The sequence below is a fragment of the Enterococcus sp. SMC-9 genome, assembly GCF_021011285.1.
Lineage (GTDB): Bacteria > Bacillota > Bacilli > Lactobacillales > Enterococcaceae > Enterococcus_C > Enterococcus_C montenegrensis.
This window is the reverse complement of sequence record NZ_JAILYE010000003.1, coordinates 288,357-346,027: the sequence shown is the minus strand read 5'-3', so window position 1 is coordinate 346,027 and position 57,671 is coordinate 288,357. Positions and strand designations below refer to the sequence as shown.

The window sequence follows — 57,671 nt, the reverse complement described above, 5'->3', positions numbered from 1 at the left end:
CAGGTGCGACTGTGAATTTAGGCATCATGGAAATTGCCACACAGCTGATTACATTGTGGGCTATGGTTGTCTTTTTCCAAATGATTTTACCCAAAAAAATTTTGTTACCACAATTAGGCACAACAACCAAAAAGCACCGTTTTTCTACGCGCGTTTTGGCTGGAGGCGTCATATTTTTCATCACCGTTGCCGTCATGATTTATAACGCCCTCTTTCTAACCGGCGCTGTGACTACTTTACCGCTAACGATTTCTCACCGCGGTGTCAATGGCGCAAATGGCGTGCAAAATACCATTCCCGCGATGGCAGACACGTTAAAAGAAAAACCCGACTATATCGAAATGGATATTCACGAAACCGCAGATCAACAGTTTGTCGTGATGCACGATGAGAATTTATCTGCATTGGCCGGAGTAAATAAAACGCCCCACGAATTGACCTTGGCACAGCTCACAGCGCTAACAGTCCGGGAGAATGGCCACAAAGCCAAAATTGCTAGCTTTGATGATTACCTGTCTTATGCCAATCAACACAAGCAAAAATTATTAATTGAAATTAAAACAACACCCCACGACTCACCAGTAATGCTAAAAAACTTTATAAAAAAATACCAAGCAACGATTTTAAAAAATCAGCATCGCATTCATTCACTGGATTATCGCGTCATTACCGGTTTAAAAGCCCAAGCGCCCAACCTATTTGTTAGCTTTATTTTGCCTTATAACTTTGTCTATCCCAATACCAAAGCCAATGCGTATACCATGGAGCAGACAACGTTAGATAACAACTTCATCATGCACGCCCAAGCTTTGAAAAAACAAGTTTACATTTGGACTGTCAATAACAGTACTGAAATGGATAGCCTCTTTTTCATGGATGTCGACGGGATTATTACAGATGATCTTTCCACTCTAAACGCAGAAATCCGTTCCTTTAAAGACAGCCCATCTTATGCCGATCGCTTGCTTTTATATGTCACGCAGCTTGCAAGTTGGAACAATCAAGAAAACTAAAAACAAGCCAAATTCTACTGCCAAAAAATTGCCGCGATTCTGACAAAAACTAGCGATAGTCTGGTATTTTCTATTAATTTTATCCTTTTTGATAGTGCAAAAGACCTGCCAAATATTAGTAATGACACTAATATTTAGCAGGTCTTTATTTTATTGCCTGTAAATGAAATAAGGTTTTGGGGTATTACCTTAAGTGTTCGTTTTTCATAAATCACTTCCCGCGAAAGCGCTGAATGGCATGATGCAAATCGTACAATTTATCAACAGCAACTTCGCCTAATTCCTCATACAACCCCATATACAAAACATCCACAACAGCCAACTGTGAAATTCGGGTGGCCATATTTGCTACTCGAAAATATTCTTCTAAAACTGGTGTGGATAATTTAATATCTGCCAGCTTTGCTAATTTTGAATTTTGTAAAGTTGTAATTGCGATCACTGTGGCACCTTTTTCTTTGGTTAGCGTTACTAATTGCACCACTTCAGCTGTCTTTCCCGTAGTTGAAATAACTAAGAAAATATCTTCGGCTGTTAAATTCAATACTAAGGCCAACATCTGGTGGAAATCGCGATTAAAACTGGCTGTAACACCTAGTTTACTAACCTTGTGGGCGAAATCTTCGGCTACCACCGCAGACGCCCCCACGCCATAAACTGTCACTTTTTGTTTATCCTTTAATAAAGTAATTGCTTTTGCTACTTCTTTTAAATCGAGTGTATTCACTAATTGCTGAACTGCCAATTGATCTAATGCCATGGTGTTAAAAAAGACGTCATTTATCGATAACTTTTCATGTTTTTCTTTTTTTACAATATTAAATTCATTTTTACTATTACTAAATAATTCTTGGCTTAGCGCTACTTTAAAATCGCGAAACCCTTTCACTCCAATCGCCTTGCAAAAACGAACGACACTAGCCTCGCTAACCGCCGCCCCGGTTGCAAATTCTTTAATTGTCATCCTGGTTACCCGTTCAGCATCCTGCAAGACAAAATCAGCAATTTGACTTTCAATTTCCGAAAAATTTTCTTGTTTTTTTAGCGCTGGGAGTAAAAACATTTCTTCACCTCAAATTAGTTTTCTAAGCTTGTTACAAATTTTTTTGTAATTACTTCTGGTCGTGTAATTGCTGTTCCAATTACAACAGAATAAGCACCAGCTTTATATGCTGCTTTTAAGTCATTCACAGAAGTAATATGTCCTTCTGCAATAATTGGCACTGTAATTTTTTCTACCAATTCACAAATCAGATCAGGGTTAAACGTGGTATTATTTTTTGTTTCCTCTGTATAACCTGCTAAAGTAGTTGATACGAGATCTGCACCACAATTTTCAGCATATACTCCACTTTCGACACTATCACAGTCAGCCATTACAATGATCTCTGGATATTGTTCATGAACCTTCGCAATAATATCAGCCAATTTTTCACCATTGGGTCGTGGCCGCTTCGTACCATCTAGTGCGACGATATCTGCACCAGCTTGAATAATAGCTTCACAACTCGCAAAAGTCGGAGTGATATAAACATCGTAGCCTTCAAACCACTGTTTGTAAATACCTATCATTGGTAGTTTTACTTCTGTCTTAATTGCTGCAATATTTTCCGGTTCGGTCGCTCGTATTCCCACAGCACCACCTACTGCAGCGGCATTGGCAAAAGCAGCCATAATATCTTTGCCATACATTGGCCAGCCTTTACGTGCCTGACATGAAACAATCACACCATTTTTAATTTGTGCCATAACTTCTTTTTTCATCTGCATTCTCCCATTTGTCTATAAAATTCCCGTTAATTTTCCAAGTAAGCCAATTACAAAGCAGGCTAACATCAACCAATAAATTGCTTTTTTATTCTTCATTAAGGCCCAATAAAAAATAAGCGTGATGATTAATGGTAAAAGACCTGGAAAAATTTGATTAATTAAATCCTGCAAGACAATTTCTTTACCGGCATTGTCCCATTGAGCAGTCAGTTCGATTTTGACAAAATTAACGACCATCGAGCCTGTAACCATCATCCCCACGATGGTCGCTCCTTGAACAAAGTTTTTAATTAAATCTGAATTTTTCATCTTGGCAATTAATTTAACCCCAAATTTATATCCCCAAAATACACCTAGATAACGCGTGGCAACATTTAGAAAAATATTAGGAACGATAAAAATTATTGGTCCCAAAATGTTCCCGTTTAGAGCTAAGCCAGCCCCCACAGCAGCAAAAATTGTCATAAATGTTGCTTTAAAAACAGAGTCGCCAATTCCAGATAAAGGACCCATTAAGGCAGTTTTTGTTGATGAAATCGTTTCGTCTGTAATTGGTTTTCCTAACGCTTTTTGTTCTTCTAAGGCAATTGAAACCCCCATAACGATATTGGTGGTATACGGGTGGCAATTAAAGAATTCATTATGTCGTTGTAGTGCTTTTTGGTACTCGGTTTCGTCTTTATATAATTTTTGCAAAACTGGAATCATGGCATAATCAAAGCCTAAACTGATGTAACGCTCGTAATTGATCGTTGCCATACTGAAAAAAGAACGGGCAAAAACGCGCCATAAATCTTTTTTAGCCAAGAGATTGTGATCTGTTGGCCCTTCTTCTGTTGGTAAATTTTGCGCCGTTTGATTCTCTCCTTTTCTCAATGCCCCAGTCCCCGCTGCAACACCGGCTCCCAATAAGGAAACAGCCAACACATCTAATTTCAAATAGACAGATAAAACAAAACCAATTAAAAAGAACGGCCAAAACTTTTTGAAATCCATCATTTTTAATAGCATGGCCATCCCAATTGCCGGTAAAAGACCAGATGCAATCGTTAAGCCACCTGAAACCCAAACTGGTAAAGCATCATTAATTTGTTTTACAAACTCGCTACCAAATTGAATGGCCATAAAAGAGGCCACGAAAAACACACTAAAGAAAACGAGCACGCCAGCCAAATGTAATTTTTCTAGCGTTTTTGTTTTGCCTTCTTTAATTGCAGAATCAGCCTTATGAACCAAGAAAATATTAATGTTCCAAGCTAACATGATTAAAAATTGCGCTAAAATCCCAATTGGTAGTGCCAAAGAAATACCAAGAGCTGGTGAGCCAGCTTGGATGGCGTAAATCGTACCAATAATACCGGCAATTTGTGCATTAGGTGGCACAGATCCCCCAATTGGTAAAACTCCCATAAACATCAATTCAACACTTGCTCCCACTTGCAGACCAGTTTGTAAGTCACCCATGACTAACCCAATCAATGGACCGGCAAAAATAGGTCGTGAAATCATCCAATAGCCATAACCATAATTTTCTGTAATTAAAATTGCGACAAAAATACTCAACAAGATCCCGCTGAATAAAGTCATTATTCTCCCCCTATGCTAATTAAACTTCCCCGTCAAAATTTTGTATTTCTTAAACTCAAATCACACTACTAAGCTCAATTGATTTGTCTCCAGGCGCTGTTCTTACGTCTAATTTCACACCTGCGTGGGCTAATTCTTTAAAAACGGCAATATCTCTTTCATCAACATATACTGTTTTAGTAATCTCTTTTTTGCCTTCTTTAAAGTACATGCCCCCAACATTGATACTGTCAAAATAAATTCCTGCTTTTACTAACTCATAAATAATTGCCGGATCTTTAATAACCAGAAATGATTTCAAGCCACTATCGTTTGAAAAATATGCAATTCCTTCAGCTACAGTAAGTAATTTAAAGCCTTTTCCTTCTGGTACAGCCATTTCCAGTAACATTTTTTGCATCTCATCATTTGCTGCTTGATCATCAATTACCACAATCTCGTCACAAGGATAAGCAACAGACCATGAATAAGCCACTTGTCCATGAATTAGCCGTTCATCGATTCTTGTTAAATTAATACTCATTCTTTTTTCCTCTTTTCTTTTATAAGTTAAACTCTTGAATCATTGGCGTCGTTTCGAAAATTAAATCGCTTGCATTTTTTTGTACATCTAAACAGCTGGATAAAATCAAAGCCAAATGATACCCCATAATCAATTGACTGCCATTTAATTGTTGCTGTTTACTAACTAATGCTGCTGCTTTTGCTGGTGTCCCTCCTTTTATGTCTGCCAAAAATAAAATTTGAGTGTAATCCTCATTCAATTGCTGACAAAAAGCAGTCAATTTTTCAATATAGTCTGTACTATTTTCTTCTGGTTGTAACGGTACTGCAAAAAGGTTCTCCTGTTTTCCCAAAATCATTTCCGCCGACTGTTGCATACCGGTGCATCCAGCCCCATGGCCTACCAATACAATTGCACGCATTTTATCTTCCTTTCTCATATTTAAATCGATTACATTTTTTAGCGATTTATTTCTTGCTATGCTTGCATCATACAATATCAGAAATTTAGTTTCAATATATTTTTAAAAAATAAATAAATTTAATTTCAAAATATGTTTTATTTACACCGCAAAAAAAAAAGAGCAGAAAATATTCCACTCTTTTTCTAGCACTATTCTAAAGCTTTTCTCGTCGCGCTTTTTCCATTTTACGTAATTTGTGATGCGCTTTTTTGGAACCCCGTGTTAAATCTCGTTTGAATTTTTCTTCGTGAAAATCGTGAAACAAACTTTCAACGTCATAATCAAGGGGATATAGTTTTTCCGCTGCCATTTCCAGATGCAAGCGCCGCAGCGGGACTGAAAAGAATTCGTTATTCGAATACAAAATTCCCTCTTCACCATCTGCTTCATAAAACAATGCGGTCACATTTTCTGGTGCAACGACCCGATCACCTTTTTGAAATTGTGGCAATTTCGCCCGTGATGCATTGTCTTGGCTAATATTTTTGAATTCTCGCTTTTTCCCTCCATATTCTTTTTGCTGCAATAATTGACGACTGCGATCAATCACGTCTTTTTGCAGCTGCATTTTTTCTGCAATCCAAAAGGCGTTACTGCTGCCCACAGCATTCATCAAAAGTTGATATTTAGGCGTTAAGGTTTTCGCATCAAAAGCCATCGCCGCTGTTTTAAAATCTTCATGGGCTAAGGCAAAATCTTTAATTTCGCCATAATGGGTGGTCGCCACTACCAGTGCGCCATTTTGATACATCTGCTCCATAATCGCAATGCCTAGCGCTGCACCTTCATTGGGCTCTGTCCCGCTACCAATTTCATCGAGTAAAACCAAAGTCTGACGTTTGGTGTGGCGTAAAATTTCGGCGATATTTTGCATATGACCCGAAAATGTACTCAAAGCGTTCTCCATATCTTGTTGATCGCCAATATCAATTAAAATCTCTTTGAAAATCGCGATGTTGCTATTGCCATCATGATGAACCAACACGCCAAAAGCTGTTAGTAGACACGTTAATGCCAGCGTTTTTAACACCACCGTTTTTCCCCCTGCATTGGGACCGGTAATAATCAGCCCTCTGGCATCTTTGCCTAATGAAACCGATAATGGTACGGCGTTTTTGCCTAATAAAGGATGGGTGACATTTGATACATGTAAAATTTCTTCATCGTTGACGGCGATTTTCACGCCATCAATACTGCGGGAATATTTGGCCCGGGCAAAAATAATATCTAGTTCCACCACAATTTCTAAACTATAAGAAATTTTATCTTGGGACGCTGCCAATAAGCCGGTCAAATACGCCAAAAGCTGATAAACTTCTGCGACTTCTTCTGCTTGTGCCAAAATTAATTTTTCATTCAGACGGGCAATATTACTAGGTTCCACAAAAACCGTCGTCCCTTTATTGGAGCGTTCAATAATCGTACCGGCAATTTTATTTTGAAACTCTGCTTTGACTGGTAATGTGTACCGCTCGCCTTTTTTCAAAATTAAGCGTTCTTGTAAATATTTTTGCGTGGTACCATTGCGCAAATATTTTTGTAAGGCCGTCTCGATTTCTCCTTCAATTTTTTGCACTTGATTGCGGGCTTTGCGTAATTGGCGGCTACTGTCGCTATTTAAGCGCGTACCGTTGACCATTCCCGTAATTTCTCTGGTAATTTCGGTAAAATCCCCCAGCTGCTGACTGTAAGCAAACAGATTCGGCACTTGATAGGAATTTTTTTGTAATAATTTTTGAATCAGTTGAAAGGAGCGTAAAAAGTCGCTGTATTCTGTTAACTCACTCGGCTCTAAAATTTGCCCCTTTGAAACTTTTTGCGTTAAATGACCGATTTGCGTCAAACCCATCAAAGGAATATGCTGACCAGAAGCTAGAATTGTCATAGCCTCTTGTGTTTCCTCTAACCAATTGCGTACAGTGTGGATTTGTGTGGCAGGATCTCTTTTTAAAATGGTTTCTTTCCCTTTATCACTAATCGCCGTCTGGCTGATTAAAGTTCGAATTTTGGTAAATTCCGTTTCAGTTAATACGTTTTTCATTTGAATTCCTTTCTTGCTTAGACCCTATTCTAAACGCAAAAAAGCCTCGTTAGAATGATGATAGAAAAGCTTTACAAACTTGCTCAGGCTGCAAAAAATAAGAACGGGATTTTTGAAAATTGCTCTTCAAATTTCTCAAGATTTTGACTTATTGTCACTGCGAGTTCGTTGGTAAAGCTAGACACAAAAAAAGACGATAGTTTCCCTATCGTCTTTAAAATCTTGCGCTTACGAATAGGCATCTAGAGCACCACAAATAAACCTTTTGTTTACTTGTTTTTAAATTGCTGATTAGATACCTGTTACACTCACAAATAGCCCTCTTTTTCTTCTAACGAGTTATTGATTACTATTTCAGTATAAAAGAGACCGCCAAAAGTTGCAAGTTGGGAGATAAAAGTTGTCCTTGCTACAATTCAAATAAAAACGCAGGCAAAAAGTGAAAGCAACTTCAGAATTGCCTTTGTTCATAATCGATTATGTTAGTGCCTGTAAAAAGAAAAAACCACCAAAACAAATAACTGCTAATAGGAAAAAACCCAGTAGACCTTTTGTCTTTTTTGAAATGAGCATCTGAATAATTTTAATCACAACACTGATTCCCATAACTAAACAGGAAATAGTAGGTACAATTAACCAATCCGCCACATGAATCCTTCTTTCTTGCGTAATACATATTACGAATTGCGTATATATGACAGCTGTAATAAAAACCATTATAACTCATAAATTAAGGAATTATCTTCCCACATTTACTTTTATAGGCAACAAAAAAACGTCTGTTAATGGCGTAACAGACGTTTTTCAGACCAAAGTAATGACTACGGCATCGTATCTTACTTCGATAAGAATGATTTCTAGTAAAATATACTTGGTTTTTTTCGGGATGTCAATGAAATGCGGGTGAGTTTATGCTGAGAAAAGCCCATAAGATCGGGATTTCTTACTCCTTTTCGATTATTTTTTCTAGGATAAAAAACAACGTTAAAAAAGTTTATTAAACTAAAAAGAAGCCTATTTAGCTTGCCTAGTCCTCTTTAACTGCTAAAAAATTCCGACTAATTTTCTTTAAAAGAACTGAAAATAAAAGACTGGCAAAAATAAAAAAAGAAATAGGCAGACATAAAAGAGTTCCATTACAAAAAATTATCTTTTTAGGAGAAAAAGAGATGGAAAACACAGTTTTGTTATTATAGAAAAACTTTTGTTCCATTAATTCCCTGCTGATAAAAAATAGAGAGGAGAATCAGTTTTCACTGGCTCTCCCCTCTATTTTTAAATCTTTTTTAATCCCGCTTTTGGGGGCTTAATAATACTTTTTATTTGGTTCCACTACTAAATAGCGGTAAGGTTCGTCCCCTTCAGAGTGAGTCTTTACGCTGTCGTCATGACTTAAAGCAGAGTGAATTTGTTTACGTTCAAAAGCTGGCATTGGCTCTAAGAAAACCGGCCGTCCTGTTCGTTTCACTTTTTCTGCTGTCCGTTGTGCTAGCCGTTCTAAAATAGCCTGACGTTTTTGGCGATAATCGCCGACATTGACTACAACCGAAAGTTTATTTTTCGCAACGCGGTGAATGAAAACTTGAGCCAAATACTGTAAAGCATTTAACATTTTACCGTGTTTGCCAATCAGAATCCCTTGTTTTTTCGTGTCCAAATGGAAGATAACCAACCCATTTTCCCGCTCTGTTTTGACTAAGGCAGGTGCATTTAATTCGTTGGTAATATTGGTTAGATAAAGCGCAAGTTGTGTTAAAGCTGCTTCGTCGTCTAAGTCAGATAAAATTTCTGCAGTTGTTGGCGTGATCTCTACAATTGTTTCTTCTGCAGCTGGTACTTCAGCTGTAACGACTGGTGTTTTGTCAGCGGCAACGAGTACGTCTTCAACGGTTTGGCTAACAGCTTCACTAATATCTTCTGCCACCGAAGGCTCAATTGAAACGCGGGCATTTTTTTTCCCCATTCCCAAAAAGCCTTTTTTGCCTTCATCTAAAATCTCAATTACAGCTTCGTCTTTTGAAATTCCTAATGCAGTTAAACCGGCTACTACTGCTTCACCACTGGTTGCTCCTTCATAAATCGGCATCAAGGTAACCCCCTTTTATTTTTTACGTTTTTTCTTATTCGGATTCATCGCACGTTCCAAAGCACGCTCCCGCGCTTTTTCTTGACGAAGTGCTTCTTCACGTTCTTTTCTAATCTTAAATGGATTGTTGATTAATAATGTTTGCACCACTTGGAATGCATTGGAAATTACCCAGTATAATGACAAACCACTGGCAAGTCCTAGCCCCATCATTAAAATCATCAATGGCATTGCAAAGTTCATAATTTTTAAGCTGGCATTTGCTTCTACTTGGCTCATACTTGAAAGATATGTGCTGGCAAAAGTAAATACCGCCGCTAAAATCGGTAAAATCAGATAGGGATCTTTTTCCCCTAAGTTCAACCATAAGAAATGACCTTGAGATAATTCTGGTACCCGTTGAATCGCTTGCCATAACGCCATCAAAATCGGCATTTGCACTAACAGCGGTAAACACCCCGCATAAGGATTGACGTTATTTTCAGCGTAAAGCTTTTGCGTTTCTTCTTTTAATTTTTGCTGCGTTTCCATATCTTTAGCAGCGTATTGAGCTTGCAGCGCTTTGATTTTTGGTTGTAATTCTTGGGTTTTCCGCATACTTTTTGTTTGGAAATGCATCAATGGCATTAAAATAATCCGCACGACTAAAGTAAATAAAATAATCCCAATTCCGGCATTACCAAACGATAACGCTTTAATAGCGCGGGCAAAGTTCCAAACGATGTAACGATCCCAAATTCCAGTACTGTTGGCACTTACTTCTCCGGTGGCACCACAGGCTGACAAGAATACTACCAGTGCCAGCATGCCGCTTAAAAGCAGTGCTTTTTTGACATGTTTCTTTTTCACGAGGCATGATCCCTTCTAACGATTATTTAAATAATTTTTGCGAGTTTTAGTACATGTTTCAAATTTTGCAGCAATTCTTCACTATCTAATTCACTCACAGTTGGTCGAGCGATGATAATAAAATCAAGATTCGGATCAATCTGATCTTTTAGAGTATACAAACTAGCACGGATTTTCCGTTTCACACTATTGCGCATCACAGCATTGCCGACTTTTTTCCCCACCGAAATACCAACACGAAAATGGTCTTGTTCTTTCGGGAGTTTATAGACAACAAAACGGCGATTCGCACAAGAGCTGCCTTGCTCAAATACCCGTTGAAAATCTCGTTCTTTTTTGACACGATAGGCTTTTTTCATGACGTTTCCTTCACTTCTTCTAAAATCATTTGCTCATACCTTTCAATAATACCATAATTCCCCCCTAAACTTTACCCTAAAAAGAAAAGCTTTTCGAACTCGTTTTACTCGTCAGCAATAAGACAGAATTTCAATAAATTGTTTTTCAAATTTCTTGAAATTTTGACTTATTGTCGCAGCGAGTTAGTTCGCAAAGCTGGATCAAAGAAAAGCGAAACAAACTTGTTCAGTACGCTAAAAATAAGCGCAGAATTTTCAGAAATTGTTTTTCAAATTTCTTGAAATTTTGACTTATTTCTTAGCGTGCTAGTTTGTGCAGCTGGATCAAAGAAAAGCTGAAAGCGCTGGGTAACTCTTTGGAAAAATGTCGGAAATTTGGCTGCTGATGTTCTTTATCAGAATCAAATTTTTGAATTTTTCCCGAAGAGTTGGTGCTTGAAGCTGGATCAAAGAAAAGCTTTTCGAACTCGTTTTACTCGTCAGCAATAAGGCAGAATTTCAATAAATTGTTCTTCAAATTTCGCAAGATTTTGGTTTATTGCCGCAGCGAGTTAGTCACTGGGGTCAAATCTAAAACAAAAAAAAGCCACTCCAATTTCACCTGCCAAAACCTCTACCATGATGAGATTTTTTTACGTGATCTTGAAGTGACAACTTTATTTACTATGTTAGCCAACATAAAAAAAATACCACTGGCAACCAGTGGCTTAAGCTGACAATACTTTACGTCCTTTAAGACGGCGGCTAGCTAAGACGCGACGGCCGTTTTTAGTGCTCATACGTTTACGGAAACCGTGAACTTTTTGACGTTTACGTTTGTTTGGTTGGTAAGTTCTTTTCATTTATTTCCACCTCCGAGGTAATTCTCATATCCATCACTACAGACATACTTTGATAGTATAACGACTCCGATTGCTTTTTGTCAACTACAAAATCACGCTAAAACAGTAAAAAAGTTATCCACATTTCTTTATAAGGCCTGTTGATGGTTGTGAATTCACAAAAAATTTTTGAAAGTTAAATTAAAGTTTTGGAAATAATTATCCACACTTTCACACAGCTTAAAAACTTTTCCACAAGCGATTATTTTTCTGTGGATAGACGTTACAAAACGCTGTTACAATCCACTATTTTATCCAAAAGACCTTGTGGAAACTTTTCAAAAACTCAAATTTGTCCACATTTTTTTTAGGCCTGTGGATTATTTTTATACCTGCTGTTAATTCACATTTTCATCTTCTTGTTTATTTGTGGAAAACTTGCTGAAAATAAATTTTTTTCTGCTTTTTGCTCTCTGCCTGTGGAAAACTTCTTTAAAAAGTGATAAATTAGGGATACCTCTTTTTGTCTGCTTCTTTTTAAATTGGCAGCAATCTAGAGTTCGTGAAATTTCACAAAGTGCCGCCAGATCCTCGTAATTTATTACTAGGTGTTTTTTGAGGCGCTCTTTTGCTTTTTAAGCCCGCTTGGGATGTCTTAACTATTATGAATATACGTAAATTAAAACGCAGGCCGTTTTATTGATTGGAAAAAATTAAGGAGGAAACTCATGTCATCATATGAAGCCTTGTGGCAAGAGGTGTTAAACAGCTTAAAAAATGACCTCAGCCCTGCCAGCTTTCAAGTTTGGGCAGAAAGTGCTAGTCCTCTTTCACTAAAAAACGATGAGCTTTTGATCAAAGTCCCAACTAAAGTTCACCGTGATTATTGGGAGAAAAATTTAGCACCACGGGTGTTAGAAAACAGCTATCGCCTTTATGGCAGAGAAATTATGCCGGCTTTTATCACAGAAGATGAAGTGCAAGAAGAAATGCCTCAAGCAAAAGAGGAAAAAGTGGAAGAAAAAGTGGATCGTTCCATTATGTTAAACCCAAAATACACCTTTGACACTTTTGTTATTGGGCAAGGCAACCAGATGGCTCACGCTGCCGCTCAAGTTGTCGCGGAAGAACCCGGTTCAATTTACAACCCGCTTTTCTTTTACGGCGGTGTGGGTTTAGGGAAAACCCACTTGATGCACGCAATTGGGCACGAATTGTTAAAATATCGCCCCAACGCCAAAATTAAATACGTTAGTAGTGAAAACTTCACCAATGACTTTATTACCTCGATTAAAAATCGTACCAGTGAAGAATTTCGCCACGAATACCGCAGTGTCGATTTATTGTTAGTCGACGATATCCAATTTTTGGAAAATAAAGTTGAAACGCAAAACGAATTTTTCTATACCTTTGAAGAGCTTTACAAAAACAACAAACAAATCGTCTTAACCAGTGACCGCTTGCCAAGTGAGATCCCGACTTTGCCGGAACGTTTGGTTTCCCGCTTTGCCTGGGGCTTATCTGTCGATATTACACCGCCAGATTTGGAAACGCGAATTGCGATTTTGCGAAAAAAAGCGGAAGCAGAGCGTTTGGAAATCCCAGATGATACCCTAAGTTATATCGCCGGTCAAATCGACTCCAACATTCGCGAATTAGAGGGTGCACTTTTGCGGGTGCAGGCCTATGCGACGATGAATAATGCGGAAATCAGCACCAGTCTAGCTGCCGAAGCATTGAAATCTTTAAAGAGCAATGGCGGCGTTGCCCAAATTTCCATTTTGCAGATCCAAGAAGAAGTTGCAAAATACTATCACATTTCAATTAAAGACTTAAAAGGAAAAAAACGGGTAAAAAGTATTGTCGTTCCGCGGCAAATCGCCATGTATTTATCCCGGGAGCTGACTGATAACTCTTTACCAAAAATCGGCGCTGAATTTGGCGGCAAAGATCACACGACCGTCATCCACGCCCACGAAAAAATTCAGCAATTATTAGACAATGATCTGACAACCCAAACTGAAGTTTCAGAAATTAAAAATTTATTATTAAAATAAGCATGTGGATAAATTTTGACGTTTTCCATTTTTTATCCACAAGTTATACACAGTGGAAAACTCTTCCTGCGTCTTAGGTTTTGACACTTATCCACTGCTTCAACAGGCCCTACTACTACTACTATCTTTTTACTCTTAAATATAAAGGCATCCGCCTTCTTTTAACTTTGAAAAAAATGCTATAATCAGCATGAGTCATTTTTAGTTTTTAGCCGTAGTAAGCTAGGGCAAATTATTAAAAAAAGTAAAACAACATCAGCTACATTTTTCTAATTGCAATTATTTGTAAAAAGCGAAATATTTAAGTTTTGCAGTTTGTGGTGTTTAAACCTATTTTCCACCTGATAAAAAATTGTTACACATTAAAAAGATTGGAGTGCCATCTATGAAAGTCACAATGAATCGTTCTGCCTTTATGCAGGAATTACAAACTGTCCAACGGGCGATTTCTTCTAAAACTACTATCCCAATTTTAACGGGGGTAAAAATTGTTTTAACAGAACGCGGTTTAACCTTAACTGGGAGCAATGCCGATATTTCCATCGAGACATTTTTAGCCGTTGACAATGAAAAAGCGCAAATGCTGGTGGAATCAGCTGGTTCTATCGTGTTACAGGCACGCTTTTTTAGCGAAATTATCCGCCGCTTGCCAGAAGATACTTTCACGATGGAAGTTGTGGAAAATGAACAAGTTGCCATCACTTCTGGAAAAGCTAACTTTATGGTAAATGGCTTGGATGCAGATAACTACCCACATTTGCCAGTGGTAGAAAGTCGCGATCAATTAAAATTATCTGCACAAACCTTAAATCAATTAATTAGTGAAACTGTTTTTGCTGTTTCTGCCCATGAAAGTCGCCCAATTTTAACTGGGGTTCACTTTGTGTTAGAAAACAAGCAACTATTGGCAGTCGCAACCGACTCACACCGCTTGAGCCAACGGGTTATACCTTTGGAACAAGAAGCAGAGGATTTCAATATCGTTGTTCCCGGCAAGAGTTTGATTGAATTATCTCGTTCTTTAGCAGATGATGAAGAAGAAATTGCGATTAGCATTATGGAAAATCAAGTCTTGTTCCAAACTGAAAATATGCTGTTTTATTCTCGCTTACTGGAAGGAAATTACCCTGATACCAATCGGTTAATTCCAAGTCAATTCAATACTGAAATCGAATTTAGCGTGCCGAATTTCTTAGCGGCAATTGAACGGGCCTCTTTGCTTTCTCATGAAGGTCGGAACAATATTGTGCGCCTTTCAATTAAAGAAGATGCCGTGATGCTTTACGGTAATTCTCCTGAAGTCGGAAAAGTAGAAGAAGCATTAAATTATGAAAAAGTTAGTGGCGATCCGTTGGAAATTTCCTTCAATCCTGACTACATGAAAGCGGCATTGCGAGCTTTTGGCGATATGAGTATTACCATTCGCTTTATTTCAGCTATTCGTCCTTTCACATTGGAACCTACAGCTGGCCAAGCCAACTTTATCCAATTGATTACCCCAGTGCGAACCAATTAATTGCTAAAAATTAAATTTTGAAACGATAAACTGCCAAAAAGTCCTCTCCTTAGTAAAAATAAAGTTTATTTTTGCTAAGAAGGGGAAATTTATTTGGCAGTTTTTTTGTTATGGAAAAATTTGAGAAACAATTTCTGAAAATTCTGCGCTTATTTTTAGCGGGCTATGCAAGTTTGTTTCGCTTTTCTTTGGATCTAGCAGTGCGAACTAACTCGCGGCGACAATAAGTCAAAATTTCAAGAAATTTGGAAAATAATTTAGCAAGATTTCATTTTATTGCTTGCGAGCTAAACGAGTTCCGATAACTTTTCTTTAGATCCAGCTTCAAGCACCAACTCTTCGGGAAAAATTCAAAAATTTGATTCTGATAAAGAACATCAGCATCCAAATTTCCGACATTTTTCCAAAGAGTTACCCAGCGCTTTCAGCTTTTCTGTCTGAAAAGGCTTGCAAATTGTTTTTTACTGTGCTAGATTATGTCTAAGGATTGTTACTGTTTGGCAGGCAAAACCGGAATTTACCGCAAGTATCAAGGGGGAAATTCTAGGTTTTTTTATTTTGTCTGGAAATGAAGCAGACGCAGGGAGTGGGAAGCGTGGTAATTGAAAAAATTCTAAATAACAACATCGTCATGTCCCGCAATGAAGCTGGTGAAGAGGTCATTTATATGGGACGCGGTCTGGCTTTTGGTAGAAAAGTCGGGGATGTGATTGACGCTGGTGTGATTGAAAAAGAATTTATTTTGAAAGATTCGCTAACTTCTGGTCAATTTCAACAATTGTTTGCTGATATTCCATTAGAGGAAGTAGATTTAGTCAAGCAGATCGTCGACAATGCAGAGGAAAAATTGCAGCAAGAATTGTCGTCAAATATTTATCTGACGCTAACCGATCATATTCACTACGCATTGGAGCGTTGCAAAGAAGGAATTGAAATTCCCAATCCGCTTTTATTTGAAACCCGCAAATTTTATCCTAAAGAATTTGCCTTAGCCCAAGATGCGATCACTTTAATTAACGAAAAACTGCACGTGACTCTGCCGGAGTCAGAGGCGGGTTTTATCGCTTTTCACATCGTCAATAGTGAACAGCTGAATGCCGACGGCTCGATGCAACAAACGATGCAGGCAACAGAAATTGTGCGGGATATATTGCAGATTATCAGTCGTTTTTATGGTGTGGTTTTCCGCCAAGATTCCCTAAGTTATCAGCGGATCGTCACCCATTTACAATATTTTGCCCAGCGCTATTTAAAAGATGAATTAAAAGAAGAGCCCGATGAATTTCTTTTTGCTTTAATTCAGTCTAAATACCCGAAAGCTTTTCAAACGGTGCAGCGTATCAATGATTATTTAGTTAAAACGTATCAAAAACCCCTGGGAGAATCTGAGATGATTTATTTGACGATTCACATTCAGCGGGTGGTTTCAGAGGAATAAACATTCAATCAATAACGGATTGTTACTGTACGGCAGGCAAAACCCAGATTGAAAAGACAAAGATACCAGATGATTTATTTTATTTGGGATCATGTTTTTTCTATCTGGGTTTTTTATTTTTTTAAAACAAATTGAAAATGACAAGGAGAGAAAAAAATGAGTAGTAATGAAGAAATTGCAAAACGCGTCTTAGAAGCTGTTGGGGGCAAGGAAAATGTGAATAGTGTGGTACATTGTGCCACCCGCTTGCGCTTTAAATTAAAAGATGAAGGCGTTGCGGACACGCAGCGTTTAAGTCAAGATGACGATGTTATTCAAGTGGTACAAAAGGGCGGGCAATATCAAGTCGTTATTGGCAGTCACGTTGGTGATGTTTACCGAGAATTAAACGGTATCGCTGATTTTAATAATGAAAAAGGGGCCGCACAGGAAAAAGGTGGCAATATTTTTGACCGTTTAATTGATATTATTTCTTCTATTTTCACCCCATTTTTAGGAGCAATGGCTGGAGCTGGGGTATTAAAAGGCTTTTTGACTTTGGCTTTGACTTTAAATTGGGTGAGCGATACTTCTGGTGTTTACGTCGTTTTATGGGCGATTGCTGATGGTTTATTTACGTACTTGCCAGTGATGTTGGCTTTTACGGCGGCTAAAAAATTCCGTACCAATGAATTTTTGGCAGCGGCACTAGCAATGGCATTGGTGCATCCTTCCATTACTGCTTTAGCAGGGCAAACGTTAAGTTTTCTAGGTCTGCCGGTTATTATCGGAGCAAGTGCTTATACTTCTTCTGTTATTCCAATTATTTTAGCTGTCTTTTTACAAAGTTATGTTGAAAGATTCTTTAAAAAAGTTATTCCGAGTTTCTTACAAACCATTGTTGTGCCACTGGCTATCTTTTTAGTGATGGCACCCTTAACGTTTATTGCAGTGGGTCCTTTGGGTACGATTTTAGGGAACGCATTAGGTAGCGGTTATGACGCGATTTACAATTTTAGTCCAATTATCGCCGGTGCTGTGATGGGTGGTTTGTGGCAAGTCTTTGTAATGTTCGGGATGCATTGGGGCTTTGTACCGATTATGATGCTGAATTTAAATCAAGTAGGTTTTGACACGATGACACCGATGCTATTACCAGCTGTTTTAGCACAAGGTGGTGCAGCCTTAGCAGTTTTCTTTATGACCAAAAATGTGAAGTTAAAAGGATTGGCATTATCTTCTACCATCACATCATTTTTCGGTATTACAGAACCAACTGTTTACGGGGTTAACTTACCGCTTAAAAAACCTTTTATTGCAGCTTGTATCAGTGGGGCTGTTGGGGGAGCATTTATCGGCTTTTTCCAAGTCAAAAATTACGTTTTTGGTTTAATTAGTTTGCTTAGTTTGCCAGGTTTTATTCCCCAAGACACGAAAGCTATCACAGGTTTAATGATGGCAGCTATTGGTACTGGGATTGCCTTTGTTTTAGGTTTTGTTTTAACGTTTGTCTTGCGTTTTGACGATCAAGTGGAAGTAAAACAACTAGCTGCGGCTGATAAAGCAGATACAGTCACTCCAGTGGCACAAGAATTAGCAAGTGGTCATACGATTATGTTAGCAAGTCCTTTGAATGGTGAAGTTTTACCTTTGACCCAAGTAAAAGATCAAGTTTTTTCTTCTGGTGCACTTGGAAAAGGTGTTGCCATTGAACCAACGGAAGGAAAGTTGTATGCGCCAGCCGACGGAACTGTCACAACACTATTTCCAACTGGGCACGCAGTAGGAATTACCACAGATGAAGGTGCTGAAGTTTTAATGCATATTGGCATGGATACTGTCGAATTAGATGGCAAAGGATTTACGATTAAAGTACAACAAGACGATCAAGTCAAAAAAGGAGATTTATTAGTAGAATTTGATTTAGCTGCAATTAAAGCGGCTGGTTTATCTACGATCACACCGATTGTGATCACCAATACGAATAGCTTTATGGACGTTTTGGATATGGATCAAAAAGAAGTCATTCACGGGGAAGATTTTTTAACTGTGGTAAAATAAAAATAACAAATTATTCAACAAATAAGGAGGAAAATCATGACAAAATCAGTATTCAAAGAAGGTTTCTTATGGGGTGGTGCAACAGCGGCAAATCAATTAGAAGGAGCTTATCAAGCAGATGGCAAGGGCTTATCAGTAGCCGATGCGATGCCTGGTGGAAAACAACGCTGGTCTATTTTAGCCGGTGCAGAATTTGACTGGGAAATTGATGAAAGTAACTATATTTATCCCAATCATACAGGGATTGATCATTACCATCGCTTCAAAGAAGATATCGCTCTTTTTGCCAAAATGAGTTTCAAATGCTATCGCTTTTCGATTGCGTGGTCCCGCATTTTTCCAAATGGCGATGAAACTGCACCAAATGAAGCCGGCCTGCGTTTTTACGATGAATTAATTGACGAGTGCTTAAAATATGATATTGAACCTGTCGTGACAATTTCTCATTATGAAATGCCACTGCACTTGGCTAAAAAGTATGGTGGTTGGAAAAATCGTGAATTAATCGCTTTTTACGAAAATTTTGCGACGGTGGTTTTAAACCGCTACTACCAAAAAGTAAAATATTGGATGACCTTTAACGAAATCAACTCTCCTTTTGAACTACCTGCTTTAAGTATGGGGATGGTCAAAAGTAATGGCGGTGGTGATTGGCAAAATATTTTCCAAGCGTGGCATCATCAATTTGTAGCTAGTGCTAAAGCAGTTAAAATTGGGCATGACTTAGATCCTCATTTGCAAATCGGCTGTATGATTATTTATGGGACAAGCTATAGTTATGATGCTAATCCCATCAATCAAGTGGCAACCATGATCCAAAATCAAGAGTTCAACTATTTTTGCGCGGATGTTCAAGTTAGAGGGCAATACCCGGCTTATGTAAAACGGATGTTTGAAAAATACAACGTGCAGCCGCTAGAAATGAAAGCAGATGATCTAGCTTTAATTGCCGCCCATACAGTCGACTACATTGGCTTTAGTTACTATATGTCAACGGCGATTAACGAAACGACGACCGCTGAAAAAGTGCAAGGGAATATTCTAGGCGGCGTGAAAAATCCATTCTTAAAAGCTAGCGACTGGGGCTGGCAAATTGATCCAGACGGTTTGCGTATCGCGTTAAATGAATTGTACAACCGTTACGAAAAACCACTTTTCATCGTTGAAAACGGCTTAGGCGCATATGATGAAGTAGATGAGAATTTCTACGTTGCTGATGATTACCGCATCGATTACTTGCGCAAACATATTAAAGCAATGGGCCAAGCCGTGGCAGACGGTGTCGATTTAATGGGCTACACACCGTGGGGCTGTATTGATTTAGTCAGTGCCTCAACAGGCGAAATGAGCAAACGCTACGGCTTTATTTACGTGGATAAAGACGATGAGGGCCAAGGGACCTTCAATCGTTACGAGAAGAAATCTTTTGACTGGTACAAAAAAGTCATTGCCACAAATGGTGCCGATTTAGTCTAAAAAAATTGTAATGCAGACAACCAGAAAGCATCCATTCCTGAACTTTATCGGAATGGATGCTTTTTTTGTATTTTTGTATTACCGCCGCTTTTAGCTTTTTTTAGATCCAGCTTCAAGCACCAACTCTTCGGGAAAAATTCAAAAATTTGATTCTGATAAAGAACATCAGCATCCAAATTTCCGACATTTTTCCAAAGCGTTACCCAGCGCTTTCCGCTTTTCTTTGATCCAGCTGCACGAACTAGCCCGCTAAGAAATAAGTCAAAATTTCCAAAAATTTGAAGAGACAATTTCTGAAAATTCTGCGCTTATTTTTAGCGTACTGAACAAGTTTGTTTCGCTTTTCTTTGGATCTAGCATTGCGAACTAACTCGCTGCGGCAATAAGTCAAAATTTCAAGAAATTTGGAAAACAATTTATTGAAATTCTTCCTTATTGCTGACGAGTAAAACGAGTTCGCAAAGCTTTTTTTTGATCCAGTTATAGGAACTAACTCGCGGCGACAATAAACCAAAATCTTGCGAAATTTGGAAAACAATTTAGCAAGATTTCATTTTATTGCTTGCGAGCTAAACGAGTTCCGATAACTTTTCTTTTTGCAATAAAATGAAAAACAACTGTATTACTTTCAGAAACTGCGAAATCTTCTTAAAAGGGCATAAAATCGTTTTTGCGGGTTTTTTATCTTTTCGGATAAAAATTATCTAAAAAGATTAAAACTTCTTAGAAGTGAAAAAAACTGGGGAAAATTTGTTTTCTTCCTTAAAAAACGGTATAATAAACCTAACTGTGACTGGAGAAACGAGGGATGAAAATGAAAGCAAAAATCGCAATCACAGGAGACTACATGACCTTAGGACAAGTGCTAAAAGAAGTTAATGTGATTTCCAGTGGCGGACAAGCCAAATGGTATCTGGCTGAGAATACCGTTTTAGTTGACGGAGAGATTGAAAATCGCCGTGGCCGTAAGCTTTATCCAGGGATGATGGTAGAAATTCCCGACGAGGGGACTTTTTTTATGGTGCAAGCACAGGAAAAAGATAATGCGCCTGAATAATCTTTCTTTGCAGCACTTTCGCAATTATTCTGAGCTTGCGCTTCATTTTCCGCAAAATTTAACGATTTTTCTAGGAGAAAATGCGCAGGGAAAGACGAATATTTTGGAGAGTATTTACGTTTTAGCCATGACGCGAAGCCACCGGACCAATAATGAACAAGAGCTGATCGAATGGGGATCAGATTTTGCCAGCGTCAAAGGTGAGGTGCAAAAAAATCACAGTAAAGTGCCGTTAGAACTTTTGTTAACCAAAAAAGGCCGTAAGACCCGCATCAATCACATTGAGCAAAAAAAGTTGAGTAGTTATGTGGGTCAATTAAATGTGATTTTGTTTGCCCCAGAAGATTTGGCTTTGGTCAAAGGTAGTCCTGCTTTACGGCGAAAGTTCCTCGATATGGAGATTGGCCAGATTGATCCGATTTATTTATATGACCTCGTCCAGTACCAAAACGTTTTAAAGCAACGCAATCAATATTTAAAGCAGCAAAAAAAAGTCGACATGCTTTATTTGAGCGTGTTAGACGATCAGCTGGTGGATTTTGGCAGCAAAGTTTTGTTAGCCCGCGCCAAGTTTGTCAAACGGCTAGAATATTGGGCTAATTTGTTGCATCAAAAAATCAGTCATGAAAAAGAGAATTTGACGCTAAGTTATGTCTCTACGATTGATTTTAGTTTAGAAGATGATTTAGAAGTGGTTAAGACGCGTTTTAAGTCTGTCTTGGAGAAAAACCAAGCAAGAGAATTGCAGCGCTTGACGACGCTGTCAGGACCCCATCGTGACGATTTGAGTTTTGCGATTAATGAAATTGATGTGCAGACGTATGGCTCACAAGGACAGCAGCGCACAACAGCCTTAAGTGTTAAATTAGCAGAAATTGATTTGATGCAAGAAGAAACCGGTGAATATCCGATCTTGTTACTAGATGATGTAATGAGTGAATTAGACGATTCCCGACAGCTGCATCTTTTAGAGACAATTGAAGGCAAAGTTCAGACTTTTCTCACCACCACGACACTTGATCATGTCAAAAATAAAATGACCGTGACGCCAACCATTTTTTATGTGGAAAAAGGTCACTTAAGCACTACGAAATAGATTATAAAAGAAATGAGGATCCCCATAGATGACAGAAGAAGAAAAAAGCTTAATTGAGCGTGCCAAGGAATATGACGCCAGTCAGATTCAGGTCTTAGAAGGTTTAGAAGCGGTACGCAAACGTCCTGGGATGTATATCGGCTCTACTAGTTCAGAAGGTTTACACCACCTTGTCTGGGAAATCGTCGATAATTCCATCGATGAAGCCTTAGCGGGTTTTGCTACTAAAATTCAAGTTATCATTGAAGAGGACAATTCCATTACCGTAACCGATGATGGTCGCGGAATTCCGGTTGATATTCAAGCTAAAACTGGTCGTCCCGCAGTAGAAACTGTTTATACGATTTTACATGCCGGCGGTAAATTTGGCGGTGGCGGCTACAAAGTTTCCGGTGGTCTTCACGGTGTGGGGGCTTCTGTTGTTAACGCCCTTTCCACAAAATTGAGAGTCAAAGTTTACAAAGAAGGCAAAGTTTATTTCCAAGAATATCGTCGCGGTGCTGTTGTGGATGATTTGAAAGTCATTGATGAAACAGATAAGCACGGGACAGAAGTTCGCTTTTGGCCAGATCCAGAAATTTTTACTGAAACGACAGTCTTTAACTTTGATAAATTGGCGACCCGTGTGCGGGAATTGGCCTTTTTAAATCGCGGCTTGAGAATCTCCATTGAAGATCGTAGAGAAGAAAAACCGGTCTTAAAGGAATATCATTACGAAGGCGGGATTAAAAGCTATGTGGAGCATTTAGACAAAAATAAAACAGTCTTGTTCCCAGACCCAATTTATTTGGAAGACCAACAGCAAGATATTGCCGTTGAAGTTTCTTTGCAATATACAGATGGCTATCACATGAATATTTTAAGTTTTGCCAACAACATTCATACGTATGAAGGCGGAACCCATGAATCAGGTTTTAAAACAGCTTTAACCCGGGTTATTAATGATTATGCCCGCAAGCAAAAAATTATGAAAGACAACGATGACAATCTTTCCGGTGAGGATGTGCGGGAAGGTTTGACAGCAGTTATCTCGATTAAGCATCCAGATCCACAATTTGAAGGACAAACCAAAACGAAATTAGGTAACTCTGAAGTTAGAACGATTGTTGATCGTCTATTTTCAGAACACTTTATGAAATTCTTGATGGAAAATCCAACGGTCGGCCGTCAAATCGTCGACAAAGGGATGCTCGCTTCAAGAGCACGTCAAGCAGCTAAACGCGCCAGAGAAATGACACGACGCAAAGGTGCTTTAGAAATTAGTAACCTGCCAGGTAAATTAGCGGACTGTTCTTCTAATGATCCGGAACGTTGCGAATTATTTATCGTCGAAGGAGACTCTGCCGGCGGTTCAGCAAAACAAGGTCGTAACCGGGAATTTCAAGCGATTTTACCAATTCGCGGTAAAATCTTGAACGTGGAAAAAGCTTCCATGGATAAAATTTTGGCTAACGAAGAAATTCGTTCACTCTTTACAGCAATGGGTACTGGTTTTGGTGCTGATTTTGACGTATCAAAAGCTCGTTACCACAAATTAGTTATCATGACTGATGCCGATGTCGATGGTGCCCACATTCGGACGTTGCTATTGACCCTGTTTTATCGTTATATGCGTCCGATTGTGGAAGCAGGATACGTATATATCGCACAACCACCGTTGTATGGTGTCAAACAAGGAAAAAATATCACCTATGTACAGCCAGGTAAAGATGCCGATGAACGTTTGCAACAAATTATGAACGAATTGCCAAAAACACCAAAACCAACCATTCAACGGTACAAAGGTTTGGGGGAAATGGATGACCATCAATTATGGGAAACCACGATGGACCCAGATAATCGTTTGATGTTGCGGGTTTCAGTGGACGATGCGATCGAAGCAGACCAAGTTTTTGAAATGTTAATGGGTGATCGCGTGGAACCACGCCGCGCCTTCATTGAAGAAAATGCCCACTATGTACAAAACTTGGATATTTAAAGCTTGTTTTTTGAAATTCTTTTGAAATTATGATGAGGCTTTATCTTTTTTGCAATCTAAAATGAGGTCGTCATGATCCATTTGATTTTGCCAAAGGTTAAAGCCAATCAATTATTTTTGCTAGAAAAGTCGAGTTTAAACAACAACAGCATTTTTATTTTAGCGCTGCTAAAGGCAGTCAAAGACCGCTGGTGTTGTTTAAACATCTCAGTTAGGAGTGAAACACTTGGAAGATAATAAAGCCCATATTCATGACGTCAATTTGAGTAGTGAAATGAAAAACTCATTTATCGATTACGCCATGAGTGTTATTGTAGCGCGGGCATTGCCAGACGTTCGGGATGGTTTAAAACCGGTTCACCGCCGGATTTTATATGGGATGAATGAATTAGGTGTAACGCCAGACAAACCCCATAAAAAATCAGCCAGAATCGTCGGGGACGTTATGGGTAAATATCACCCCCACGGCGACTCTGCGATTTATGAGTCCATGGTACGGATGGCGCAACCATTTAGCTATCGTTATATGTTAGTAGACGGGCATGGTAACTTTGGTTCTGTCGATGGTGACGGGGCCGCTGCTATGCGGTATACCGAAGCTAGAATGAGTAAATTAGCTTTGGAAATGTTGCGAGACATCAATAAAGATACGGTTGATTTCACCAGTAACTACGATGATACCGAACGTGAACCAGAAGTTTTACCCGCAAGATTTCCTAATCTGTTAGTTAACGGAACTACTGGGATTGCTGTTGGGATGGCAACCAATATTCCACCTCATAATTTAAACGAAGTAACCGCAGCGATTAATTTATTAATGGAAAATCCGGACGTGACAACCAATGAACTGATGGAAGTTTTACCCGGACCAGATTTCCCAACCGGTGGTTTAGTCATGGGTAAATCCGGTATTCGCCGTGCCTATGAAACAGGGAAAGGTTCCATTACCGTGCGCGGTCGCGTTGAAGTTATGGACATGCCAAACGGCAAAGAACGAATTTTAGTGACAGAATTGCCTTACATGGTCAATAAGGCGAAATTGATTGAACGTATCTCCGAGTTACATCGAGATAAACGAATTGAAGGCATCACGGATTTACGGGATGAATCAAGCCGTGAAGGGATGCGGATTGTCATTGACGTGCGCCGGGATGTTTCAGCTTCTGTTATTTTGAATAACCTTTACAAATTAACAGCGCTGCAATCTTCTTTTGGCTTTAACATGTTGGCTATTGAAAAAGGCGTACCAAAGATTTTAAGCTTAAAACGCATTTTGGAAAACTATGTGGAGCACCAACAAGAAGTGGTGACTCGCAGAACAGCCTTTGATAAAGCTAAAGCAGAAGCCCGTGCTCATATTTTAGAGGGCTTGCGGATCGCCTTAGATCACATTGATGAAATTATTGCGATCATTCGTAGATCCAATACCGATGATGAAGCTAAAAATACTTTAATGGCAAAATTCGAATTGTCCGACCGCCAAGCGCAAGCGATTTTAGATATGCGCTTACGTCGTTTAACCGGTTTGGAACGGGACAAAATCGAAAAAGAATACCAAGAACTATTGGCTCTAATTAAAGATTTAGCTGACATTTTAGCGCGTCCAGAACGCGTAAATGAAATCATTCAAACTGAATTAGGTGAATTAACCCAACGCTTTGGAGACAAACGCCGGACAGAACTTTTAGTCGGTGAAGTGCTAAGTTTAGAAGACGAAGACTTAATCGAAGAAGAAGAAGTTGTGATTACATTGACCAACAACGGTTATATCAAACGACTAGCCAACAGCGAATTTCGCGCGCAACGTCGTGGTGGCCGTGGCGTTCAGGGAATGGGTGTTCACGATGAAGACTTCGTGAAAACTTTAGTTTCTTGTTCAACTCATGATACATTGCTATTTTTCACCAATGCCGGTAAAGTTTACAAAGCCAAAGGATATGAAATTCCAGAATACGGCAGGACTGCAAAAGGAATTCCAGTTATCAACTTATTAGGTATTGATTCTGCCGAAAAAATTCAGACAATTATTGCGGTTAGTGGTCAAAGCGATAATAAATATTTGTTCTTTACGACCTTATTAGGGGTAGTAAAACGAACTTCTGTGGATGCCTTTAGCAATATTCGCAGTAACGGTTTAATTGCCATTAATTTAAAAGAAAACGATGAATTAGTCGATGTTTTAGAAACAAGCGGCGACGACACCATGATTATTGGTACCCATGCTGGTTATTCGGTTACCTTTAAAGAAGAAGCTGTCCGCGATATGGGACGAACGGCTTCAGGTGTTCGGGGGATTCGCTTAAGAGAAAATGATTTTGTCGTTGGCGTTTCAGTTATCACAGACGACAAAGAAGTATTGGTGATTACAGAAAACGGTTATGGCAAGCGCACAGCAGGCGCTGAGTACCCTGTCAAAGGTCGTGGGGGTAAAGGGATTAAAACTGCCAATATCACCCCTAAAAATGGTCCATTAGCTGGTTTAACGACAGTTGGTGGTGACGAAGATATTATGCTTGTAACCAATAAGGGTGTTATTATCCGCTTTAACGTTGCTTCTGTTTCACAAACCGGTCGCGCAACATTAGGTGTCCGCTTAATGAAACTAGAAAACGATGCGAAAGTAGTCACGATGGCTGCTGTGGAAGCAGAACCAGCAGAACCAGAAACAGAGTCAGTTGAAACGACGGAAACGTCAGATGCAACAATTGATGCTAAGGCAGATACAAATAGCCCAGCAACAAATGATGCAGGCGATGAAGATTCCGCTGAATAAAAAAATTCATTGCAACACCCCTCGCAAAAGAGAAAATTTTGCGAGGGGTGTTTTTTTACAATTAACGAGAAGGAAGAGATCAAAATTTAAGGAAATTTGAATAGCGGTGTATGGAAGGCTCGGCTTATTACTGGTGAGTTTGGCGAGTGCATTCAGCTTTTCTATAATCAAATGCGATTAAGAAAATGCAAATTGTGGAAAAAATTTTTTGAACGCATTTTTTAAAAGTTATCCACTGTGGAAAACTGATTTTTTTTATTTGTATTTAAAATTTTGAATCGTTTTTAGTAAAGACTGATACTGGTGCGATTGGTTGTAGTCTTATAGCAGGATAATGGGCTAAGCGAAAAAATCTGCTGAATTTTTTTGTCTAGATGAAATTGAACAAAAATAGCGTAGATAATAATGGAGACGTTGAAACAAGCTTAAGCTGCCAATAAAAAACTCTTGCGTAAATGACCTTTTTCCTGTATAATTCTACTTTGTGAGTAGTCTCAATGATACTCTCTCTGCTCTTAGGAAGCTAAGGGCCTAAAGTCCATAGGGAGGTGAAAAATCAATGGAAAACACGAAGTATGAAATCATGTACATCATTCGTCCAAACATTGATGAAGAAGCAAAAACTGCTTTGATCGAACGTTTTGATGCAATCTTAAAAGACAACGGCGCTGAAGTTGTTGAATCAAAAGATTGGGAAAAACGCCGTCTAGCGTATGAAATGAACGGATTCCGTGAAGGTATCTATCATATCGTCAAAGTTACTTCTCCATCAGATGCTGCAGCGATCAATGAATTTGACCGTTTAGCAAAGATCAACGACGGAATTTTGCGTCACATGATCGTTAAGGAAGAAGCTTAATATTGTTTCACGTGAAACAAATCTATGACGAGGAGATGAACCGGTTTGATTAACAATGTCGTTTTAGTCGGTAGATTAACAAAAGATCCTGATTTGCGCTACACAGGCAATGGTGCTGCAGTTGCGACTTTTACTCTAGCAGTAAATCGTAATTTCACGAACCAAAGCGGTGATCGCGAAGCAGATTTTATCAATTGTGTAATCTGGCGTAAACCAGCCGAAACTTTAGCAAATTATGCCCGCAAAGGAACGCTGCTAGGAGTTACTGGCCGCATTCAAACTCGGAATTATGAAAACCAACAAGGTCAACGTGTTTACGTGACTGAAGTGGTTGCTGAAAACTTCCAATTATTAGAATCACGTTCTGCCAATGAACAACGTCAACAAAGTGGCGGTAGTACTACCACGAATGGTGGCGGTGGTTTCAACAATAATTATGGTGGTGCCAGCCAACAAAACAATTTTAATCAAAACCAACCTTCTCAAAACAACGGAATGCCGAGTTTTGATCGCGACACTTCTGATCCATTCGGGTCTGACGCATCAACCATCGACATTTCAGACGATGATTTACCATTCTAAGCAATTGATAGGAGGGAAATAGGATGGCACAACAAAGAAGAGGCGGACGTAAACGTCGCAAAGTAGACTATATCGCAGCTAACCACATCGAACACATCGATTACAAAGATATCGAATTGTTAAAACGATTCATTTCAGAACGCGGTAAAATTTTACCACGTCGTGTAACTGGTACTGGCGCGAAAAACCAACGTAAATTAACCGTAGCAATCAAACGCGCACGGATTATGGGCTTACTACCTTTCGTAAGCGAAGACTAAAAATTATTTTAAGAGGTTGAAAGAATCGTCAAAATGACTTTTCTTTCAACCTCTTTTTTTGTCTAGCAAGAAAATATGAAATTTCATGAGAAAAATATTGATTTGACTGTCGCCTGCTGTCTAGCTCCATACATAACCTTTTGGGTAGCAATCAATCAAAAGATTGAGAAATTTGAGGAATTTTTATTGAAATTCAATATTATTTTGGTGTGTAAGCAACGTTGCACAGCTTTTCATGCTAGCCAAAATAATTTAGCTTCTCCTATAAGCCTAGAAAAGGAATATTAGAAGTTAAAGTACTGGAAATTTTACTACGTGACAAATAAAATAGCTTATAGAATTAGTCCTTTTAATTTGCTTTATTTAATACTTGAGGAGAATCCTTTTAAGCTTATTCCCTACTTTCAGGCTGCTCCATTTGCAAACTTTGTTTTTTTATAGTTAGAGATTCAGTTACTTGAAATAGATAACTCAAAATTTGTAAAAGAAAATAATCTGTCCAATTTAAAAAAATTGGAAGTCAGGCAATAGAAAAAAAGCTCAAATTCATCTATTTATCCACAATCTTAAAAATAGCACAATCCAGTGTTGGATCGCTAAAAAACCGCAAGATAAACACAAAATACCAAAAAACTTATCCACAATGTGGAAAACTATTCTATTTGCTAATAACGAGAAAAATAAGTTTGTGTAAAGTAGCGCAAACTGATTATACAGCAGTTGAATACTTATGCATGGGATTTTGAAATGTTATTTAAAAAGAATGCATGGCCATTACTCTAATACGAATCTTATGAAAAAAATATCGGTAATGACTACTCTTTGCGCTAAATTATAAGTAAGGAGTAGCTAAAGTGAAAAAATGCTGAACTATTGCAAGGAGGTAATACGTTACTCCCAGATGATAATCAAATGATAGTGTAACTAGTCATAGTGTAACTTTTGACAGTCAGCTACGGTCTGTTTGTAATTTTAAAAATGTTTCATGTGAAACATTTTAAAAGGGGAAATTTAGTTCAGTCGCAATGTTTCACGTGAAACATTTGATTGCTGCGTATAAAAAGACTAAAAATCGCGCTATTATAGGATTTATGATAAAATGGAGGGTAGCAAAATGAAATGTTTGCTGGTTTTGTTAGAGAATATTTTTACGTCAGTCAAATTGTTTACGTGAGGTAACCGTCTTACTTAAAAGCAATAAGATAGGATGAAATGACGTTAAAATGAGGAGTAAACTATGAAAAAATACCCTTTTCTAAAAGTGATGGTGCTAGTTTTCATTGTAGAATTCATCTGTTTGGTGTTTAATCCTAATTTATGGGTGAACCTGGTTCTTTTTGCTGCGATAAATGTCTTTGTCTATTATGTTTATTATACGTTGCAAAATTTACAGGCTTTGACAGATGATCAACGAATTCGAAAATCGGCACAAATTGCTATTGATAACTCTAAGTTTTTGTCTAGTGTTTCCCCTTCGATTATCTTTATTTATCAGCCAAAAACGTTTCGTTTGGATTGGATGAATCATCGGGCATTAGATTTGAACGAACAAGTAGGGCAAGATTTGCTGTGGGATAAGACGTTGAAGCCGCTTTTAGTCGGTAGTAAAGACGAGGGTACGTTGCGAGTTTCTGATAAAAGTTTTGAATATATCATTGATCGGCAAAAAAATATTGTCTTTTTACTAGATAAAACGACAGAAGTCGCTGCGCAAAATTATCAAGCCAATCAACAAACCGCAATTGGCATTATCTCAGTTGATAATTACGATGATGTTGTAGATAAAATGGATGCCAAAGAGACTTCGTACTTAAACTCGTTTGTAACGACCTTCATCTCCGATTGGTCAGATGAATACGGTATTTATTTGAAACGACTGAACGCGGAACGTTTTTATTTTGTGGCTCATGCCTCTGATATTAAGAAAATGGCACAAGAACAGTTTTCTTTATTGGATAAGATCCGGACAGCAGCCGAAGAGCAATCTATTCCTTTAACAATTAGTATGGGAATTAGTTATGGCGATCAAACCGGTGAAAAAATTGGGGAAGTTTCTCAAACTTGTTTAGATATTGCTTTGGTACGCGGGGGCGATCAAGTTGTAGTTAAAGAAGCCAACGATGAAGCGAAGCCGAAATTTTATGGCGGGAAGACTGCCAGCGTTACAAAGAGAACGCGTGTTCGTTCGCGAGCAATGGGAACTGCGCTGAATAAAATTTTAGCTGCTGCTGAAGATATTTATATCATGGGGCATCGTTATCCGGATATGGATGCGATTGGTTCAGCCTATGGTGTGGCGACCTTAGCCGATTTTCAAGGGAAAACCAGTTATGTGGTCATTAATGAAAATGAATTGATTCCTGATGTGGAACGCTGTTTACAAGAGATCCATAAAGACGAAGAACTAGAAGGCCATTTAATCTCGGTTAAACAGGCTCTAGGACAGATTAAGCAAAATAGCCTACTTGTGATGGTGGATTACCACAAACCGTCGCTATCGATCTCTCAGGAACTTTATGAGAAATTTGACAAGGTAGTGATTATCGATCATCATCGCCGGGGCGAAGAATTCCCGACACAACCCCTGTTGACCTATATTGAATCTTCCGCTTCTTCTGCTTCGGAATTAGTAGGAGAGTTAATTCAATATCAAAGTAGCACCAAAAAACAAATGGATAAAATGACTGCGACGTTATTATTAGCCGGAATTTTTGTCGATACGAAGAATTTTTCTGTCCGTACCAGTTCTAGAACTTTTGACATTGCAAGTTATTTAAAATCAAAAGGAGCCAATGGTGAATTGGTGCAATACATCCTAAGTTCGGATTTAACTTCATTTTTAGAGATTAGTGAATTGGTTTCAAAAAGTGAATTTATCGATCAAGATATTGTGGTGGCTTGCGCTAGTGAAGATAAAGTTTACGATAGTGTAACGACTGCCAAAACAGCCGATACCTTACTTTCTATGAATGATGTTCAGGCTTCTTTTGTAATCACGAAGCGCCAAGATGGATTAGTTGGTATTTCGGCGCGAAGTAATGGCAAAATCAATGTCCAATCTATTATGGAAGATTTGGGCGGGGGCGGTCATTTTACCAATGCGGCTACGCAAATCAAAGAGAAATCCCTTAACGAAGTGAAAACAATGCTTTATAATGAGATACAACATAGTCTAAAACAAGAATAATTGCTGCTGTCTGAAATTGTTTTACAGTAACAGCAAGAAAAAAACAGTTTAAAACAGCGGGATTACAAAAATTTAGGACTTGATTTGACCTTTCACAAAGTGCATAATGTCAGAAAATTTTTAGCCTAACTGGCAGATGTCTGTAAACAAGGTCAAATAAACAGCTTTACAAGGAGGAAATTAACATGAAAGTTATTTTTTTAGCTGATGTAAAAGGCAAAGGTAAAAAAGGCGAAATCAAAGAAGTACCCACTGGTTACGCACAAAACTATTTAATTAAAAATAAATTGGCACAAGAAGCCAATAAAGGAAATGTCGCTGAATTAGCAGCCAAAAAGAAAGCGCAAGACAAACACGATGCTGAAATTTTGGCCGAAGCAAAAGCACTAAAAGAAACATTAGAAAAAGAAGAAACAGTGATTGAATTAAAAGCCAAAGCTGGCGAGGACGGCCGTCTATTTGGGTCAATCCCTTCAAAACAAATCGCCACTGCTTTAGAAAAACAATACAATGTCAAAATTGACAAACGCAAAATCGAGTTGGAAAATCCAATTCGCTCCCTTGGCTTCACCAATGTGCCGGCTAAGTTGCATCCTGATGTCGTCGCAACGCTGAAAGTTCATGTTGGAGAAGAATAAATTTTCACCAATAACGCTTTCTTGCAGTAGATCTGCGGCAACAAGCCGAAATTACCGCGGAATTTAAAAATAAAACAGGCAAACAAACTTCCAACTGTAGATTAAAAATCGAATGTTTGGAAGTTTGTTTTTTTATCAGGACTGATACGATTTGCTGAGAAAATTAGGTTTCCAGCATGACACACAAGCTCTTTAAGCTTTCCTTCTCAGACCAAAGGCTGATTTTCATTCTTCGTAACAGAAAATAATTGCTCACCAATACTATGTCATGTATAGTATCAGGTATAAGGTAATAATAAAGGCGGTGATAACTTGGATAGTCAATTAAAAAGAGGCCTATTGGAATACTGTGTATTGGCGTTTTTATTGCAGCAAGATTCTTATGGCTATGAAATTGTTAAAAATATCTCGCCTATCATTCACATCAGTGAGTCCACGTTGTATCCGATTTTGAAACGATTGGAAAAACAGCAGTTAGTTGAGACGTATAAAGAAGAATTTAACGGTCGATTACGGAAATATTATCGTATCACAGCAAAAGGGCAGCAGAATTTGAAGATTTTTTATAAGGGTAAAAAACAAGTTGTCTCAATTTATGAGTACATTGGAAGGAGTTTGACGCAAAATGGATAGAAGACAGTTTTTAGCGAATTTGATGGCAGCGTTGCCGGCAGGCGTCGATCAATTAGAAGCCTCAGAATTTATTGATTATTATGATGAAGTTATCCGAGATTTTATTGCAGATGGCTATACTGAAGCAGAAGCTGTTGCGATGGTAGGTGATCCGGCTGAAATCGTGGCACAATCTGAATTTGTAAAAGGAGATTTTTTGCGAAATACACCTCAACCTGCGGTGAAAAAAGTTGCACCTTGGGTAATTATTTTATTAATTCTCGGCTTTCCTTTGTGGGGCAGTTTAGCGCTAGCCGCGTTTTGTTTATTTATTAGTGCCTACATCATTTTATGGGTGCCCTTAATTATTACCGGCAGTTTCACCTTAGCTGGCGTTATCGGAGGACCCTTTGCAATGCTGACTTCTTTTTTTGCTTTTGGTGATGGTCTGGGAATTGGTTTGCTTCAATTTGGCAGTGGTGCATTGCTTTTAGGGTTAGGTTTAATTTGTGGTGTGATTACTTGGAAAATTGGCGGTAGTCTTTTGAAGATCACCTTTAATTTGACCAAATTTATTATTGGCAAAATGAAAGGCCAGGTGACTGCTTATGGATTTTAAACGTATCGTAAAACTTGGCGTAGTTTGTATTGGCATAGGTTTTGTGTCTATTGCGGCAGCGTTTATCGTATCCGGTGGCGATTTACAGGCAATTTCTGGTGGCCATCAAGATGCTTGGTACCGCGTAATTCGTTTTGATTCTGATGATTTTAGCGACACAAAACATGAAGATGAATGGGAAAAAGTAGAACACAAGCTAGACAATATGTTTGAAGACTAAAACTGTTTCTCGGTGCAGTTTACTAAAATTAATTGCCTACAACAGGCTTTTCAAGGAGCACATTTGGTAAAGTGGAGAATATAGGTTAGCCAACCATTTCTCTGAAATAAAAAAATAAGACTAAAAAACACCAATTTCTGTTTGACGCAACGTTTTTTTTCGTCAGAAGAAGTTGGTGTTTTTGTCTTTATATTGCAATCAGAAAAGCATCCTAAATCAGACAGATTTTTTGTATCAGTAAACTTAGGAAATTTAAAAATCAGTGGAGGAATCAAGGGAAAGCCATAATGCTGGGCGCAAACCACCACTATTATCACCTGTTAGCGGGTGAATGGTGGTGCTACTGTAGTGATCTGTTTTATTACCCTGAATTCCGACGTTGCCGTCACCGTGTATATAAATTGCCCGCTGCAAATTGCGTCCAGGAGTACGCAGCCACCACCACCAAATATGCTGATCATAAAAGGCGCGGCGTTGATCATTATTTGGATCTTTCTTTTGGAACCAATACCGTTGTTTCGGGCTTTTTTGCATAAGGTTTTTGCTGCTGTCACCAAAATAGTGGCAGACCACTTCTTCTAAGCTTAGCAGGAAAATGTGATCGTAGGTCTTATTGCCGCCAGTAACGTTGTACCAGGGATTATCAGCTGTCAAAATTTCAGTAGTTAAAATTTTTGCCCTATTTTGAGGTGCAAATGATTGGTAGAAGGTGTCGTTTAAATAGTCTCTCACTCCACTGGTTTCCCAAGTGACATCTCCTTTTTTGTGATGATAGGGACGCTGCTGGATAATATCTTCTGTTATCAATAAGAGGCGCCGCTCCTCTTTTGCTAATATCCGCCAAGTAAAACGATCAAAATTCAGTGTATCGCCAATTTCCATAGTCGTCTCCTTTTTAGTTAGGCCGTTAAGTCATTTTAATTCTGACTAAAAGATAGAAAAAAGGCCTAATTTTTATAATGATATTTTAATTTTAGCATAAAAGCGTATCCGTTACAGTTGACAGAACAACTCAGAAATAAAAAAGCTTAAAAATAAAAGATTATATCCGGTATAATAAGGACACGTTGCAAGTGGATCGCTATTTTTACTTTTTATAAAAGAAGCCATTGCAAAATTTATGCGTGTTTTTAGTTGTGGGACTAAAAATAGGTTCGAAAAAATGAAATAACTAAAATTGATGAGGTGTAAAAATGTCACAAGAAATGATTTTAGTCATAACGCTCGCAGTCTTTGTACCGGTGGTGTTAGTTGCGCTGAATTATCGGTCTCGTGTAAAGTTAAAACAAAGTATCCGACAAAAATGGGGGATACAGCCATATCAAAGCCGGCTTGATCAAGAGGAGAGCTTGAAAGAAGCCTGGCTGGAAGAAAAGAAATATCATCACTATGAAGCAGAAGTCGATGATTTGACTTGGTATGATTTAGATATGGCTAGTATTTTTGCCTTGTTGAACAATACTTACTCCAGCGTAGGTTCAGAAGCTCTTTACAAACGTTTGCGCAATTACAACTTTAACGATCAAAAACGCTATGAAGCCTTAATCAAATTTTTTGCTGAAAACTCAGCGACAAGAGAAAAAGTGCAATATCTTTTTGCAAATTTAGGGAAACAAGACAATAATTTTTCCAAGCAATATCTGGCAGAAGGTGGTAAAAATAAATTACCAAACACATGGCTATATGTTATTTTAGGATGTATACCAATTTTGGCGATTTTAGCATTATCGTTGCAACCAGCTTTATTTTTAATTGTTATTTTATTAAGCTTCTTTTTAAATGTAATCCTCTATTTCACCCAAAAATTTCGTTTGGAAAGAGAACTGACAATCATGCGTTATCTGGTTCAAACGCTGGTTTTGGCTAAAAAATTAAGCAAAGTTGCAACCCCGTTACAAACCGACATAAAAGAAAAGATAAAACCCTTTAAAGGCATTGAAAAATTTGCTTTTTCTTTTCGCGTCAAAGGAAATTCAGAAGCCGAAATTTTATTTGAACTGGTTAATATGATCTTTTTATTGCCGTTGATTTCTTATAATTATGTATTAGGAAAAATTACGCGGTACAATAAAGCGGCCATCTCACTATGGGATAATTTAGGGGATTTAGAAGTTGCCTTAGCGATTTTGAATTTTCGGACGTATATGCCCTTAACGTGTCAGCCTGTGGTTAAAGAAGGTGGTGTCGTTTCACAAGCGATTTATCATCCTTTAATTCAACATGCCGTGGCTAATCCAGTCGACTGGCAAAAAAATACGCTCGTAACAGGCTCCAATGCTTCAGGAAAATCCACTTATGTCAAAAGTATCGCAATCAACTGCATTTTAGCGCAATCGATTAATACCGCAACTGCTGAATCTTTCACATTAGAACCAGGGCATGTATTAAGTTCGATGGCTGTTGAAGATGATTTATTTGAAGGGGATAGCTATTTTGTGGCTGAGATCAAATCAATTAAACGCTTATTGGACAAAGTTGCAACCAACGAACGCTGTTATTGCTTTATTGATGAAATTTTAAAAGGTACCAATACGATCGAACGAATTGCTGCCTCCAGCAGTGTAGTAGAGTGGTTATCACAACAAGCTAGCTTGGCCTTTGTCGCAACTCACGACATCGAACTAACCGAAATTTTGAAAAACAGTTGTGACAATCTCCATTTTGAAGAACAAGTCACCGCTGAAAATGGTATCACATTTGACTATCGCTTGCGTCAAGGCGCAGCAAAATCCCGCAACGCCATCGCGTTACTTGGCGTTTTAGGCTACCCTGCTACATTAGTTGCAAATGCTAAAAAAGAAGCGGCTTATTTTGATCAGAAAAAAAGTTGGCAAGTGTTGGCGTAAGGGGGAGTCTTGGATAAAAACGATTTTACATTAGTTTAACAAAAAAGATTACAAACTACATGACAAGTAGTTTGTAATCTTTTTTTATTTGTAATCCGGATGACTATTTAAGTTTTACTGAACTGCGAATATTTAAACTTGGAATAATTTGTTGATGAACAAAAGGCGTAGCCGGATTTTCTATTCTTTGCATAAGAGCTTGTACAGCCAGTTGTCCCATAAAGTGCAGGTCAGTTGCAATATTTGTAATGGGCGGAACAGCCATACGCGTAAATTCTGTGTCATCGTAACAAATAATACTAATATCATCTGGAATAGTATATCCAGCAGATTGTAAGTAACTATTTAACATAAATGCTAAACCAGAGTTGACGCAAAACCAAGCGTCAGGCATTTTTTCAATATTTTTTAGCTTATTAAAAAGTGCTCCTTGTGTTTCTTCAATCTGAGTCACTTCTATTTTTTTATCATAAGCCAAGCCATACTCGCTCAGCGCGCGATGATATCCCCGATAACGTTCTAAATAACTTGGCGAAAATTCAATGTCACCAATAAAGCCAATTCTCTTTAAGTCATTTTCAAGCAATAGAGAAACAGCTTGAAATGTTCCATCTGTATTTTTTGAAAGAATAGCATCAGCTAATAAAGAAGGATCATGATGGTCAACGAGCACAACCGGGAGTTGCGTAGCGATAACTTCCTTTATGTAATTATTGTCACTATGCGATAAAAGAATTACACCATGATAATCTAAAATATTTGCCGGTAAAGTTAAATTCTTTATTTCTTTTTGAGTCAATGGATGAATATCTAGCTGGCACCCTTTTTTTCGAAGAGCATCTTCAATACTTTTAATGATCTCCCCAAAGAAACTTGTTTGTGAAATTGCAAATTCAGTAGCTACTAATAAGATGCGTTTTTCTCTATTTGTAAGAGGAGTAGTTTGGTATTCGTAGCCGATTTCATCGGCTTTTTGTAATACTAAGTTTTTTGTTTTTTGACTGACGCCTGGTTTGTTTCGTAATGCTTGTGAAACTGAATTTTTTGAGATGCCCAGTGCATCTGCAATATCTTGCATGGACGCTTTTTTCATGTTTATCACCTGATTTTCTAAGCTTTGTATTAAGTATATCATAAATTACTAAAAAATGTAATGCTTTGTAATTGTAAAATGTAATTATAAAAATATCATTACAAAACATTGACAACACGAATTACACGTTGTAAGATACGTGTTGTAAAGAAAACGTTTACCATTTAGGAGGAACGATGATGAAAATGAACAAATTGATCGTAGGTATTTCTGCTTTATTGTTAGGAACTGTTGCTTTGGCTGGTTGTGGCAATTCCGGCGCAAAAGATTCTGGTTCAAGTGATGGCAAAACTAAAGTTACTTTTTGGGCCGCTCCAAATCCTACCCAAGTAAAGTATTGGGAAGAAATGGCGACTGAATTTGAGAAACAAAACAAAGATATCGATGTTGAAGTTAGTCAAATGAAAGAAAGCCCATCTTCTGAAGCCACTATTCAAAGTGCAATTGCATCAAAAACGGCACCCACACTATCTGAAAATATTAATCGTAGTTTTGCGGCACAGTTAGCAGCTAGTAAGGCAATTTTACCATTAGATAAAGAAAGTGACTTTAAAAATGTTGTCGAAAAAAGAAATATGAGTAAAACAATCGAGAGCTGGAAATTTTCTGATGGCAGTCAATACGTTTTACCAGTCTATTCAAATCCAATTTTGTTTGGTTGGCGTTTAGATACATTAAAAGAGCTAGGTTTTAATGAACCGCCTAAGACATACTCAGAATTATTAAAAGTTGTCGAAAAAATTAAAGGTACAGATAAAGCTTTGTGGGCGAAAAAAGATATTGCCGATCCAACTGCTTGGATGCGTTGGTTTGACTTCTTCCCATTATATGACGCAGCAAGTAAAGGTGCCAATTTTGTTGAAAATAATAAATTTGTTGCAGATGAAAAAGCAATGGAAAATGTTTTTGATTTAATGAGTACATTATCTAAAGATAAAGTTTTGCGCACTGGTGAAGCGACTGATCCATTTGAAAATGGCGATAGCGTTATGACCGACATTGGCCCTTGGACATTCCCGAACTGGGCAGAAAAATACCCAGAGCTAAAATTTGGTGAAAATTACACAGTTACAACACCCGTTGTCCCAGATGAATTAGCTAATGAAGAAAATGTTTCCACATATGCTGATGCTAAGGGAATTGTGATGTACGCGCAAGCAACGGAAAAAGAACAAGCTGCTGCGATGAAATTTTTAGAATTTGTTTTTGGTAATGAAAATAATGATATGAAATTATTAGAAACAACTTCTTTGATTCCTGCACGTGATGATGCAACAGAAAATGCTGCGTTTAAAGAATACTTCGAAAAAAATCCAGTAATGGAAGTTTATGCTGCTAACGTTCCAAATGCAGTTCCAGCAATGGATAATGAAAAGTACAACGATATTCAACAAGTGTTTGGCGAACAAGCATGGGTTCCTGTTGTTCGAGGTGAAAAAGCACCGGCTAAAGCCGTTACAGATGCAAAGAAAGCCGTTGAAGGGGCGCTTCAATAATGAACAAAAATACAAAATTGGGCTGGTTATTTACCAGCCCATACCTTATTTTTACATTTATATTTTTCCTTTTACCATTACTGTGGTCATTTTGGCTAGCCTTAACAAGTTGGAACATGATCTCACCAGATGTTGAATTTGTTGGAATCAAAAATTTTATCGATGCAGTCAAAAGTCCCGCGATTCAAGCGGCTTTTGTTGTTACATATAAGTTTTTGATTGTTTTTGTTCCAATGGCCATGATTATGTCGATGATTATTGCACTTTTAGTTAATAGTTTACCGAAGTTAAAAGGTTTGTATATGGTAGCTTTTTTCCTACCGTATCTTTCCAGTGGTGTTGTAACTTCCTTGATTGTTAAGGGATTACTATCTTATAACGGTCCTTTCAATACATTTTTACGTAATAAAATGGGCTGGGATATTGATTGGCTAGGAAATCCACATACGGCCATCATTATTGTGTCCTTGATGATTGCCTGGAAAATGTCTGGCTATTATGGTCTGATTTTAATTTCGGGTTTAAGCAATATTAATCAAGAAATTTATGAAGCTGCGGCTATTGATGGTGTCACACCGTGGAATCGTTTTTGGAAGATCACATTTCCAATGTTATATCCCGCTTTCTTCACAGTGGCTGTACTTGCTGTGGGGGTTAGTTTCGGCATATTTACGGAGGTCTATCAATTGACTGGTGGGGGTCCTAATTTTGCTACTAATACGTGGCAAATGGAAATTTACAATCAAGCCTTTGTCGGTTTGAAGTCAGGTTATGCTTCTGCTGTAGCTTTATTAGCCTCTGTGGTCACTTTTGCATCAATTGGAATCATTCGCAAGCTTTTAGAAAAATGGGGTGAAAGAAATGGTTGGACTTAAAAGAACGAAAGGACAAACCATTCTATTATATGTTGTTACGACATTAGTAATGTTAGTTATGATTTTTCCGTTTATTTATCTGGTAATGCATTCTTTTGCATCATGGGACCAAGTGGACCGTAAATTAATTCCGAGTCATTTTAGTTTGCGTTCATGGACGTGGCTATTTGGCGGATCGGCTACTTCAGCTAATGTTCCTTGGGTGGGCGCATTTATTAATACGGTTATCGTAGCTACCATCGCGACGTTTTTAATGTTGTTATTTGCATTGATGGTGGGATATGCCTTAGCAAAAATTGAATTTAAAGGCAAAAAATTTGTTAATAATTTTATTTTATTCCAAATGTTTTTCCCAGCCATTATTTTGTTGATTCCACAATTTTTAATGATTACAAATGTGGGATTACTTGATTCTTACGCAGGTATGATTATTCCAACGGCGATTAGCTTGTGGGCAATTTTTATGTATACCAACTTTTTTAAAGCAATTCCCGATGCCTTAATTGAAGCAGCAAAATTAGATGGCGCTTCTGAATTGCAAGTACTTTTTAAAGTTGTTTTACCAATGTCTAAATCTATTACAACAGTCATCTTTTTATTCTTGTTTACGGATCGTTGGACCAACTTATTGTGGGATATGATTGTTTCAAAAAGTGATAGTACGGTTACGTTGAATGTTTTAATCTCTCAAATGTTTGGCCCTTATGGTACGTATCCTGGACCAATGTACGCTGCTTCGGTATTGCTGACATTACCTTTGATTATTTTATTTTTAATCTTCTCTAAACGATTCCAAGATGGTATGCAATTTACTTTGAAGTAGGAGCAAATAAATATGTGGTGGGAAAAAGCTGTTTTTTATGAAATTTATCTACCTTCTTTTGCAGATAGTAATGGCGATGGGATTGGGGATTTTAACGGAATAAAAGAAAGATTGCCTTACTTGAAGCAATTAGGGATAGATGCACTTTGGCTGACACCTTTTTATCCATCACCAAAAATTGACAATGGATATGATGTGTCAGATTACTGCGATGTAGACAGACAATATGGCACATTACAAGATTTAGAAGAACTAATTCAAGTGGCAAAAAAAAGTGGGATGCACGTCATTATCGATGTTGTTTTTAATCACACATCGACGCAACATCCTTGGTTTCAATCAGCATTACAAAGTACAGAGGACAAAAAACGCGATTGGTATATCTGGCGAGATAGACCGAATAATTGGGAAAGCTTTTTCGGCGGGTCGGCGTGGGAATACGATGAAAAAAGCCAACAATATTATTATCACAGTTTTGCCAAAGAACAAGCTGATCTAAATTGGCACAATCCTGCCGTCAAGCAAGCAATCTTTCAAATACTGGATTTTTGGATTAAAAAAGGTATTGATGGTTTTCGTTTTGATGTGATTAATAACCTAACTGTCAGCCAGGACTTTAAAGATAATCCAGTTGATGAAACCAGGCGACAGATTCACCAAAATGATGTAAATCAACCAGGTGTTCTCGCTATTTTAAAAGAAATCAATGCGTATATTAAAAACTGCAATCCAGAACTGTTTACTGTAGCCGAAATTAGCTCCGATGATCTTAAATGTATTGAACAGTATGTTGGGGCGGAGCTATTTGATACCGCTTTTAATTTCAATTTAGGTAGTCAAGAAAAACTGAATTTAAATTATTTTGCAAGCCAGTATGAAGCTATGAATACTGCAGCTGAAAAATTGCCAACGCTCTTTTTTAATAGTCATGATATGAGTCGGTCTTGGGAGCGTTTGGCAGACAAAAACGTAGATGTTTATTACTTGTTAATTGTCTTATTAACAATCAACCATGGCATAACTTTTTTATTTCAAGGAGAAGAATTAGGGTTAGGTGATTTCTTAGCTGCTAATTTGACAGATATTCGCGATATTCAAGCGAAAAATAAGTATTTTGAATTATTGCCCTCTGACGGTGAAGTAAGAGCGATAGCAGCAGCAAATCTAGTTAATCGTGATCGTTCAAGAGGAATGTTGCCCTTTAATATAAAGGGTTGGATTGGCTCAGCAAAAGTGAACGAGTCAGAAAAAGTAATTATGGCTGGCTACAAAGCGTTAATTGCACTGCGGCATAAAGAAGGTCCATTTTTACCCTTAGAAAAAATCCAAGCAGAAAATGACCTGCTTTCTTATTGGAGCGGTGATATTCACGTGATACTGAACTTTTCTGAGAAACCACGTCAGATTGAACTATTGGAAGATAGGCCGTGGCAGACGTTATGGTCCCATAATGGGCCGTATTTAGCAAAAAATAAAATTTACTTGCCCGAAAAAGCAGGTTGGATAGGAAAGAGAAATTAAATGATTTATGCGGAAGAGCTATTAAAAAAATACCGTGAAGAGCAACTTTATTCTAAAGCAACCGTCTTAACATTCAAAGATGTAGCAGACAAAGATGTTTATAATATTACGGCGCCATTTCTGCTAGAAGGACAAGTGGTTCTTGCAGGTAGAGTTGAGTCTAGAGATGATGAACATTCAGAAATCGTCTTGTTTACAGAAGCTGAAGAGAATACGTGGGTGCCTATTAAAGAAAGCGTTCGTCTTTCTTTACAAGATCCTTTCTTTACTGAAATTGATGGTGACATCATTTTAGGCGGCGTGGAAGTAAACTTTCTTTCGTCAGGACAAGCCAAATGGCGTACCGTCTTTTACCGTTTAGAAACCAGCCAAGATGCTGTCCAAATTTTTGCCGGTCCATGGGGAATGAAAGATTTACGTTTAAAACAATTAAATGATGGGAAAATTCTTGTGTTAACACGTCCACAAGGTACAAAAGGTGGACGCGGTAAAATTGGAGCTGTGATTATTGACGACTTAGCATCTTTGTCCGTTGCGCTTATTGAAGATGCACCGTTACTAGCAAATCAGTTTACAGATAGTCAGTGGGGCGGAGCCAATGAAATTCATCAAACTAAAACATCTACTTGGGTTTTAGGGCATATTGCGAACTTTGATGAAGAAAATAATCGTCATTATTACGCAATGGCTTTTGAATTAGACTTAGCCAACTTCGCCATGAAAAATGCCAAGATTATTGCCGAAAGAAAAGATTTCGCAGCTGGACCAGCTAAACGGCCAGATTTAGTTGATGTTGTTTTTAGTGGCGGGATTGTTATGAAAGATCAAAAAGCCGTGATATATGCTGGGATCAGTGATGCTGGTGCTCAAAAATTAGAAATTGAAAATCCGTTTAGATAGAGGTTATGACATGAAAATAGATCGTTTTGCAGAGAATCCGTTAATTACACCTAAAGATGTGACGCCACTTCATGAAGGTTATGAAGTGATTGGAGCCTTTAATGGCGGCGTTGCCAAATACAATGATGAAGTATTGCTATTACTACGCGTAGCAGAAAGACCCATCTCTAAAGATTCAGAAATTATTAAAGCTCCAGTTTATGATGCACAAAAAAAAGAAATGACTATTATTGAATTCAATCGTAATGATCCCAAATATGATTTTGAAGATCCTCGTATGATTCGTCATACAGATAAGCTTGATAGTTTTGCTTATTTGACCTCTATTTCTTATATTCGCATTGCCCGCAGTCAAGACGGTCATAACTTCACCATTGATGATAAAGCCTTCTTATATCCATTTAACGAATACCAAAGTTATGGGATTGAAGATGCGCGTTGTACAAAAATTGGTGACACGTATTACGTTAATTTTAGCTCAGTATCTCCTGTAGGTGTGTGTGATTCATTGATTGCTACGCAAGATTTTGAAAGCTATCAAGATTTGGGAAATATCTTTGCACCAGAGAATAAGGACGTTTTAATTTTTCCAGAAAAAATTAATGGGAAGTATTATGCACTGCATCGTCCTTCGCTTAAAAGTATCGGAAACTATGATATTTGGATTGCGTCATCTCCAGATTTAGAAAGTTGGGGACATCACCAACATTTAATCGGTATTCGCCCAGATTCTTGGGATAGTGGTCGTGTGGGTGGTGGTTTAGTGCCAATCAAAACGGCAGAAGGCTGGCTCGTTCTTTACCATGGCGCGACACCCGAACATCGTTACTGTATGGGTGCAGCCTTACTAGATTTAGAAGATCCGACTAAAGTTTTGGCGCGCTCTAACCAACCAATTATGGAACCAGATGCTGAATATGAAAAGAATGGTTTCTTTAGCGATGTTGTCTTTGGATCTGGCGGGATAGTAAAAGAAGATCAATTAACCATGTATTACGGTGTCGCAGATACTTCAATGGCAGGTTGCACCTTCTCCATTGCTGAAATTATTAGACAAACAAAAGAGGGCTAGCAGGAATGAATTGGCAAGAAAAATTACAAGAGTGGCAAGATTTTGCGACTTTAGATTTAGACTTGAAAAATGAATTAGACCAAGTGACTGACCAAGCAAATTTAGAAGATCGTTTTTATCGTTATCTTGAGTTTGGCACAGGTGGTATGCGCGGAGAACTAGGGGCGGGTACGAATCGAATTAATAATTATACGATTAAACGCGTTGCGCTAGGGCTGGCACGCTATATTGAAGAAAATGGTTCTGCCGCTTGTGAGCGTGGCGTAGTAATTTCTTATGATAATCGCTATAAATCAGAAGAGTTTGCCACATGGACGGCGCGCATTTTAGCAGCCTGCGGTGTTAAAGTTTTTTTGTCTGATACATTACGCCCAACGCCAGAACTTTCTTATCTAGTTCGTCACTATCATGCTTTTGCAGGAGTTATGATAACGGCTAGTCACAATCCCAAACAATACAACGGCTTTAAAGTATATGGCTCAGATGGTGGTCAAATTACGCTGGAAACTGCTGAACGCCTAATGACGTTATTAGAAAGTATTACAGATGAACTTCAAATTACCGCAAAATCTCGTGCCTACTATGAAAAAAATGACCGGATTACTGTATTTTCTGAAGAAGCAGATCAGTGGTATGTTGAAGAATTAAAAAATGTTGTACAAAATCAAAAATTAGTCGCAAAAGAAGGTAAAAACTTAGCGGTTATTTACACACCACTACATGGTACGGGAAAAGTTTTAATCAAAAAGGCTTTTGCTGCCTTTGGTTTTGATAATTTAAGACTTGTTTCAGAGCAAGAAGATCCAGATCCAGGCTTTTCTACTGTGACTTCTCCTAACCCAGAAGATCAGGCAGCATTTGCTTTGGCATTAGAAGAAACAAAGAAAAATCCAGCTGATCTATTAATTGCTACTGATCCGGACGCAGATCGTTTAGGCGTAGTTGTGTTTAAACAAGACCGACCGATTTATTTAAATGGTAATCAAATTGGTGTTTTACTCTTGGACTATTTGATCCAACAAAAATCACCAGCGGATGTGAAAAATTATTTTTTAGCAAAGACAATTGTTACTTCTGATTTGGGTGCAAAAATTGCAGCAAAACACGGACTGCAAGTACGTAATACATTAACAGGCTTTAAATTTATTGGTGAACAAATCAAATTATCGGAACAAAAACAAGACAAAAAATTTCTCTTTGGTTATGAAGAAAGTTTTGGCTATTTAATTTCTCCTTTTGTCCGTGACAAAGATGCAATCCAAGCGGCCACGTTATTGGCAGAAGTTGCATTGGTTTGTAAGCTGTCAGATCGTAGCCTAGTAGATCGACTAGAAGAAATTTACCAAGAATATGGCTATTTTGAAGAAGACTTAGAAACAAAAGTTTTTCTAGGAAAAGATGGTATTGCGGAAATGGCACAATTAGTTGAAAACTTACGTCAAAAAGAAGTGACCCACTTAGCAGGTGAGGCAGTTGTGTTTAAAGAAGATTATGGCTTAGGTACGCAAAAGAATTTAGTAACGCAGGAAGTAACCAAACTAACGCTTCCACAATCCAATGTTATAAAATTAATTTTGGCAGATGAGTCGTGGGTTTGTGTCAGACCCTCTGGCACAGAACCTAAATTTAAGATTTACTATTCAGCAAACGCTTCTTCAAAACAGGTAACAGAATCAAAATTGCAAGCGCTAAAAAGCGATTTTCATCAAATGCTGACAGAACTATAAGGAGATTAGTATGAAGGCAGATCAAAGAAAACGAGAATTTGAAGCCAACGTTTCAAATCACCCTCAAGCTGACATTTTGACATTTTCAGGTGTTGAAGAATTCGATGTATACAATTGTTCGCAACCTTTCAAAATTGAAAAAAACTGGTATTTATTTGGTCGTGTTGAACGCCGTGATGAATGGATGCGTTCATGGGTAAGATTATTTATTAGGGTAGAAAAAAATCATTGGACCTTAGTTGAAGATGCGATGATTTACCAACTGGAAGATCCATATATTGCTAAAATAGCGGATGATTTTGTCCTTGGTGGTACCCATGTTCAGGTGAAACAAGAAGATGTTTTAGACGCATATTATGGGTATTTTTACTATGGTAAACAATTAGATAATTTAAAATACTTCACTACGGGTCCAAAAAATATGAAAGACATTCGTATTGTTCCGCTTGCTGATGGCAGAATCGGTGTTTTTTCGCGGCCACGGGATAAAGAGCTAATTGCAACGTATGGTAGTGAAGCATTAATTGGTTTTACGATTATCGACAGTTTAAACGAGTTGACGGCTGACAAAATTAACCAAGCGAAAATATTACCTAATTTATTTGCCGATTTAGAATGGGGCGGCGTCAATCAAGCATTTTTACTCGATTCTGGTAAAGTTGGTGTGATTGGTCACTTATCTTTTAACCAAGATGATCAAAGCGTGTATACCATAGTTTCTTTTGTATTGAACCCTCTTACATTAGAAATAGCAGATTATCAAATCATTGCAACAAGAAGTTGTTATCCAACTGCACCGGCTAAACGAGCCTTTTTACAAGATTGTTGTTTTCCTTCAGGGATGATTTACCACACTGATGATTTTTGTGAGCTATATTCAGGCTTAGGCGATACATGCGAAGGTGTGATGGTAATTTCTTACCCATTCAAAGGTCACGGTAAAATAGTAGAAAAACAATATATTGTGAGCGACTAATGCAATTGCACTGATTCCATGGCAAATTTTTTTGCCATGGATTTTTTTTATAATCGTAATATGAAGTTAACGTCTAATTTAGACCTTCAAAGAAAACACAATAAAAAGTTAACATCAAAAAATAAAGCCGCCCAATCCCAAGCTAAAAAGCTTTTTAACACTTTTTTAAAGCTTGCTTTAAAGGGATGGACAGCACTTTTTAACGCATTTTTTCTCTTGGGAGGCACTTGCCATATATTGTACTTTTACTGAAAGTTATGTAAAATTAGTAGACTGAAAACTTTTAGGAGCGATTATAATTATGGCAGTAGAAGATATGTGGCAAGACCGCATGCCGCCGCAAGATATTCAAGCGGAGCAGGCTGTTTTAGGTTCGATTTTTTTGGCTCCCGATGAGCTGATTAATGCGATGGAAGTTTTGAGTGCCAAAGATTTTTATCAGCGGCGCCATCAGCTGATTTACCAAGCGATGATTAATTTGTTTGATCGTAATGAAGCCGTTGACGTGGTGACGTTAAAAGCAGAATTGGAAAGAGGCAATGCTTTAGAAGATGTCGGTAGTGTCGGCTATTTAGTTGAATTATCCCAAGCGACGCCTTATGCAGGCAGCATTGGCTTTTATGCGAAAATTGTCGCGGACAAAGCATTATTGCGCAATTTAATCCAGGCTGCAAATAAAATTGTCGCCGCCGGGTATGAACAAGATGAAGACGTTTCGGCCATTGTCGAAGATGCAGAACGGGGAATTTTAGAGGTTTCTGAGCGCCGTAATAGTAATGGTTTCCAAGCCATTGAGGACGTGCTGCAAGAAACCTTCCGCAACATCGATCAATTAGCGCAAAACGATGAAGCCATCACGGGGATTCCAACTGGTTATCCGGCATTAGATAAAATGACGGCTGGTTTGCAGCAAGGGGAATTAATTATCTTAGCTGCCCGGCCCGCGGTGGGGAAAACTGCCTTTGCGTTAAATATCGCCCAAAATATTGGGACGAAAACCGATGCCTCGGTGGCGATTTTTAGTCTGGAAATGGATGCGGAATCGTTAGTTAAGCGGATGCTTTGTGCTGAAGGTCTGATTGACGCAGGGCATTTGAAGACTGGTCAATTAACCGATGAAGAGTGGGGCAATTTAGTGGTGGCAATGGGAAGTTTATCCCGTGCCAGTATTTTTATCGACGATACCCCGGGGATTAAAGTTTCTGAGATTCGCGCCCGTTGTCGTCGCTTAGCCCAAGAAAAAAAAGATTTGGGTTTGATTTTAATCGATTATTTGCAATTGATTGAAGGGACTGGACGGGAAAATCGCCAACAAGAAGTTTCTGAAATTTCCCGGCAGTTGAAAAAATTGGCGAAAGAATTAAAAGTGCCTGTTATTGCCTTATCTCAGCTTTCCCGTGGGGTAGAACAACGGCAAGATAAACGGCCCGTGATGTCTGATATTCGGGAATCTGGTTCCATTGAGCAAGATGCCGATATCGTTGCCTTTTTATACCGGGATGATTATTATCAACGGGATTCAGATGATCCAGATGAACAAGAAGACACCCGCGATAATATTATCGAAGTTATTATCGAAAAAAACCGTTCCGGCGCCAGAGGGACGGTGGAATTGATGTTTATTAAAGAATACAATAAGTTTTCGTCGCTTTCTCTGCGGGAGGACGCCATGTAACGTAAGATGAATAAAAGCGGTTGTGATAAAGGAAAGTTTGCCTTTGTCACAACCGTTTTTTTAGTTTTTTGTTGTGGTAGTTGTTAAAAAAGATCCCTGTGTCTTTTTAAAACTAAAATTCAGTAAAAGGTTGTAGAAGTTTTTTTGTAACTGATCGCTCAAAGTTTGCGACAAACGGCTGCTTATAAGTTTTTTTAATGAAAAGCGGTAATTTTGTGTTGGTTGTCATACCAGGTTTCGTAATCTTCGCATAATGATTGAACGGCTTTATGGTGGCGCAGCGTGTCGTAGTGGGGGTAGAAAAACTGATTGGGCCAATGGCGTTGTCTGCTGTCAATTTCACTGCAAGCGGCGTTAATCAAAGGTGTAGGATCGATGTTTAAGTATTTGGCGACCGAATCGATTTGGGTGAGACGATCATAATTTTCTTCTTTTTTTATTTGGGTATGCAAAATGAAGGCTTTACTCATGCAGTGAATCAGAGCAGTTTTTTTAATGGGGATGACACAATCAAAACCTAATAAAGTTTTGACAATATTCTGATGGTTGGCGCAGTAAAAATCAGCCAGAATAATCGGATTGATCCAGACCGTGTTTTTCGGGGCGGTCTTGCTACCAGTTAAGGGCAAAAGGCAAAAATCACGGGTAGCAAAAGGTGCTTTTTTGAAGTGGTAAAGGCTTGCGACGGCTTCAAAATAAAGTCCGCTATCTTGGCAGCGGTAGGCAGGGAGGATGCGTTTTTTAAGTAATTGTGTCGGCGTACCATAAACTAGCGCCAACCCCTCATCACTAAAAACAAGGGAATACTGGCATTTTAGTTTTTCGTAGGGGATTAAAGCATAATATGTTTTGCCAAGGGAAAGCTCGGCATGGGGAATAAGCTGATCAGCCAGCTGATGACGAGAATCTTTGGTCAAAATAAAAGGTTGCTGCGGCAAGAAAGGGGAGATTTTAGCTCGAATTCGACTGATTTCGGGACGTAAATGGAACTTTAAACAGTTTTCGTCAATTGGGACATAGGTCATTGAATCGCTTCCTTTCAAAAAGAACTTTAATTAACTATAGCTATTTTTTTGCAGGGTTGTCAGCTAAAATGGGGTTCTTTTGCTGTTTATTTTTAGGTAGCGGTAAGTCTTCTTTTTCTAAAATATAGTTACCGGCCGGAATAAAGCAAAAGAGGAAATTTAGATGAAAGAACAATTGATGAATGAAGCATTGGAGCACTACGATACCTTGTTTCGTCGCGTTTTGGCTAAAGAGAATATCTTTGTGCAAAATAGTGAGTATGATGACTGTCTGCAAGAGATGCGCTTTAATTTAATTGAGCTGCTGCATGATTATCGGGATTTGGAAATTTTCAAAGAAGATTACAATAACAGTTATCTATTTCGCCGTTTTCAGTGGCTTTGCCAAGACTGTCGTCGCAAATATTTAAAGCGACCAGAAACATTGCTAGAAGAAGACGCCGAGCAAATTCAGGCGCCCTTTGATTTTATCGCAGACATTGAATTAGCGGAAATGCTGCAGCAAATTTATCTAGAACTAAGTGAAAGTGAACAGCGGGCTTTTACTTCGTTACTTATTGACAGTCACCAGCTGCAGGATAATAAAACAGTTACAAGACAGCTTCCTTTGAAATATCCCAAAAGTAAGCCGCAAAAGAAAATTTCCCGCCAAGTGCGGGCTTATTACCGCAAAAAATTGCGGCGCGTCCGCAGTCAAATAAAAAAGGCGATGGAAAAATAAGACTGCAATACACTTGACTGAAATAAAAGATAAGTAATGGGGGAGTTGCTGGTATTAAAAAAGCAAAAAAATTTGTTTCACATGAAACATTTTGAGATAAAAGTCTGAGAATGGGGGCGTTTTTAGCCAGGTGGTCAAGTGATTAGCAAAATTTGAAAGACAGCAATCCGAGATTGTTTTAGTTTTCTCTTAAGTATTTTAAGCCAAATTGACGCCACAATAGCTGCTAGTGTACTATTTCATGTAGTACACTAGCAGCTATATTTTTCCAAATGGAGGAAATAACATGGATAACTACACAATTTTTGATTATTTATGGGAAATTCTTTTTGTAAATCCCTTAGCTTTAATCGGCGTTATTTTGATTACAGCTTATATTTTGCCGTTTAAATTGTCTTGGCGGCGAAAAATTGCGATTTTGCTTCCGGCACTATTGCTGTTTTACTATTTGCAAATTGGCTTAACGCATATTTTTGGCATTACCACAGTGGGACAATTGCAGCGCATGCTGCGATTAGGTGAAGGTGTTTTTCATCCCAGGTGGGAATGGCGTCTGCTAGCAGAAGGGCTATCTAGTGGTTTTATCGCCAATATTATGGTCTTTATGCCAATTGGTTTTTTACTGCCTTTTATTAGCCGCAGTTTTCAGAAGGTGTACAAGACGGTATTTCTTGGCGCGGGCATTTCTTTAGCTATCGAAATCAGCCAAATCTTCACGTTATATCGGGCAACGGATATCAATGATCTTTTAGCAAATACAATCGGAACGCTAATCGGGTGGTGTTGTTTCAAACTTGTCGCTAAAATTTTCAGACTGCAAGCAACAGTAGAAGCACAAACCCGATATTTACCTGTCATTGTTGTGGTCATTGCTTTTTTAAATGTATTTTTGAATGTTTAACTCTTTCAATGAAGCCAGCAATAAACGCGTGCTTTGTTTTTGTTTAGGATTTTATTTTGCTAGCTGGTTACTATTTGACGGCAGTAAATGCTACCCCTTACAATAAAGTAGCATAAAAACACGTCTCGGTTGGTAGTCCGGGAGCGCCAAAAAGCGTCAGTAACCTTCCCTCCAGGTCGTCCATTGCAATCTATACAAAGGAGGGGTCATCATGAAATTAACGATTTTCTTTGATGGCAGCTTTTGGTGCGGATTGGTAGAAGACGAGGACGACGGGAAAATGAAAGTGCTAAAACACGTTTTTGGTCCCGAGCCCAAAGATACGGAAGTACTTGCATTTGTAAACACACAGCTTTTGGCAGAAATGGTGAAAGTCCCTAGTGTTTCAATGGCGAGTAAACAAGTAAATGAACATCGTATCAATCTCAATCCCAAGCGCTTGCAGCATCTAGTAAATAAAGAGAAAAATCAGCCGGTTTATTCTACTAAAGCGCAGATAGCGATGCAAAAATCCATCGAAATCAAAAAAACGCAGCGCCAAAAAGCAGCAAAAGCACAAAAACAAGAAGAAGCCCAACGTCGTTTTCAATTGAAGCAAGAAAAAAAGCTGCAAAAGAAAAAAGGACATTAACTTTTTCCTGTGACTAAACTGATCACCTGTGAAGGGATCGGTTTTTTTAATATAAATTTTTCATCAAATTTATTCTTTTTCTTATTTGTGATAATAGTAAATAAAGATTCGTAAATCTTTGATAGTCCTAAAGGTTAAAAGTAGTTAGACATTATGGCACTCGCTAAATTTCCTACGATAAAAATTATATTTAAGGTTTTAGCAGTGAAATTAGCATGTTTAATTAAAAAATAAAGCGCCAAGCATAGTGGAATTATGAAGGGTATAATTAAAAAAGGATGCTCACGTGAGTATGGCTTGGAAAAGTAAAGAAAAATCCGTTCGAAAATTCAGACCAATCCGTAGTCAGTCCAACAGGGAGGAGATAATAGTGCAGCGCTATATCACATTATTAAGAGGAATCAATGTCGGGGGCAAAAATAAAATTGCCATGCCAGCGTTAAAAGCCGGCTTTGAAACCTTGAACTTTCAAGACGTTGTCACATATATCAATAGTGGCAACATTATATTTTCAACTGAAAATAATGACCCAAAGGCACTTTCGGATCAAATAAAAACCATGATAAAGAATCATTTTGATCTGGAGATAACGGTCTTTACAATTTTGCAAGCAGAGCTTTCGGAAATTTTGGCTAATGCACCAACATGGTGGCAAAATACGGATAAAAAAAATTATGATAATTTAGTTTTTCTTATCCCGCCAGTCACCTTAGCAGAATTTTATCAAGCTGTGGGTGGGCTAAATGAAAATTTAGAACAGGCCGCAGATTATCGTGATGCTATTTTCTGGTCTTATGTGCGCAAAGATTATCGCAAATCAAATTGGTGGTCCAAAACAGCTAATAAAAAAATAAAAGATCAGATTACCATTCGCACTGCCAACACGGTACGCAAAATTGTAACTTTGTAAAATCCGATAGTTTCTATGGACCCAAAAAGATAGTAGTAATGATAAAAATTCATCTTTTTTACTACCAAGATAAAGAAGTCACGGCTATGGCTAAAAAAAATTTTTATTAAAATTTGAAATCCAACGTATATTCATTTTTAGCTTATTACTTGAGACAGAACATTTTTGTTCTGCCTTTTTTTTTACGATAACTTTTCAATATATGGCAATCTACCTTTCTTTTATAAAACGTAGTGCGCCGAATAAGTTAGGGGCAAAGTAGGATCTCACTAACGTTTGTAAGCTTTCCTCAGGTATAATTTATGTAGAGCTTATTTCTAGTTTATTATGTGAAAAGAGAATGAAGGTGACGATATGGACAGAAAATTGACGTTTTCTAAGCGTGAAGATTTTCGGCAGTGGTTGGTAGAAAATTGTGAAACAAGTGAGGGTGTTTGGCTACTATTTGGCAAAAAAGGAGGTCTTCAGACACTAAAAGCGGCAGAAGCTTTGGAAGAGGCACTTTGTTATGGCTGGATTGATGGGAAAATGCAAAAAATCAATGAAACAACCTACAAAAAATATTTTAGTCAACGCAGAAGAAACAGCAAATGGTCTGAAAAGAATAAAAAGTTGGTTCAAAGATTGGAAGAACGGGCCTTGATGACAGACTTTGGACGCCAAAAAATTTCTGAAGCAAAAGAAAATGGGCAATGGGATCTTGAACAGCCAACAGCGATAACAGCCGATCAGGTAGTAGAACTTACTGAAACTCTCGTTAAATATGAACCAGCCTATACAAATTTTTGTAAGATGTCGCCATCGGTAAAAAAAACTTACGCTCGTGCTTACTTTGATGCAAAAACAACAAAAGGACAACAAAGTCGCCTTACCTGGATGGTGAACCGACTAAATAAGAATTTAAAGCCGATGTAACGGTTTGAAAAGAAAGGGGAAAAAATGAAACAGTTGCTGATTTTTGATTTTGCTATGGCGATTTTTGGTGCCGTTGGTGCCGTTGCTGCTTTAGTACCTGGTGGTGCAAAAAGTATGGGGGTAAGTACTGATTTATTGGTTCATGCTCCCTTTGATACTTTTTTGATCCCGGGAATTTTTTTGTTGCTCGTGATTTTTGGCGGGAATTTTATAAGTGGCGTTTTACTTAGTAAAAAACGGAATATAGGTGCTTATTTGTCCGCTTTTATGGGATTTATCACGAAAATTTGGATCATAGCGCAGTGGCTTTTAATGGCAGCGGTTTTCCCGATTCAGCTTATTTTTATGCTGATCAGCCTTTTGCAGTTTATACTCTCAGTTTGGTTGATTCAAAAGCACAAATTGCCATTCCCCTTTGCTGCGTATCAGCATTGAATCTTGTCTACAACAAGAAATCGACAGAAGGCTTGCTACTAAAAGAGAAAAGAAATTACTAGGAGGTGTTTTAGTTTGAATGAACAAATTTTGAACCAACCGTTAGAAGGGCTATGCGGACAAACATGTATTGCTTTATTGGCGGATACAACTGTTCAAGCGGTCGTAAGTAAAACCAAATGCGGTAAAAATAAAATGACTGGGCATAAATTATTTACAGCTCTAGATCAATATCATATTTCCCACGCCGAAAAAATGAAATACACCCGGGGAAAAACAGTAGTGTTGCCTAAACGTTGTTTACTTAGCGAGAAGGGACATTTCTTACTCTATGTGGATGGTTTGTTTTATGACAACATCAAAGGAGTTTTTTCCGAATATGATTATACAAAATTGACAGCTTATCTGGATTTAACGCTTTAAGCTATTAGTTGATTAAAGTTAAGAAGTTTATGCCAAAAATTTTGCTCTTAAATTTCGTAAGAAAAGCAAATTCATTATTTCACGTTTTCCTAATGTCGCTAAAATTGGGAATCACTACAATAGAAAAATTTAAAAGCGTGAAACATAATTTTTCTGACGAAACAATTGTTTATTCAAAACGAGCCAAAATTTTACGGGCTGAAAAATGGGTGACGTTCCAAAGTTTTGCTCTTTATTTTTATCAGATTTACTAGGACCATTCTAGTTTAAATAGAAAATAAATAAGGAGTAGAAGTGTGTTAAAGTGCAGAATTTAAATTATTTTTTTTACTTAACACTCTTTAAAAATCCCGCTATCAATAGGTTGCTACGAATAAGTTACAGTAAAATCATGAGAAGTTCTTTACTTGGAAAATTGATTCCGGTTACAGTGAAATTAGAAGGAGGGCACAGAGATGACGTCTGTTGGATCAAATATTAGGCACTACCGCCAGCTGCATCATTTGAGTCAAAATGATTTGGCAAATGAATTACATATTAGCCGCCAAACAATTTCCAAGTGGGAACGCGGCATCAGCCAACCAACGATTGAGTATTTGTTGGGACTGTCTGAATTCTTCCAAATTACAATTGATGAATTGATCAAAGCTGAGCCAGAATTAATCAAAGAGGAGGAAACACTCATGAAAAAAGCAGTATTTCTTGTTAGTAGCTATACCGCATCTGGTGATAGTCAATGGGGAAAAGAAGCAAAAGATTATGGTACTAGAAACTTTCTTGCCAATCTTAGTCAAATGTATCCCATGTATGAATGGCGCGCAGCTAAACCAAGTGAACTGGCCGCTATTTTGGCAGAAGAAAAAATTGGCATGATCATGCTGGCACCGACCGTTACACCGAAAATAAAAGAAGTTGAAGCACAATATCCCGGGAAAATGAAGATTATTGCTCCTGGGGAATACGCTAAAATTTCCATGAATTTTATTTTGGAAAGATAGTGTGATAGGTTGTGAATAAGGAGTTAAAAATGAATTATTTTGAGAAAAATAAACAAGCCTGGGAAGAGGCTTTTGAACACCGCCACAAAAATTGGGGCGACGATAATTATCGTCGTTTATTGACAGAAGAGTTGCCATTTTTTGATGAGAACGTCGTCAAAGAATTAAAAAAAATTGAGTTTAAAGAAAAAAAGATTGCCCAATTTTGCTGTAATAATGGGCGGGAATTGCTGTCTTTAATGTCTTTGGGTGCAAAGTCTGGTGTTGGCTTTGATATTGCTGATAATATTTTAGCTCAGGCAAAAAACACGGCTGAAAAAGCGAATATTAAAAACTGTGAGTTTGTAACAGGGAATATTCTCGACATCTCACATGCTTACCATGGACAATTTGATTTCATCTTTTTTACGATAGGGGCAATTACTTGGTTTGAAGATTTAGAAGTCCTTTTTAAGAAAGTCACAGCTTGTTTAAAAGCTGATGGTGTACTGCTTATCCACGATTTTCATCCCTTTATGAACATGCTTGCTTTGCCAGGAGAAGAAGATTTTAATGAGGAGATAAAGCAGGTGAGCTATTCTTACTTTAGAACAGAACCTTGGATTGAGACTGAGGGCATGGGCTATATGTCAGAAAACTATTCCTCTAAAGAATTTATCAGTTTCTCTCATACCATGGCAGCAATTGTAACGAGCCTGGCAAAAAACAACTTGAAAATAACAAAATTAGAAGAATTTGATTACGATGTTGGCTTGAGTGATGTCTATGATAAACAAGGTTTTCCTTTATCATTTTTAGTAACCGCCCAAAAAATTTCGTGAGATAGTTTATGAGTGATGGGACAATTCATTATTTTAAATAACGTTGTTTTTAAATTTGAAACAGGGTATGATACAGGCAGTCACGCATTAATCGCCAAAAAGAGGCGCAAATTAAAGTAAGTACCTTAAAATTGTGGTTAGTCAAATTTAAGGATCTACTTTAAAATGCGCCTCTTTAAATCGCAGAATTTACGCGATACATTCTTCGGCTTGAATTTTGCGGACTTTAATTTGTCCCATAAATTCACTAACTTTATTGGCGTCAATGAAACCAACTTCACCATGTTGGGCATTCGACATACCACAAGCCATTGAATATTTTAATATTTCTTCAGGGCAAAAACCGCTGACAACCCCATGCATGAAACCACCTACACTGGCATCACCTGATCCGGTGGTATTACGTACGGGGATTTTGGGAATTTCAATATCATAAAGTTCGTCTTTCATCTTACATAAAGCACCCTGTGAACCACAAGAAATCATGACATAATCAATGCCTTCAAATAAAGGATTTTGTAATTCGTAGAAAGCTTCTTCTTTCGTGGTTAAAGAATTACCTAAAATTTCGGCCAACTCAGGAATGTTGGGCTTAATAAAAGAGGGCTTGTAACTATCAGAAGCCAGTAGATTATGCAGCTGTTTGCCGGAAACATCCATGAAAACAGGTAAAGTGGTACTGATTTCTGTGCGAATTTTTTTAAGCATGTCTAAGTAGATGTGTTCATTTTTTGAGTTGATCGATCCAGAGATACAAATCAATTGGACATCTTCACGGGCAACATAATCTTTTAATTTTTTGATTAATGCGAACGCTTGGTTATCGGTAATAAGAGGACCTTCTTCAACAATTTCAGTGTGGTTTCCCGCATCGTGCATGATAGAAATCGCGTGACGTGTTTGGCCGGTGGTTTCTTGCATGGCAATTTTGAAGAGCTCTTCTTTTTGTAAATATTTTGCCACCAGTTGGCCTTGATCACCAGCC

The 57,671-nt window shown here is 38.0% G+C and carries 53 protein-coding genes (2 of these 53 cut by a window edge); 37 read left to right on the top strand and 16 right to left on the bottom strand.

Features of this window, described 5'->3' with window-relative positions:
• On the top strand, window positions 1-1,013 hold the 3' portion of the coding sequence (locus tag K4422_RS06330; protein WP_230709841.1) for a glycerophosphoryl diester phosphodiesterase membrane domain-containing protein. It extends 766 nt beyond the left edge of the window; only the last 1,013 of its 1,779 coding nucleotides appear in the window; its start codon lies off the left edge, out of view; it ends in the stop codon at window positions 1,011-1,013.
• Window positions 1,014-1,224: 211 nt separating this feature from the next.
• Here K4422_RS06330 and K4422_RS06325 read toward each other — a convergent pair whose 3' ends face one another.
• From K4422_RS06325 to rpmH, 11 genes are all read right to left on the bottom strand, one after another.
• Window positions 1,225-2,076 carry a MurR/RpiR family transcriptional regulator gene (locus K4422_RS06325; RefSeq protein WP_230709839.1) on the bottom strand — a complete coding sequence of 284 codons (852 nt, stop codon included), beginning with the start codon at window positions 2,074-2,076 and terminating at the stop codon, window positions 1,225-1,227.
• A gap of 14 nt (window positions 2,077-2,090) precedes the next feature.
• Window positions 2,091-2,777 carry an N-acetylmannosamine-6-phosphate 2-epimerase gene (locus tag K4422_RS06320; RefSeq protein ID WP_230709837.1) on the bottom strand — a complete coding sequence of 229 codons (687 nt, stop codon included), beginning with the start codon at window positions 2,775-2,777 and terminating at the stop codon, window positions 2,091-2,093.
• 18 nt (window positions 2,778-2,795) lie between these two features.
• Entirely contained in the window at window positions 2,796-4,370 is a 1,575-nt protein-coding gene (locus K4422_RS06315; RefSeq protein ID WP_230709830.1) for a PTS system mannose/fructose/sorbose family transporter subunit IID, read from the bottom strand.
• 55 nt (window positions 4,371-4,425) lie between these two features.
• Window positions 4,426-4,893, bottom strand: a complete 468-nt coding sequence (locus K4422_RS06310; protein ID WP_230709828.1) for a PTS system mannose/fructose/N-acetylgalactosamine-transporter subunit IIB — start codon at window positions 4,891-4,893, stop codon at window positions 4,426-4,428.
• A gap of 19 nt (window positions 4,894-4,912) precedes the next feature.
• A complete protein-coding gene (locus K4422_RS06305) occupies window positions 4,913-5,296 on the bottom strand; it encodes a PTS sugar transporter subunit IIA (protein ID WP_230709826.1) in 384 nt (127 codons plus the stop codon).
• A gap of 196 nt (window positions 5,297-5,492) precedes the next feature.
• A complete protein-coding gene (locus tag K4422_RS06300) occupies window positions 5,493-7,379 on the bottom strand; it encodes an endonuclease MutS2 (protein ID WP_230709825.1) in 1,887 nt (628 codons plus the stop codon).
• A 477-nt stretch (window positions 7,380-7,856) separates the two neighbouring features.
• Window positions 7,857-8,027 carry a hypothetical protein gene (locus K4422_RS06295; protein ID WP_230709823.1) on the bottom strand — a complete coding sequence of 57 codons (171 nt, stop codon included), beginning with the start codon at window positions 8,025-8,027 and terminating at the stop codon, window positions 7,857-7,859.
• A gap of 658 nt (window positions 8,028-8,685) precedes the next feature.
• Entirely contained in the window at window positions 8,686-9,465 is a 780-nt protein-coding gene (jag, locus tag K4422_RS06290) for an RNA-binding cell elongation regulator Jag/EloR (protein WP_230709821.1), read from the bottom strand.
• Between the two features lie 15 nt (window positions 9,466-9,480).
• On the bottom strand, window positions 9,481-10,272 hold the full coding sequence (locus K4422_RS06285; RefSeq protein WP_206903062.1) for a YidC/Oxa1 family membrane protein insertase: 792 nt from the start codon (window positions 10,270-10,272) through the stop codon (window positions 9,481-9,483).
• A gap of 68 nt (window positions 10,273-10,340) precedes the next feature.
• Entirely contained in the window at window positions 10,341-10,673 is a 333-nt protein-coding gene (rnpA, locus tag K4422_RS06280) for a ribonuclease P protein component (protein ID WP_206902928.1), read from the bottom strand.
• Between the two features lie 707 nt (window positions 10,674-11,380).
• On the bottom strand, window positions 11,381-11,515 hold the full coding sequence (gene rpmH / locus K4422_RS06275) for a 50S ribosomal protein L34 (protein WP_010766794.1): 135 nt from the start codon (window positions 11,513-11,515) through the stop codon (window positions 11,381-11,383).
• A 707-nt stretch (window positions 11,516-12,222) separates the two neighbouring features.
• On the opposite strand from rpmH, the gene dnaA reads away from it, so the two are divergent.
• The 5 genes from dnaA (at window position 12,223) to K4422_RS06250 (ending at window position 20,021) form a co-directional block, all read left to right on the top strand.
• On the top strand, window positions 12,223-13,551 hold the full coding sequence (gene dnaA, locus K4422_RS06270) for a chromosomal replication initiator protein DnaA (protein ID WP_206902929.1): 1,329 nt from the start codon (window positions 12,223-12,225) through the stop codon (window positions 13,549-13,551).
• A gap of 385 nt (window positions 13,552-13,936) precedes the next feature.
• Window positions 13,937-15,067 carry a DNA polymerase III subunit beta gene (gene dnaN, locus K4422_RS06265; protein WP_206902930.1) on the top strand — a complete coding sequence of 377 codons (1,131 nt, stop codon included), beginning with the start codon at window positions 13,937-13,939 and terminating at the stop codon, window positions 15,065-15,067.
• Window positions 15,068-15,662: 595 nt separating this feature from the next.
• Complete coding sequence (gene licT / locus K4422_RS06260; RefSeq protein WP_206902931.1) at window positions 15,663-16,505, top strand: BglG family transcription antiterminator LicT; 843 nt, start codon at window positions 15,663-15,665, stop codon at window positions 16,503-16,505.
• Between the two features lie 156 nt (window positions 16,506-16,661).
• Window positions 16,662-18,545, top strand: coding sequence for a beta-glucoside-specific PTS transporter subunit IIABC (locus K4422_RS06255; protein WP_230709819.1), 1,884 nt, complete (start codon window positions 16,662-16,664; stop codon window positions 18,543-18,545).
• 36 nt (window positions 18,546-18,581) lie between these two features.
• Complete coding sequence (locus K4422_RS06250) at window positions 18,582-20,021, top strand: glycoside hydrolase family 1 protein (RefSeq protein ID WP_230709817.1); 1,440 nt, start codon at window positions 18,582-18,584, stop codon at window positions 20,019-20,021.
• Window positions 20,022-20,065: 44 nt separating this feature from the next.
• Here K4422_RS06250 and K4422_RS06245 read toward each other — a convergent pair whose 3' ends face one another.
• The gene (locus K4422_RS06245) at window positions 20,066-20,311 is read right to left on the bottom strand and encodes a hypothetical protein (RefSeq protein WP_230709815.1); all 246 of its coding nucleotides are present in this window, start codon (window positions 20,309-20,311) and stop codon (window positions 20,066-20,068) included.
• A 524-nt stretch (window positions 20,312-20,835) separates the two neighbouring features.
• On the opposite strand from K4422_RS06245, the gene yaaA reads away from it, so the two are divergent.
• From yaaA to K4422_RS06185, 12 genes are all read left to right on the top strand, one after another.
• Window positions 20,836-21,078 (top strand): S4 domain-containing protein YaaA, encoded by a 243-nt coding sequence (gene yaaA, locus K4422_RS06240; protein WP_230709813.1) that lies wholly within the window; start codon window positions 20,836-20,838, stop codon window positions 21,076-21,078.
• Window positions 21,065-22,174, top strand: coding sequence for a DNA replication/repair protein RecF (gene recF, locus K4422_RS06235; protein ID WP_206902934.1), 1,110 nt, complete (start codon window positions 21,065-21,067; stop codon window positions 22,172-22,174). The genes yaaA and recF overlap by 14 nt, the downstream gene beginning before the upstream one ends.
• 28 nt (window positions 22,175-22,202) lie before the next feature.
• Window positions 22,203-24,152 (top strand): DNA topoisomerase (ATP-hydrolyzing) subunit B, encoded by a 1,950-nt coding sequence (gene gyrB / locus K4422_RS06230; RefSeq protein ID WP_206902935.1) that lies wholly within the window; start codon window positions 22,203-22,205, stop codon window positions 24,150-24,152.
• A gap of 274 nt (window positions 24,153-24,426) precedes the next feature.
• The gene (gene gyrA / locus K4422_RS06225; RefSeq protein WP_230709933.1) at window positions 24,427-26,925 is read left to right on the top strand and encodes a DNA gyrase subunit A; all 2,499 of its coding nucleotides are present in this window, start codon (window positions 24,427-24,429) and stop codon (window positions 26,923-26,925) included.
• A gap of 559 nt (window positions 26,926-27,484) precedes the next feature.
• Window positions 27,485-27,784: a 30S ribosomal protein S6 gene (gene rpsF / locus K4422_RS06220; protein ID WP_173101904.1), complete on the top strand. Its 300-nt coding sequence runs from the start codon at window positions 27,485-27,487 to the stop codon at window positions 27,782-27,784.
• 45 nt (window positions 27,785-27,829) lie between these two features.
• The gene (gene ssb / locus K4422_RS06215) at window positions 27,830-28,366 is read left to right on the top strand and encodes a single-stranded DNA-binding protein (protein ID WP_206902936.1); all 537 of its coding nucleotides are present in this window, start codon (window positions 27,830-27,832) and stop codon (window positions 28,364-28,366) included.
• A gap of 23 nt (window positions 28,367-28,389) precedes the next feature.
• The gene (rpsR, locus tag K4422_RS06210) at window positions 28,390-28,626 is read left to right on the top strand and encodes a 30S ribosomal protein S18 (protein WP_206902937.1); all 237 of its coding nucleotides are present in this window, start codon (window positions 28,390-28,392) and stop codon (window positions 28,624-28,626) included.
• 1,237 nt (window positions 28,627-29,863) lie between these two features.
• Window positions 29,864-31,813, top strand: a complete 1,950-nt coding sequence (locus tag K4422_RS06205; RefSeq protein ID WP_230709811.1) for a DHH family phosphoesterase — start codon at window positions 29,864-29,866, stop codon at window positions 31,811-31,813.
• 185 nt (window positions 31,814-31,998) lie between these two features.
• Window positions 31,999-32,451 (top strand): 50S ribosomal protein L9, encoded by a 453-nt coding sequence (gene rplI / locus K4422_RS06200; RefSeq protein WP_206902939.1) that lies wholly within the window; start codon window positions 31,999-32,001, stop codon window positions 32,449-32,451.
• Window positions 32,452-32,763: 312 nt separating this feature from the next.
• A complete protein-coding gene (locus K4422_RS06195; RefSeq protein WP_206902940.1) occupies window positions 32,764-33,084 on the top strand; it encodes a PadR family transcriptional regulator in 321 nt (106 codons plus the stop codon).
• Window positions 33,077-33,682: a DUF1700 domain-containing protein gene (locus K4422_RS06190; RefSeq protein WP_230709809.1), complete on the top strand. Its 606-nt coding sequence runs from the start codon at window positions 33,077-33,079 to the stop codon at window positions 33,680-33,682. The genes K4422_RS06195 and K4422_RS06190 overlap by 8 nt, the downstream gene beginning before the upstream one ends.
• The gene (locus K4422_RS06185) at window positions 33,672-33,902 is read left to right on the top strand and encodes a hypothetical protein (RefSeq protein WP_230709807.1); all 231 of its coding nucleotides are present in this window, start codon (window positions 33,672-33,674) and stop codon (window positions 33,900-33,902) included. The genes K4422_RS06190 and K4422_RS06185 overlap by 11 nt, the downstream gene beginning before the upstream one ends.
• Before the next feature lie 252 nt (window positions 33,903-34,154).
• Here K4422_RS06185 and K4422_RS06180 read toward each other — a convergent pair whose 3' ends face one another.
• Window positions 34,155-34,784 (bottom strand): DUF6273 domain-containing protein, encoded by a 630-nt coding sequence (locus K4422_RS06180; RefSeq protein ID WP_230709806.1) that lies wholly within the window; start codon window positions 34,782-34,784, stop codon window positions 34,155-34,157.
• A gap of 311 nt (window positions 34,785-35,095) precedes the next feature.
• On the opposite strand from K4422_RS06180, the gene K4422_RS06175 reads away from it, so the two are divergent.
• Complete coding sequence (locus K4422_RS06175) at window positions 35,096-36,748, top strand: MutS-related protein (protein ID WP_230709805.1); 1,653 nt, start codon at window positions 35,096-35,098, stop codon at window positions 36,746-36,748.
• Window positions 36,749-36,851: 103 nt separating this feature from the next.
• On the opposite strand, the gene K4422_RS06170 is transcribed toward K4422_RS06175, so the two are convergent.
• Window positions 36,852-37,841 (bottom strand): LacI family DNA-binding transcriptional regulator, encoded by a 990-nt coding sequence (locus K4422_RS06170; RefSeq protein ID WP_303753669.1) that lies wholly within the window; start codon window positions 37,839-37,841, stop codon window positions 36,852-36,854.
• A 179-nt stretch (window positions 37,842-38,020) separates the two neighbouring features.
• On the opposite strand from K4422_RS06170, the gene K4422_RS06165 reads away from it, so the two are divergent.
• The 9 genes from K4422_RS06165 to dnaB all read left to right on the top strand — a co-directional run bounded on the left by K4422_RS06165 (window position 38,021) and on the right by dnaB (window position 48,906).
• Window positions 38,021-39,337: an ABC transporter substrate-binding protein gene (locus tag K4422_RS06165; RefSeq protein ID WP_230709801.1), complete on the top strand. Its 1,317-nt coding sequence runs from the start codon at window positions 38,021-38,023 to the stop codon at window positions 39,335-39,337.
• On the top strand, window positions 39,337-40,212 hold the full coding sequence (locus K4422_RS06160) for a carbohydrate ABC transporter permease (protein ID WP_230709799.1): 876 nt from the start codon (window positions 39,337-39,339) through the stop codon (window positions 40,210-40,212). The genes K4422_RS06165 and K4422_RS06160 overlap by 1 nt, the downstream gene beginning before the upstream one ends.
• Entirely contained in the window at window positions 40,199-41,035 is an 837-nt protein-coding gene (locus K4422_RS06155; protein ID WP_230709797.1) for a carbohydrate ABC transporter permease, read from the top strand. Before K4422_RS06160 ends, K4422_RS06155 begins: the two co-directional genes overlap by 14 nt.
• Before the next feature lie 12 nt (window positions 41,036-41,047).
• Window positions 41,048-42,556, top strand: coding sequence for an alpha-amylase family glycosyl hydrolase (locus K4422_RS06150; protein WP_230709795.1), 1,509 nt, complete (start codon window positions 41,048-41,050; stop codon window positions 42,554-42,556).
• Window positions 42,557-43,456 carry a DUF1861 family protein gene (locus K4422_RS06145; protein ID WP_230709793.1) on the top strand — a complete coding sequence of 300 codons (900 nt, stop codon included), beginning with the start codon at window positions 42,557-42,559 and terminating at the stop codon, window positions 43,454-43,456.
• A gap of 10 nt (window positions 43,457-43,466) precedes the next feature.
• Window positions 43,467-44,528 carry a BtaManbiosPhlase gene (locus tag K4422_RS06140; protein ID WP_230709792.1) on the top strand — a complete coding sequence of 354 codons (1,062 nt, stop codon included), beginning with the start codon at window positions 43,467-43,469 and terminating at the stop codon, window positions 44,526-44,528.
• 5 nt (window positions 44,529-44,533) lie between these two features.
• Window positions 44,534-46,255: a phospho-sugar mutase gene (locus tag K4422_RS06135; protein WP_230709790.1), complete on the top strand. Its 1,722-nt coding sequence runs from the start codon at window positions 44,534-44,536 to the stop codon at window positions 46,253-46,255.
• A 10-nt stretch (window positions 46,256-46,265) separates the two neighbouring features.
• The gene (locus K4422_RS06130; protein WP_230709788.1) at window positions 46,266-47,231 is read left to right on the top strand and encodes a DUF1861 family protein; all 966 of its coding nucleotides are present in this window, start codon (window positions 46,266-46,268) and stop codon (window positions 47,229-47,231) included.
• Window positions 47,232-47,532: 301 nt separating this feature from the next.
• Window positions 47,533-48,906, top strand: a complete 1,374-nt coding sequence (dnaB, locus tag K4422_RS06125) for a replicative DNA helicase (RefSeq protein ID WP_206902952.1) — start codon at window positions 47,533-47,535, stop codon at window positions 48,904-48,906.
• Between the two features lie 194 nt (window positions 48,907-49,100).
• On the opposite strand, the gene K4422_RS06120 is transcribed toward dnaB, so the two are convergent.
• A complete protein-coding gene (locus K4422_RS06120) occupies window positions 49,101-49,931 on the bottom strand; it encodes a hypothetical protein (protein WP_230709786.1) in 831 nt (276 codons plus the stop codon).
• Between the two features lie 163 nt (window positions 49,932-50,094).
• Between K4422_RS06120 and K4422_RS06115 the strand changes: the two genes are divergently transcribed.
• From K4422_RS06115 to K4422_RS06075, 9 genes are all read left to right on the top strand, one after another.
• Window positions 50,095-50,652: a sigma-70 family RNA polymerase sigma factor gene (locus tag K4422_RS06115; RefSeq protein WP_230709785.1), complete on the top strand. Its 558-nt coding sequence runs from the start codon at window positions 50,095-50,097 to the stop codon at window positions 50,650-50,652.
• Between the two features lie 286 nt (window positions 50,653-50,938).
• Complete coding sequence (locus K4422_RS06110; protein ID WP_230709783.1) at window positions 50,939-51,553, top strand: VanZ family protein; 615 nt, start codon at window positions 50,939-50,941, stop codon at window positions 51,551-51,553.
• Window positions 51,554-51,764: 211 nt separating this feature from the next.
• The gene (locus K4422_RS06105; RefSeq protein WP_230709781.1) at window positions 51,765-52,184 is read left to right on the top strand and encodes a YjdF family protein; all 420 of its coding nucleotides are present in this window, start codon (window positions 51,765-51,767) and stop codon (window positions 52,182-52,184) included.
• Window positions 52,185-52,554: 370 nt separating this feature from the next.
• Window positions 52,555-53,094, top strand: coding sequence for a DUF1697 domain-containing protein (locus K4422_RS06100; protein WP_230709779.1), 540 nt, complete (start codon window positions 52,555-52,557; stop codon window positions 53,092-53,094).
• Window positions 53,095-53,448: 354 nt separating this feature from the next.
• Complete coding sequence (locus K4422_RS06095; RefSeq protein WP_230709777.1) at window positions 53,449-54,009, top strand: YdeI/OmpD-associated family protein; 561 nt, start codon at window positions 53,449-53,451, stop codon at window positions 54,007-54,009.
• A gap of 33 nt (window positions 54,010-54,042) precedes the next feature.
• A complete protein-coding gene (locus K4422_RS06090; RefSeq protein WP_230709775.1) occupies window positions 54,043-54,444 on the top strand; it encodes a hypothetical protein in 402 nt (133 codons plus the stop codon).
• A gap of 75 nt (window positions 54,445-54,519) precedes the next feature.
• Complete coding sequence (locus K4422_RS06085; RefSeq protein ID WP_230709773.1) at window positions 54,520-54,867, top strand: hypothetical protein; 348 nt, start codon at window positions 54,520-54,522, stop codon at window positions 54,865-54,867.
• Between the two features lie 455 nt (window positions 54,868-55,322).
• Complete coding sequence (locus K4422_RS06080; RefSeq protein WP_230709771.1) at window positions 55,323-55,865, top strand: helix-turn-helix domain-containing protein; 543 nt, start codon at window positions 55,323-55,325, stop codon at window positions 55,863-55,865.
• A 29-nt stretch (window positions 55,866-55,894) separates the two neighbouring features.
• Window positions 55,895-56,686, top strand: a complete 792-nt coding sequence (locus K4422_RS06075; protein WP_230709769.1) for a class I SAM-dependent methyltransferase — start codon at window positions 55,895-55,897, stop codon at window positions 56,684-56,686.
• Between the two features lie 189 nt (window positions 56,687-56,875).
• On the opposite strand, the gene K4422_RS06070 is transcribed toward K4422_RS06075, so the two are convergent.
• On the bottom strand, window positions 56,876-57,671 hold the 3' portion of the coding sequence (locus tag K4422_RS06070) for a 1-phosphofructokinase family hexose kinase (RefSeq protein WP_206902963.1). Its footprint extends 176 nt past the window's final position; the window shows 796 of its 972 coding nt (coding positions 177-972); the start codon falls outside the window, past its right edge; its stop codon occupies window positions 56,876-56,878.

Coding starts and splice junctions, on each gene's coding strand:
- K4422_RS06325 (WP_230709839.1), bottom strand. CDS start 2,076: ATGTTTTTACTCCCAGCGCTAAAAAAACAAGAAAATTTTTCGGAAATT.
- K4422_RS06320 (WP_230709837.1), bottom strand. CDS start 2,777: ATGAAAAAAGAAGTTATGGCACAAATTAAAAATGGTGTGATTGTTTCA.
- K4422_RS06315 (WP_230709830.1), bottom strand. CDS start 4,370: ATGACTTTATTCAGCGGGATCTTGTTGAGTATTTTTGTCGCAATTTTA.
- K4422_RS06310 (WP_230709828.1), bottom strand. CDS start 4,893: ATGAGTATTAATTTAACAAGAATCGATGAACGGCTAATTCATGGACAA.
- K4422_RS06305 (WP_230709826.1), bottom strand. CDS start 5,296: ATGCGTGCAATTGTATTGGTAGGCCATGGGGCTGGATGCACCGGTATG.
- K4422_RS06300 (WP_230709825.1), bottom strand. CDS start 7,379: ATGAAAAACGTATTAACTGAAACGGAATTTACCAAAATTCGAACTTTA.
- jag (WP_230709821.1), bottom strand. CDS start 9,465: ATGCCGATTTATGAAGGAGCAACCAGTGGTGAAGCAGTAGTAGCCGGT.
- K4422_RS06285 (WP_206903062.1), bottom strand. CDS start 10,272: ATGCTGGCACTGGTAGTATTCTTGTCAGCCTGTGGTGCCACCGGAGAA.
- rnpA (WP_206902928.1), bottom strand. CDS start 10,673: ATGAAAAAAGCCTATCGTGTCAAAAAAGAACGAGATTTTCAACGGGTA.
- rpmH (WP_010766794.1), bottom strand. CDS start 11,515: ATGAAAAGAACTTACCAACCAAACAAACGTAAACGTCAAAAAGTTCAC.
- dnaA (WP_206902929.1), top strand. CDS start 12,223: ATGTCATCATATGAAGCCTTGTGGCAAGAGGTGTTAAACAGCTTAAAA.
- dnaN (WP_206902930.1), top strand. CDS start 13,937: ATGAAAGTCACAATGAATCGTTCTGCCTTTATGCAGGAATTACAAACT.
- K4422_RS06255 (WP_230709819.1), top strand. CDS start 16,662: ATGAGTAGTAATGAAGAAATTGCAAAACGCGTCTTAGAAGCTGTTGGG.
- K4422_RS06250 (WP_230709817.1), top strand. CDS start 18,582: ATGACAAAATCAGTATTCAAAGAAGGTTTCTTATGGGGTGGTGCAACA.
- yaaA (WP_230709813.1), top strand. CDS start 20,836: ATGAAAGCAAAAATCGCAATCACAGGAGACTACATGACCTTAGGACAA.
- recF (WP_206902934.1), top strand. CDS start 21,065: ATGCGCCTGAATAATCTTTCTTTGCAGCACTTTCGCAATTATTCTGAG.
- gyrB (WP_206902935.1), top strand. CDS start 22,203: ATGACAGAAGAAGAAAAAAGCTTAATTGAGCGTGCCAAGGAATATGAC.
- gyrA (WP_230709933.1), top strand. CDS start 24,427: ATGAAAAACTCATTTATCGATTACGCCATGAGTGTTATTGTAGCGCGG.
- rpsF (WP_173101904.1), top strand. CDS start 27,485: ATGGAAAACACGAAGTATGAAATCATGTACATCATTCGTCCAAACATT.
- rpsR (WP_206902937.1), top strand. CDS start 28,390: ATGGCACAACAAAGAAGAGGCGGACGTAAACGTCGCAAAGTAGACTAT.
- K4422_RS06205 (WP_230709811.1), top strand. CDS start 29,864: ATGAAAAAATACCCTTTTCTAAAAGTGATGGTGCTAGTTTTCATTGTA.
- rplI (WP_206902939.1), top strand. CDS start 31,999: ATGAAAGTTATTTTTTTAGCTGATGTAAAAGGCAAAGGTAAAAAAGGC.
- K4422_RS06190 (WP_230709809.1), top strand. CDS start 33,077: ATGGATAGAAGACAGTTTTTAGCGAATTTGATGGCAGCGTTGCCGGCA.
- K4422_RS06185 (WP_230709807.1), top strand. CDS start 33,672: ATGGATTTTAAACGTATCGTAAAACTTGGCGTAGTTTGTATTGGCATA.
- K4422_RS06180 (WP_230709806.1), bottom strand. CDS start 34,784: ATGGAAATTGGCGATACACTGAATTTTGATCGTTTTACTTGGCGGATA.
- K4422_RS06175 (WP_230709805.1), top strand. CDS start 35,096: ATGTCACAAGAAATGATTTTAGTCATAACGCTCGCAGTCTTTGTACCG.
- K4422_RS06170 (WP_303753669.1), bottom strand. CDS start 37,841: ATGAAAAAAGCGTCCATGCAAGATATTGCAGATGCACTGGGCATCTCA.
- K4422_RS06165 (WP_230709801.1), top strand. CDS start 38,021: ATGAAAATGAACAAATTGATCGTAGGTATTTCTGCTTTATTGTTAGGA.
- K4422_RS06160 (WP_230709799.1), top strand. CDS start 39,337: ATGAACAAAAATACAAAATTGGGCTGGTTATTTACCAGCCCATACCTT.
- K4422_RS06155 (WP_230709797.1), top strand. CDS start 40,199: ATGGTTGGACTTAAAAGAACGAAAGGACAAACCATTCTATTATATGTT.
- K4422_RS06150 (WP_230709795.1), top strand. CDS start 41,048: ATGTGGTGGGAAAAAGCTGTTTTTTATGAAATTTATCTACCTTCTTTT.
- K4422_RS06145 (WP_230709793.1), top strand. CDS start 42,557: ATGATTTATGCGGAAGAGCTATTAAAAAAATACCGTGAAGAGCAACTT.
- K4422_RS06140 (WP_230709792.1), top strand. CDS start 43,467: ATGAAAATAGATCGTTTTGCAGAGAATCCGTTAATTACACCTAAAGAT.
- K4422_RS06135 (WP_230709790.1), top strand. CDS start 44,534: ATGAATTGGCAAGAAAAATTACAAGAGTGGCAAGATTTTGCGACTTTA.
- K4422_RS06130 (WP_230709788.1), top strand. CDS start 46,266: ATGAAGGCAGATCAAAGAAAACGAGAATTTGAAGCCAACGTTTCAAAT.
- dnaB (WP_206902952.1), top strand. CDS start 47,533: ATGGCAGTAGAAGATATGTGGCAAGACCGCATGCCGCCGCAAGATATT.
- K4422_RS06120 (WP_230709786.1), bottom strand. CDS start 49,931: ATGACCTATGTCCCAATTGACGAAAACTGTTTAAAGTTCCATTTACGT.
- K4422_RS06115 (WP_230709785.1), top strand. CDS start 50,095: ATGAAAGAACAATTGATGAATGAAGCATTGGAGCACTACGATACCTTG.
- K4422_RS06110 (WP_230709783.1), top strand. CDS start 50,939: ATGGATAACTACACAATTTTTGATTATTTATGGGAAATTCTTTTTGTA.
- K4422_RS06105 (WP_230709781.1), top strand. CDS start 51,765: ATGAAATTAACGATTTTCTTTGATGGCAGCTTTTGGTGCGGATTGGTA.
- K4422_RS06095 (WP_230709777.1), top strand. CDS start 53,449: ATGGACAGAAAATTGACGTTTTCTAAGCGTGAAGATTTTCGGCAGTGG.
- K4422_RS06080 (WP_230709771.1), top strand. CDS start 55,323: ATGACGTCTGTTGGATCAAATATTAGGCACTACCGCCAGCTGCATCAT.
- K4422_RS06075 (WP_230709769.1), top strand. CDS start 55,895: ATGAATTATTTTGAGAAAAATAAACAAGCCTGGGAAGAGGCTTTTGAA.